Source organism: Corynebacterium sp. HMSC063G05 (assembly GCF_001810555.1).
Classification (GTDB): domain Bacteria; phylum Actinomycetota; class Actinomycetes; order Mycobacteriales; family Mycobacteriaceae; genus Corynebacterium; species Corynebacterium jeikeium_D.
The window spans coordinates 57,672-115,342 of sequence record NZ_KV801851.1 but is presented as its reverse complement, the minus strand read 5'-3'; the positions used below and the strand labels follow the sequence as shown (position 1 = coordinate 115,342).

Annotated in this window: 50 protein-coding genes (1 of these 50 only partly in view); 13 read left to right on the top strand and 37 right to left on the bottom strand. The window is 58.9% G+C overall.

Annotation, left to right across the window (positions count from 1 at the left end; all coding sequences use genetic code 11):
- The 4 genes from HMPREF2751_RS06825 to HMPREF2751_RS06810 all read right to left on the bottom strand — a co-directional run.
- A protein-coding gene (locus tag HMPREF2751_RS06825) for a hypothetical protein (protein WP_070595738.1) crosses the window boundary here: on the bottom strand, window positions 1–1,662 show its 5' portion. Its footprint begins 63 nt before the window's first position; 1,662 of the gene's 1,725 nt are visible here — the first part of the coding sequence; it begins with the start codon at window positions 1,660–1,662; its stop codon lies beyond the left edge, outside the window.
- Window positions 1,663–1,943: 281 nt separating this feature from the next.
- Complete coding sequence (gene ilvC, locus HMPREF2751_RS06820) at window positions 1,944–2,960, bottom strand: ketol-acid reductoisomerase (RefSeq protein WP_038628558.1); 1,017 nt, start codon at window positions 2,958–2,960, stop codon at window positions 1,944–1,946.
- A 53-nt stretch (window positions 2,961–3,013) separates the two neighbouring features.
- On the bottom strand, window positions 3,014–3,517 hold the full coding sequence (gene ilvN / locus HMPREF2751_RS06815) for an acetolactate synthase small subunit (protein ID WP_048735338.1): 504 nt from the start codon (window positions 3,515–3,517) through the stop codon (window positions 3,014–3,016).
- A 34-nt stretch (window positions 3,518–3,551) separates the two neighbouring features.
- Complete coding sequence (locus HMPREF2751_RS06810; RefSeq protein WP_070595737.1) at window positions 3,552–5,462, bottom strand: acetolactate synthase large subunit; 1,911 nt, start codon at window positions 5,460–5,462, stop codon at window positions 3,552–3,554.
- 360 nt (window positions 5,463–5,822) lie between these two features.
- On the opposite strand from HMPREF2751_RS06810, the gene HMPREF2751_RS06805 reads away from it, so the two are divergent.
- From HMPREF2751_RS06805 to ilvD, 3 genes are all read left to right on the top strand, one after another.
- Window positions 5,823–7,478 carry a mechanosensitive ion channel family protein gene (locus HMPREF2751_RS06805; RefSeq protein WP_070595747.1) on the top strand — a complete coding sequence of 552 codons (1,656 nt, stop codon included), beginning with the start codon at window positions 5,823–5,825 and terminating at the stop codon, window positions 7,476–7,478.
- Window positions 7,479–7,535: 57 nt separating this feature from the next.
- Window positions 7,536–8,084, top strand: coding sequence for a PH domain-containing protein (locus HMPREF2751_RS06800; protein WP_070595736.1), 549 nt, complete (start codon window positions 7,536–7,538; stop codon window positions 8,082–8,084).
- Between the two features lie 134 nt (window positions 8,085–8,218).
- Window positions 8,219–10,063 (top strand): dihydroxy-acid dehydratase, encoded by a 1,845-nt coding sequence (gene ilvD, locus HMPREF2751_RS06795; protein WP_016422491.1) that lies wholly within the window; start codon window positions 8,219–8,221, stop codon window positions 10,061–10,063.
- Between the two features lie 15 nt (window positions 10,064–10,078).
- Here ilvD and HMPREF2751_RS06790 read toward each other — a convergent pair whose 3' ends face one another.
- On the bottom strand, window positions 10,079–10,963 hold the full coding sequence (locus HMPREF2751_RS06790; RefSeq protein WP_246823181.1) for a hypothetical protein: 885 nt from the start codon (window positions 10,961–10,963) through the stop codon (window positions 10,079–10,081).
- Between the two features lie 75 nt (window positions 10,964–11,038).
- Window positions 11,039–12,418: a DoxX family membrane protein gene (locus tag HMPREF2751_RS06785; RefSeq protein WP_246823178.1), complete on the bottom strand. Its 1,380-nt coding sequence runs from the start codon at window positions 12,416–12,418 to the stop codon at window positions 11,039–11,041.
- A 76-nt stretch (window positions 12,419–12,494) separates the two neighbouring features.
- Here HMPREF2751_RS06785 and HMPREF2751_RS06780 point away from each other — a divergent pair, with 76 nt between their 5' ends.
- A complete protein-coding gene (locus HMPREF2751_RS06780; RefSeq protein WP_246823176.1) occupies window positions 12,495–13,571 on the top strand; it encodes a glucose dehydrogenase in 1,077 nt (358 codons plus the stop codon).
- A gap of 12 nt (window positions 13,572–13,583) precedes the next feature.
- Here the strand turns inward: HMPREF2751_RS06780 and gatB are convergent, their stop codons facing one another.
- Complete coding sequence (gatB, locus tag HMPREF2751_RS06775; protein WP_016422487.1) at window positions 13,584–15,092, bottom strand: Asp-tRNA(Asn)/Glu-tRNA(Gln) amidotransferase subunit GatB; 1,509 nt, start codon at window positions 15,090–15,092, stop codon at window positions 13,584–13,586.
- A 53-nt stretch (window positions 15,093–15,145) separates the two neighbouring features.
- Between gatB and HMPREF2751_RS06770 the strand changes: the two genes are divergently transcribed.
- The gene (locus tag HMPREF2751_RS06770) at window positions 15,146–15,979 is read left to right on the top strand and encodes a class I SAM-dependent methyltransferase (protein ID WP_049194081.1); all 834 of its coding nucleotides are present in this window, start codon (window positions 15,146–15,148) and stop codon (window positions 15,977–15,979) included.
- A 26-nt stretch (window positions 15,980–16,005) separates the two neighbouring features.
- On the opposite strand, the gene HMPREF2751_RS06765 is transcribed toward HMPREF2751_RS06770, so the two are convergent.
- The 7 genes from HMPREF2751_RS06765 to gatC form a co-directional block, all read right to left on the bottom strand.
- Window positions 16,006–17,469: a membrane protein gene (locus HMPREF2751_RS06765; RefSeq protein WP_049172094.1), complete on the bottom strand. Its 1,464-nt coding sequence runs from the start codon at window positions 17,467–17,469 to the stop codon at window positions 16,006–16,008.
- 157 nt (window positions 17,470–17,626) lie between these two features.
- The gene (locus HMPREF2751_RS06760) at window positions 17,627–18,658 is read right to left on the bottom strand and encodes an ATP-dependent 6-phosphofructokinase (protein ID WP_038628534.1); all 1,032 of its coding nucleotides are present in this window, start codon (window positions 18,656–18,658) and stop codon (window positions 17,627–17,629) included.
- A gap of 53 nt (window positions 18,659–18,711) precedes the next feature.
- Window positions 18,712–19,836 carry an ABC transporter substrate-binding protein gene (locus HMPREF2751_RS06755; RefSeq protein ID WP_049172092.1) on the bottom strand — a complete coding sequence of 375 codons (1,125 nt, stop codon included), beginning with the start codon at window positions 19,834–19,836 and terminating at the stop codon, window positions 18,712–18,714.
- Between the two features lie 10 nt (window positions 19,837–19,846).
- The gene (locus tag HMPREF2751_RS06750; RefSeq protein ID WP_049172090.1) at window positions 19,847–20,647 is read right to left on the bottom strand and encodes an ABC transporter ATP-binding protein; all 801 of its coding nucleotides are present in this window, start codon (window positions 20,645–20,647) and stop codon (window positions 19,847–19,849) included.
- Window positions 20,648–21,715: a FecCD family ABC transporter permease gene (locus tag HMPREF2751_RS06745; RefSeq protein WP_370449368.1), complete on the bottom strand. Its 1,068-nt coding sequence runs from the start codon at window positions 21,713–21,715 to the stop codon at window positions 20,648–20,650.
- 115 nt (window positions 21,716–21,830) lie between these two features.
- Complete coding sequence (gene gatA, locus HMPREF2751_RS06740; RefSeq protein ID WP_049172086.1) at window positions 21,831–23,345, bottom strand: Asp-tRNA(Asn)/Glu-tRNA(Gln) amidotransferase subunit GatA; 1,515 nt, start codon at window positions 23,343–23,345, stop codon at window positions 21,831–21,833.
- Between the two features lie 15 nt (window positions 23,346–23,360).
- Window positions 23,361–23,654 (bottom strand): Asp-tRNA(Asn)/Glu-tRNA(Gln) amidotransferase subunit GatC, encoded by a 294-nt coding sequence (gene gatC / locus HMPREF2751_RS06735; protein ID WP_005509328.1) that lies wholly within the window; start codon window positions 23,652–23,654, stop codon window positions 23,361–23,363.
- Window positions 23,655–23,881: 227 nt separating this feature from the next.
- Between gatC and HMPREF2751_RS06730 the strand changes: the two genes are divergently transcribed.
- Both HMPREF2751_RS06730 and HMPREF2751_RS06725 read left to right on the top strand, forming a co-directional pair.
- The gene (locus tag HMPREF2751_RS06730; protein WP_016422479.1) at window positions 23,882–24,547 is read left to right on the top strand and encodes an ACT domain-containing protein; all 666 of its coding nucleotides are present in this window, start codon (window positions 23,882–23,884) and stop codon (window positions 24,545–24,547) included.
- 144 nt (window positions 24,548–24,691) lie between these two features.
- Window positions 24,692–27,058 (top strand): glycogen/starch/alpha-glucan phosphorylase, encoded by a 2,367-nt coding sequence (locus HMPREF2751_RS06725; protein ID WP_070595732.1) that lies wholly within the window; start codon window positions 24,692–24,694, stop codon window positions 27,056–27,058.
- 39 nt (window positions 27,059–27,097) lie between these two features.
- Here the strand turns inward: HMPREF2751_RS06725 and ligA are convergent, their stop codons facing one another.
- Entirely contained in the window at window positions 27,098–29,218 is a 2,121-nt protein-coding gene (gene ligA / locus HMPREF2751_RS06720) for an NAD-dependent DNA ligase LigA (RefSeq protein WP_016422477.1), read from the bottom strand.
- 96 nt (window positions 29,219–29,314) lie between these two features.
- Between ligA and HMPREF2751_RS06715 the strand changes: the two genes are divergently transcribed.
- Both HMPREF2751_RS06715 and HMPREF2751_RS06710 read left to right on the top strand, forming a co-directional pair.
- A complete protein-coding gene (locus tag HMPREF2751_RS06715; protein ID WP_042388608.1) occupies window positions 29,315–29,983 on the top strand; it encodes a 3'-5' exonuclease in 669 nt (222 codons plus the stop codon).
- A 143-nt stretch (window positions 29,984–30,126) separates the two neighbouring features.
- Window positions 30,127–31,287, top strand: coding sequence for an ATP-binding protein (locus tag HMPREF2751_RS06710; RefSeq protein ID WP_016422475.1), 1,161 nt, complete (start codon window positions 30,127–30,129; stop codon window positions 31,285–31,287).
- Window positions 31,288–31,292: 5 nt separating this feature from the next.
- On the opposite strand, the gene HMPREF2751_RS06705 is transcribed toward HMPREF2751_RS06710, so the two are convergent.
- The 8 genes from HMPREF2751_RS06705 to HMPREF2751_RS06670 form a co-directional block, all read right to left on the bottom strand.
- Window positions 31,293–32,345: a uroporphyrinogen decarboxylase/cobalamine-independent methonine synthase family protein gene (locus tag HMPREF2751_RS06705; RefSeq protein WP_016422474.1), complete on the bottom strand. Its 1,053-nt coding sequence runs from the start codon at window positions 32,343–32,345 to the stop codon at window positions 31,293–31,295.
- Entirely contained in the window at window positions 32,342–33,481 is a 1,140-nt protein-coding gene (gene mnmA, locus HMPREF2751_RS06700) for a tRNA 2-thiouridine(34) synthase MnmA (protein WP_016422473.1), read from the bottom strand. Before mnmA ends, HMPREF2751_RS06705 begins: the two co-directional genes overlap by 4 nt.
- A gap of 63 nt (window positions 33,482–33,544) precedes the next feature.
- Complete coding sequence (locus HMPREF2751_RS06695) at window positions 33,545–34,696, bottom strand: cysteine desulfurase family protein (RefSeq protein ID WP_042389246.1); 1,152 nt, start codon at window positions 34,694–34,696, stop codon at window positions 33,545–33,547.
- A 253-nt stretch (window positions 34,697–34,949) separates the two neighbouring features.
- Complete coding sequence (locus HMPREF2751_RS06690) at window positions 34,950–35,894, bottom strand: electron transfer flavoprotein subunit alpha/FixB family protein (protein ID WP_016422471.1); 945 nt, start codon at window positions 35,892–35,894, stop codon at window positions 34,950–34,952.
- Window positions 35,895–35,948: 54 nt separating this feature from the next.
- Window positions 35,949–36,734: an electron transfer flavoprotein subunit beta/FixA family protein gene (locus HMPREF2751_RS06685; protein WP_016422470.1), complete on the bottom strand. Its 786-nt coding sequence runs from the start codon at window positions 36,732–36,734 to the stop codon at window positions 35,949–35,951.
- Between the two features lie 337 nt (window positions 36,735–37,071).
- Complete coding sequence (locus tag HMPREF2751_RS06680; RefSeq protein ID WP_070595731.1) at window positions 37,072–38,256, bottom strand: THUMP-like domain-containing protein; 1,185 nt, start codon at window positions 38,254–38,256, stop codon at window positions 37,072–37,074.
- Window positions 38,257–38,310: 54 nt separating this feature from the next.
- Complete coding sequence (locus HMPREF2751_RS06675) at window positions 38,311–39,150, bottom strand: NUDIX hydrolase (protein WP_016422468.1); 840 nt, start codon at window positions 39,148–39,150, stop codon at window positions 38,311–38,313.
- Between the two features lie 6 nt (window positions 39,151–39,156).
- Entirely contained in the window at window positions 39,157–39,993 is an 837-nt protein-coding gene (locus HMPREF2751_RS06670; protein ID WP_070595730.1) for an ABC transporter ATP-binding protein, read from the bottom strand.
- A gap of 140 nt (window positions 39,994–40,133) precedes the next feature.
- Between HMPREF2751_RS06670 and HMPREF2751_RS06665 the strand changes: the two genes are divergently transcribed.
- Entirely contained in the window at window positions 40,134–42,164 is a 2,031-nt protein-coding gene (locus tag HMPREF2751_RS06665) for an alpha-1,4-glucan--maltose-1-phosphate maltosyltransferase (RefSeq protein ID WP_070595729.1), read from the top strand.
- A gap of 180 nt (window positions 42,165–42,344) precedes the next feature.
- Complete coding sequence (gene glgB / locus HMPREF2751_RS06660) at window positions 42,345–44,540, top strand: 1,4-alpha-glucan branching protein GlgB (RefSeq protein WP_070595728.1); 2,196 nt, start codon at window positions 42,345–42,347, stop codon at window positions 44,538–44,540.
- A 128-nt stretch (window positions 44,541–44,668) separates the two neighbouring features.
- Here the strand turns inward: glgB and HMPREF2751_RS06655 are convergent, their stop codons facing one another.
- The gene (locus HMPREF2751_RS06655) at window positions 44,669–45,841 is read right to left on the bottom strand and encodes a serine hydrolase (RefSeq protein WP_049172060.1); all 1,173 of its coding nucleotides are present in this window, start codon (window positions 45,839–45,841) and stop codon (window positions 44,669–44,671) included.
- Window positions 45,842–46,174: 333 nt separating this feature from the next.
- Here HMPREF2751_RS06655 and HMPREF2751_RS06650 point away from each other — a divergent pair, with 333 nt between their 5' ends.
- On the top strand, window positions 46,175–46,570 hold the full coding sequence (locus HMPREF2751_RS06650; RefSeq protein ID WP_016422463.1) for a TIGR02611 family protein: 396 nt from the start codon (window positions 46,175–46,177) through the stop codon (window positions 46,568–46,570).
- Window positions 46,571–46,621: 51 nt separating this feature from the next.
- On the opposite strand, the gene HMPREF2751_RS06645 is transcribed toward HMPREF2751_RS06650, so the two are convergent.
- Window positions 46,622–47,671: a co-chaperone YbbN gene (locus HMPREF2751_RS06645; RefSeq protein ID WP_070595727.1), complete on the bottom strand. Its 1,050-nt coding sequence runs from the start codon at window positions 47,669–47,671 to the stop codon at window positions 46,622–46,624.
- A gap of 84 nt (window positions 47,672–47,755) precedes the next feature.
- Window positions 47,756–48,061, bottom strand: coding sequence for a thiamine-binding protein (locus tag HMPREF2751_RS06640; protein ID WP_049172056.1), 306 nt, complete (start codon window positions 48,059–48,061; stop codon window positions 47,756–47,758).
- A 31-nt stretch (window positions 48,062–48,092) separates the two neighbouring features.
- On the opposite strand from HMPREF2751_RS06640, the gene mce reads away from it, so the two are divergent.
- Window positions 48,093–48,545, top strand: coding sequence for a methylmalonyl-CoA epimerase (gene mce / locus HMPREF2751_RS06635; protein WP_005509354.1), 453 nt, complete (start codon window positions 48,093–48,095; stop codon window positions 48,543–48,545).
- 2 nt (window positions 48,546–48,547) lie between these two features.
- On the opposite strand, the gene HMPREF2751_RS10640 is transcribed toward mce, so the two are convergent.
- The 11 genes from HMPREF2751_RS10640 to atpB all read right to left on the bottom strand — a co-directional run bounded on the left by HMPREF2751_RS10640 (window position 48,548) and on the right by atpB (window position 57,565).
- On the bottom strand, window positions 48,548–48,907 hold the full coding sequence (locus HMPREF2751_RS10640) for an ATP/GTP-binding protein (protein ID WP_088611476.1): 360 nt from the start codon (window positions 48,905–48,907) through the stop codon (window positions 48,548–48,550).
- A gap of 2 nt (window positions 48,908–48,909) precedes the next feature.
- Complete coding sequence (nucS, locus tag HMPREF2751_RS06630; RefSeq protein WP_005509457.1) at window positions 48,910–49,602, bottom strand: endonuclease NucS; 693 nt, start codon at window positions 49,600–49,602, stop codon at window positions 48,910–48,912.
- 77 nt (window positions 49,603–49,679) lie between these two features.
- On the bottom strand, window positions 49,680–50,183 hold the full coding sequence (locus HMPREF2751_RS06625; RefSeq protein ID WP_016422460.1) for a DUF2550 domain-containing protein: 504 nt from the start codon (window positions 50,181–50,183) through the stop codon (window positions 49,680–49,682).
- Window positions 50,184–50,400: 217 nt separating this feature from the next.
- Complete coding sequence (locus tag HMPREF2751_RS06620) at window positions 50,401–50,772, bottom strand: F0F1 ATP synthase subunit epsilon (protein WP_049172054.1); 372 nt, start codon at window positions 50,770–50,772, stop codon at window positions 50,401–50,403.
- 11 nt (window positions 50,773–50,783) lie between these two features.
- A complete protein-coding gene (gene atpD, locus HMPREF2751_RS06615) occupies window positions 50,784–52,223 on the bottom strand; it encodes a F0F1 ATP synthase subunit beta (RefSeq protein WP_005509621.1) in 1,440 nt (479 codons plus the stop codon).
- Window positions 52,224–52,225: 2 nt separating this feature from the next.
- Entirely contained in the window at window positions 52,226–53,206 is a 981-nt protein-coding gene (locus HMPREF2751_RS06610) for a F0F1 ATP synthase subunit gamma (protein ID WP_070595726.1), read from the bottom strand.
- A 53-nt stretch (window positions 53,207–53,259) separates the two neighbouring features.
- Window positions 53,260–54,903, bottom strand: a complete 1,644-nt coding sequence (gene atpA, locus HMPREF2751_RS06605; RefSeq protein ID WP_070595725.1) for a F0F1 ATP synthase subunit alpha — start codon at window positions 54,901–54,903, stop codon at window positions 53,260–53,262.
- A 54-nt stretch (window positions 54,904–54,957) separates the two neighbouring features.
- A complete protein-coding gene (locus tag HMPREF2751_RS06600) occupies window positions 54,958–55,776 on the bottom strand; it encodes a F0F1 ATP synthase subunit delta (protein ID WP_048735245.1) in 819 nt (272 codons plus the stop codon).
- A gap of 5 nt (window positions 55,777–55,781) precedes the next feature.
- Window positions 55,782–56,345 carry a F0F1 ATP synthase subunit B gene (locus HMPREF2751_RS06595; protein WP_070595724.1) on the bottom strand — a complete coding sequence of 188 codons (564 nt, stop codon included), beginning with the start codon at window positions 56,343–56,345 and terminating at the stop codon, window positions 55,782–55,784.
- A 32-nt stretch (window positions 56,346–56,377) separates the two neighbouring features.
- Window positions 56,378–56,629 (bottom strand): ATP synthase F0 subunit C, encoded by a 252-nt coding sequence (locus HMPREF2751_RS06590; protein ID WP_016422456.1) that lies wholly within the window; start codon window positions 56,627–56,629, stop codon window positions 56,378–56,380.
- Between the two features lie 141 nt (window positions 56,630–56,770).
- Window positions 56,771–57,565: a F0F1 ATP synthase subunit A gene (gene atpB / locus HMPREF2751_RS06585; RefSeq protein ID WP_016422455.1), complete on the bottom strand. Its 795-nt coding sequence runs from the start codon at window positions 57,563–57,565 to the stop codon at window positions 56,771–56,773.
- Between the last annotated feature and the right edge of the window lie 106 nt (window positions 57,566–57,671).

The following is a 57,671-nucleotide window of genomic DNA, read 5'->3' as shown; positions in this document are numbered from 1 at the left end:
CGGCTGATCCTCGTCGATGAAGTTCTTCCACGCCTCGAAAATCTCCGGCTGCAAATCCTGCAACATGACGTTCCAGGTCTCAAACTTCTCCTGCGCGGTGCCATGGCCGTCGGCATGCAGAACGAATGCGAGCTCCGGGTGCGACAGATCCAGCGTCTCACGGTCGCGAATCATCTGTAGCTGGAACTGGTGCAGCATCAGCATCTTCTGCGGAAGGTTGTTCTTACGAGTCAGCTCAGCCAGCCAATCAGCAACGCGGTTGACTTCTTCAGCCTTAACGTGACCAACCTGAGTCGCCGGAACCTGCCCCGGTTCCATCTTCCACTCCGGGTCCAGCGCCAGACCGACGTTTGGCATCTTCAGCAGTTCTTCGTAGAACTTGGCCTGGTCCAGGAAGTCTGCACTACCCGGCTGCAGGTCGATGATGACGTAGCCGCCGGCCTTGGTCATGGCCTCGACGTACGGCTTCAGAGCCTCAACCGGAGCTGGCTCGGAGTAGTCACCGCGTGGACCCGGGTCAGCCTGCGCGACCGAAGCGATAATCTCGAAGGCCGGCAGTACCGGGTCATCAGCGAACTTCTCGTACTGCTTGACGTAGTCCTTCGCACGTGCGACGGCATCCTCCGGATCATCCTCGCCCATCACGCCCAATGGAGCGACACCTGGGTGACCATACGTTGCAATCAGATGACGGCCGGGGAACAGCAGTGTGCCTCCACCTGGCAGCTCCTTGACCTTGTCATCTTTGGCAAGCTCGATGGACTGATCAAACTTGTCCTTATCGCCGAAAACCTTACCCAGAGCAATCAGGGACTCGCCGTCGCGAGCAGCGGAAATCGACTCAGAGGTAGCACGCGCGTCGCCCACCGGCAACCAACTGACCTTCAGGCCAGCGGCACGGGCCGTAGCAATGGAGGCCAAACCGGTACCCGGTGCGGCCAGTGCCAATTTGTCCTTGACCTCCTTCGGAGATCCCTTCGGCAGGGTGACGCTCTCCTGTCCCTTGTCATCCTGCCCATCGCTGGCGCGATCCTGAGCCTCCTGGTTGGCTGCCCCATCCTTCGTTGCATCGCCCTCGACGACAGTTGGCTTCTCCGGATCCATCTCAACGACAGCGCGAGTCGGCTTCGACTCCGTCTCCTTGAGAACCTTAAACTCGGTACCGACGAGCTCCTTAAGGCCATCGGTCGTACCCGGATCGGCAATGATCTGACGGCCCTCTTCGCCAGTCAGGTCAACTGCCCCCACAGTAAGGACTGTCTTTGCGCCCAGGCGGTCAATCTCTTTTTCCACATCGGCGATATCGGCGCCAGTATCACGGCCACGAGCATCCTTCTTCGGGCTCTTGGCAGTAGTGTCATCTTCCGCATCTTCGGCAGAACCAGCCACTAGCATCGGCAGACCAGCAGCAACCGCGATGCCTGCCGCCCTACGCTGCTCAGCAGAGCCAGCCGAGGAAACGACAACCGCTTCCGAACTGTCGATCAGACTTTCCGACGCTGCGATGTCGTCGCTAAGCACCGTCGATTCAGCGTCCACCTTCTTCGTGGAAACAGCGCTGTCGGAATTTCCACACGCGACCAAGGCGCTTGACCCCAACGCCAGGCTGACCGTCAGGGCAACGGTTGCCGTCACGCGCCGCGTCATTGCGGATACTCGCACATTTACCTCCGTGAAATGATTTGATTTCAACGATTAGACTATCGAACGTCTTTGTTGAGGGAGACCTTTCACCCCAGATTAGAACCCCGGATAGGACTGGGGCTACACCCGTTTGGCAGTAGTTGCTTTTAGCTCAGACGTTTATTCCACACGTCTACCCCACACGGTTCAGTGAAAGAAAACTAGTAAGAGAGATACGAAAAGGGCCTCATCACGGCGGTGAAGCTCAGTGATGAAGCCCTACTTCGCGAACAAGCGAGGGATTCGCTTAAGCAACAAACTTAGGCAGTCTCAGCGCGAGCGTCGACCTTAACCCAGCTCATCAGGTCGCGCAGCTTGGAGCCGACCTCTTCAATCTGGTGGTTGTTGTAGGAAGCGCGCAGGTCCTCGAGCTCCTTGTTGCCGCCCTCGACGTTGGCAATCAGGCGCTTGGTGAAGGTGCCGTCCTGAATGTCAGACAAAATCTCGCGCATGTGCTGCTTGGTATCAGCGGTAATAACGCGCGGGCCAGACAGGTAGCCACCGAACTCAGCGGTGTCGGAGACCGAGTAGTTCATGTTGGCAATACCGCCCTCGAACATCAGGTCAACAATCAGCTTCAGCTCGTGCAGGCACTCGAAGTATGCCATCTCCGGCTCGTAGCCAGCTTCAACCAGAACCTCGAAACCGACCTTGACCAGTTCCTCGGTGCCACCACAGAGAACAGCCTGCTCACCGAAGAGGTCGGTCACAGTCTCTGCCTCGAAGGTGGTCGGGATAACGCCAGCGCGGGCGCCACCGATAGCTGCAGCGTAGGACAGAGCCAGGTCGCGGCCCTCGCCCTTCGGGTCCTGGTCAACGGCAATCAGGCACGGAACGCCCTTGCCATCGACGAACTGACGACGAACCAGGTGACCCGGGCCCTTCGGAGCAACCATACCGACGGTGATGTTGTCAGCCGGCTTGATGAGGTCGAAGTGGATGTTCAGACCGTGGCCGAAGAACAGCGCGTCGCCGTCCTTCAGGTTCGGCTCGATGTCCTCGCTGTAAACCTTTGCCTGGGTGGTGTCCGGAACCAGCACCATAATGACGTCTGCCCATGCAGCGGCATCTGCGTTGGACTTAACCTCGAAGCCAGCTTCCTGAGCCTTCACAGCGGACTTGGAGCCTTCACGCAGACCGATAACAACCTCGACACCGGACTCGCGCAGGTTCTGAGCGTGAGCGTGGCCCTGGGAACCGTAGCCCAGGATGGCAACCTTACGTCCCTGGATGATGGACAGATCAGCATCGTCGTCGTACAGCAGTTCAATAGCCATTAAAGTTAGCCTCTTTTCGAATCGGATTCGTTAAAAATCTTAGCGTTTAGTTGTTAGCGGGCCTGGAGCATCGGCTTCGGCCCACGTGCCATTGCGACGGTACCGGACTGAATGAGCTCACGGATACCAAACGGCTCGAGGACCTCCAGCAGGGCTACAAGCTTCGAGCGCTCACCCGTCGCCTCAATGATGACAGACTCTTGAGAAACGTCCACCACACGGGCACGGAAGAGATTGGCGGCATCGACTACCTGCGGACGATTGGTGTTGTCGCAGGAAACCTTCACCATCAGCAGTCCGCGCGACACCATGGTCTCTGGGGGCTGGCGGACCACTTTCAGCACGGGCACCAGCTTGTTCAGCTGCTTAGTAATCTGTTCGATCGGCAGCGTCTCCGTCTCAACCACGACGGTGATGCGGTTGACTCCCTCGGTCTCAGTTTCACCCGAGGTAATCGACTGGATGCTGAAACCTCGGCGGGTGAACATGCCCGCAATGCGGACCAGAATACCCGGCTCATCGAGGGTCAACACGGATAGAGTGTGCAGTTCAGCCATTTTGGGACTCACTTCCTGTTGCTTCGGATCCCGATTAGCGGGTCTTCATGGACGGGTGGTTAGCGTCGGGCTGCTTCGCGGCGTCCTCGGAGTTGTCCACAACAGTGCCGTGGATGTCAGCCGGGGCCTCAGCTGCTGAATTCTCATCGTTGAACAGCGGGCGCAGACCGCGGGCGTATTCGACCTCATCATTGGACTTGCCAGCTGCCACCATCGGCCACACCTGAGCATCCTCACCGACAATGAAGTCAATAACCACCGGTCGGTCATTAATCTCGCGTGCCTTCTTAATCGCCGCCGCGACATCTTCCTTCTTGGTCACGCGGATCGCCACGCAGCCAAGCCCCTCGGAGAGCTGGACGAAGTCCGGCAGGTAGGAGTTGTCCTCCGGGCGCAGCTTGGTGTTGGAGTAGCGCTGATCGTAGAACAGCGTCTGCCACTGACGAACCATGCCCAGATTACCGTTGTTAATCAAGGCAACCTTGATGGGAAAACCTTCCATTGCACAGGTGGTCAGCTCTTGATTGGTCATCTGGAAGCAACCATCACCGTCGATGGCCCAGACTTCCTTTTCTGGAGCAGCCGCCTTGGCACCCATCGCAGCCGGAATTGAGTAGCCCATCGTGCCGGCACCACCGGAGTTGAGCCAGGTGCGCGGGTGCTCGTACTGGACGAACTGCGCTGCCCACATCTGGTGCTGGCCGACGCCAGCGGCATAGATGGCCTCCGGGCCAACGATGTCGGACAGGGTCTGAATTACAAACTGCGGAGCGATTGCACCATCAGTGGGCTCTTCCCATCCGAGGGGGAACTCGTCGCGAAGACCGTCGAGAAGCTTCAGCCAGTCGGCAATCTGCGGGCGGCTAAGACCGAGCTTGGTGTAGGACTCGCTAAGTGCGGCAAGGACCTCACGGGCATCACCGACGATGGGAACGTCAACTTCGCGGAGCTTGCCAATCTCTGCCGGGTCAATGTCGGCGTGGATAACCTTCGCGTTCGGCGCGAAGGAATTCAGATCACCGGTAACACGGTCGTCGAAACGCGCGCCGATAGTGATGAGCAGGTCGGACTTCTGTAGAGCAGCGACGGCGGACACCTTGCCGTGCATGCCCGGCATACCCATATGTAGCGGGTGCGAGTCCGGGAATGCGCCGCGAGCCATCAGCGTGGTCACAACCGGAACTCCAGTCTGCTCGGCGAGCTCGATCAGCTCCTTGGAAGCATCAGCCTTAATGACGCCACCACCGATGTAGAGCACCGGACGCTTGGCTCCAGCAATCATCTCAGCGGCTTCGTCAATCTGACGCTGGTGCGGAGTCGTCACAGGACGGTAGCCCGGCAGTTCAATCTCCGGCGGCCAGGTGAAGTCAATCATCGTATTCTGGAGGTCCTTCGGGACATCAACCAGAACCGGGCCTGGACGACCAGAAGAAGCCAGGTGGAATGCCTCAGCGAGCGCGCGCGGGATGTCCTCAGCTTCGGTGACCATGAAGTTGTGCTTAGTAATCGGCATGGTCACACCACGGATGTCAGCCTCCTGGAAAGCGTCAGTACCCAGCAGCGGGCGACCGACCTGACCGGTGATAGCGACAACCGGAACAGAGTCCATCTGAGCATCCGCGAGCGGGGTCACCAGGTTAGTAGCACCCGGGCCGGAAGTCGCGATACAGACACCGACCTTGCCGGAAACCTGCGCGTAACCAGTGGCAGCGTGGCCAGCTCCCTGCTCGTGGCGCACGAGAACGTGGCGGAGCTTTTCCGAGTCATAAATCGGATCGTAGAGCGGAAGCACTGCACCACCGGGAATGCCGAAGGCTACCTCAACACCAAGCTCTTCAAGGGATCGGACTATGGCTTGTGCACCAGAAATTCGCTCGGGGGCGCTGGTGCGCGCCTTAGCCGCGAATTGGGCGGGCGATGGGGTGTGCTGCTCGTGCGCGTTCACGATTTCGCTCCTGGGTCATGGTGGGCAACTACTCAACTCACATTCACGCGAAGAAGCTACGAATGTGGCGTTGGCTACAACCATAACGTCCACATAGTGAGAAGTCAATCCCGCCAATTGGACGCCCTGCCCGTTTAACACCCCGAGCACCCACCCGATTCCAACGAGAACCCCACCCCTACTTTGGGAATTACCCTACCCAGAAACTTCCCGACCACGACGCCGGGGACACCCAAACCTGCACACCCGAGCCCTACGCACCCGAGCCCCGCAAACCTCAATTCCACAGCTCGTCTGTATGCATGATTCTTTACCTTTAAACTCAGCGCACATTAAGGCGAACTACCTACAGTGGATGGCATGGAATTTTTGCAATACATGTTGTTACGGACATGGCAATGGGTGGCCAATAACGGCCTTGCCATCGCATGTCTGGCCATTCTGCTAATTCTTGTTCCCCGTATCCGACGTTTCGTTCTGGCAATTGCGGACGGAAACATCTCCTCTTCAGAGGAGCAGTCCAAGGGACGGCGCGCACTGATTGGCGCTGTGGTTTACATCGTCGAAGTCATTGCATACTTCGTCTTAATCATCGCGATTCTGTCGAAATTCGGAATCTCACTGACCGCCGCCGCTATCCCCGCGACGGTCGTTTCCGCCGCTGTTGGTTTTGGCGCACAGGGAGTCATCGCCGACTTCCTTGGCGGACTGTTCATCATTGCCGAGAAGCAGTACGGCATTGGCGACTGGGTTGAGTTCCACGCCCCTTCGGGGACCGTGCAGGGTGACGTCGTCAATATGACATTGCGCGCCACCACCATCCGAACCCTAAACGGCGAGGAAATCATCGTGCCGAACTCCGAGGCACGTATGTGTATCAACTACTCCTCACAGTGGTCCCGTGCTGTTGTTGAAGTTCCCGTACCGATGACCGCCGGTGGCTCCATTAAGGATTTGGAAGAGCGCACTGTCGCCGCCGCCAAGCGTGCAATCGCACTGGACTCCGTCAAGGATGCAGTTCTCTCCGAGATCAAGCTGCAGTCCTCCACGGAACTCAATCCGCCAACGGTTATGGGCCTGCCGTGGACCGTCACTATGCGCTTGATTGTCGACTGCAAACCGGGCGACCAATGGCTCATCGAGCGCGCCATCCGCGCCGCAGTCATCGACACTTGGTGGGATGACTACGGCGAGCGCGCCCAACAGACTCCGTTTGCCCCCGCCGAAGAAATCACCGGCCACGTCCGTGATGACACGATGATCGAACAGCTCAGGCAGGCCGATGCTAAGCAAGAGAAAAAACAACAGCTTGACGACGGCGACAGTGCTCCAACCGAAATTGTCGAAGCGGTAGCGAACACTACTGTCCAGCCGGATACCGCAAAAACCAAGCTGATGGAAACTCAGACCGTCGACAAGCAAGACGGGAACGAGCGATCCGATCTTCCGCACGCGGGAGCCAATCTTGACGATGCGCGACGCGAGCAGGAAGACAGCGGGAGCAACAATGTCATCCGCAAACTGGCTAGCCACCCTGACTGGAAGACACTCACGACGCGCCAGAAGGTTCGTCGAATCCTCTCCGCAGGTGGACGCGCTCGCGTTTCGACGATTGTGCTCTTGGTAGCCTTACTGATCCTCTTCATTTTGAACCTGATGACAGTCGAAACTGAGGACGGCCCATCTGGATGGTTGGCACCGAGCAGGTGGAGCGATCGGGTAACGACGCAGGAAGAGGACCCGGAAAAGTCGTCAGCTCCGCAGTCATCGAACCAGCCGACTAGCACTACACAGAGTGTGCAGCCCACCGAGACTTCGCAGCAGACTCAGACGCCACAGAATCAGCCGTCCGAGACTTCACAGCAGCCTCAGAGCACGCAGAACCGCGCACCTTCGACCGCCACCTCCACCGAGCCGGACTCTGACCAGAGCAACACCGACAACGAGAGCTCTGGCGGATCACAGTCGACAGACTCCACTAACAACACGGAACCGAACTCCGCTGATACGCAATAACGCGCAACCGCCCACCGTGCATTGGCGAATCCGAACTACCCGCTACAATCAAAGGCCATGACTGACTCGACTCCACAGCCAAAAATTGCGACGCAGCGATTTCGCCCACAGAAGACGCATCTGTTCATCGTTGCGTTCATGCTCGTGCTGTGTGTAATTGCCACCGGTTTTGCCCCGTGGCTGGCCATTACCTTCCTGGCACCGTTGATTTATACGCTTTGGATTTTCCGAGTACGCACCACCGTAGGGCCACGCGGCATCACTGCGGTGTACCTATTGTCCAAGCGCCGTTCGGTGCCCTGGAGCGATTTTGCGGGCATTTTCTTCAACAAGGGCGGCCGCGCCTTTGCGGTAACCAAGTCAGATGAGCGCATCGCCCTGCCGGCCATCTCTTTTAATTCGCTGCCGGAGTTGAAGGAAGCCACTGGCGGTCTGATTCCAGATCCGATCGCTTCGGCTCGTATGGCGGAAAATGACAAGGTCGAGGTTTTCGACCGCGATGGCTACTCCGTAATGAAGAAAGTCAGTGAGGTTGAGGCTGATGCCAAGGCTAAAGGTGCTAAAGCCAAAGGTGCCAAGGCTAAAGGTGACGCCTCTGCCGAGTAACATATAAGCAGTCCACAAAGCCCCTAAATCTCATTATGCGGACACTAGTGACCACGAAATGAGACATTAGGGGCTTTTTGTGATTAATATGGATAATTAATTACCTTGCACCCTATCTAGGAAGGGCAGCCCCCATGATTCCCCTTCGCTCTAAAGTCACCACTGCCGGCCGTAATGCTGCAGGTGCGCGTTCGCTATGGCGCGCAACTGGCATGACCGATAACGACTTCGGCAAGCCGATTATCGCAATTGCCAACTCTTACACTCAGTTCGTTCCGGGTCACGTGCACCTGAAGGACGTTGGCGACATCGTCGCAGAAGCTGTAACCGCAGCCGGTGGCGTCCCCCGTGAGTTCAACACCATTGCTGTCGATGACGGAATTGCGATGGGTCACGACGGCATGCTCTACTCGCTGCCGTCCCGTGAGATTATTGCTGACTCTGTGGAGTACATGGTCAACGCTCACACCGCTGACGCATTGGTCTGTATTTCCAACTGTGACAAGATCACGCCTGGCATGCTCAATGCGGCTCTGCGTCTGAACATCCCGGTGGTCTTCGTTTCCGGTGGGCCGATGGAATCGGGATCTTCGGTTGTTATCGATGGCGTCGTCAAGCCCGGCTCTGACCTCGTCTCGGCTATTTCTGCATCCGCGAACGACAAGGTCGATGACAAGAACCTGCTCGACATCGAGCGCTCGGCATGCCCGACCTGCGGATCGTGCTCGGGCATGTTCACTGCAAACTCGATGAACTGCCTGACCGAGGCCCTCGGCCTATCCCTGCCGGGTAACGGTTCTACCCTGGCAACTCAGCAGGCGCGTCGCGATTTGTTCACCCGCGCCGGTGAACTGATTGTGGATCTGGCGAAGAGCTACTACCACGATGGTGACGAGTCCGTGCTGCCGCGCAACATCGCCAACCGCGACGCCTTTGTCAACGCAATGACGCTCGACGTTGCCATGGGCGGTTCCACCAACACGGTGCTGCATATTCTCGCTGCCGCCCAGGAGGGCGAGATCGACTTCGACCTCTCTGACATCGACGCGATTTCGCGCCGCGTGCCTTGTCTGTCCAAGGTGGCACCGAACTCGGACTACTACATGGAGGACGTCCACCGCGCCGGTGGTATTCCAGCCATCCTCGGCGAACTGCGCCGCGCGGGCCTACTGCAAATGAATGTCCGCTCCGTTCACTCCCCATCTCTGGAGGAGCACCTGGACAACTGGGATATCCGCGGCGGCAAGGCCACTGACGAAGCGATTGAACTGTTCCACGCAGCCCCTGGCGGCGTGCGCACCACCGAGCCGTTCTCCACATCCAACCGTTGGGAGAGCCTGGATACGGACTCCGAAAATGGCTGCATCCGCGACTTCGACCACGCCTACACAAAGGAAGGCGGTCTGTGTGTCCTGCGCGGCAACATCGCCGAGGACGGCGCTATCCTGAAGACCGCCGGTATCGGCGAGGATCAGTTCCACTTCGAGGGCACCGCTCGCGTCGTAGAGAGCCAGGAAGAGGCTGTCTCGGTCATCTTGAACCGAACCTTGCAGCCGGGCGAAGTTCTCTTTGTCATCTACGAGGGTCCTTCCGGCGGCCCGGGCATGCAGGAGATGCTGCACCCGACTGCATTCATCAAGGGCGCTGGCCTGGGTAAGGTCTGTGCGCTGGTCACCGATGGTCGCTTCTCCGGCGGTTCCTCCGGACTGTCTATCGGCCACGTTTCCCCGGAAGCCGCTGCCGGCGGCGCAATCGGTCTCGTCCGCAACGGCGACCCGGTGTACATCGATGTCGCTGAACGACGCCTTGAGATTCAGGTGTCCGACGAGGAGCTGGCCGCTCGCCGCGATGAGGAGCTCAAGCGCGATAAGCCATTTACTCCGCACAAGCCGCGTCCGCGCAAGGTCTCCAAGGCGCTGCGCGCATACGCCAAGATGGCCTCCAGTGCGGATAAGGGCGCGGTCCGCATTGTCGACTAGCTAGATCAAACCCGCTTAAAGGCCTGTGCTTACCGCACGGGCCTTTGGCGTTTCTAGAGTGGCTTTGCGCCCAGTCTTCTGCGTGGGCTTCACCAAATCCCGGTACTCGACGTCGGCAATCCCCTCAGCGACGTCCTCGGTGTGTGCATATTTGCCGCCCTCGGTAATGGCCGCCATTACATATCCGGGGCCAAAAACAACGGAAGAGTGCCACGAACGCCGGTTGGACCAGCCCATTTTCGCGCCTTCAGAGCCGGGCAGCCCGGCAAGACCAAAATTCTGTCGATAGCCATCGGCAGCAATCGGCGACCAGTGTCGCATCGCCTCGAGCACCTCAGAATTAGGATGCTTCAGACGAAGCTGGGAAATAAAAGACACCACATCTTCCGCGGTGGTCCTCGATACTCCCCACTTTTCTCCGCCGGAAGTGTTGAACAGACCGTACTCGGTCGCAATGGAATCGACCGATTCCGGGTACTTCCGGTAAAAGTCGGCGGCCAAATCGTCGTCGGAACGCGAAATCATCTTTTCGACGCGCTCGGCATCGTCGGCAGTGCCGTGTTCGAGCACATACTGACCGATATACAACTTAATCAGGGATAGCGCCGGCAGCGGGCGTTGCGATGCCTGGCTGCTGTACCCCACGCCCACCGGCTCGTAGCTCACCGCCATTTGCGTGCGCGGGTCAACCTCAATCAACCCTTCGGCGTTGAGGTTCATGCGCGGCAGACTCACCTCATGAGTCGGCCAGACGCTTGCCGACGAGACGGAGGCTGCAACCTCATTGTGCTCGCCGGCAGCGGCTGTCGAAGGTGAGTGAATCGACGTTGTCGCGCCTATCGAAGACATGAAAAAGACCACCGCGAGGGTGGTCTTTAGTGCGTGTCTCGACTTTGGCATAGGGGGCATTGTACCCCGACCCTAACCGAGAACCTAGTTTAGGTCGCTCGACTGTTTGTGTAGCCGCGAGCCGCCTTAGCCAACAAACGGCAGCGTGCCGGTCGTCAGCCACCACAGGCCAATTGCTGCGGCGATGGACAGAATTCCGAAGATCCACGACGATGCCAGTGGTCGACGAGCCCAGCCGCGTCCGAAGTCGATGCCGATGCGGCCTGGGCCGGTGAACTGCAAGCCAAGCGCCATGGCGGTCATCAACAGCTGTAGTTGGAGGTTACTGGAGTCCTGGCCAACGATATTCACACCATTGGCAGAGGTAGCCACATCAAACATGCTGAGGTAGGCGGACAATGCCAGCGCCAACGCCGCGGCCAGCGGTGTCGCGAGACCCAAGATAAGCAGGGCACCCGCGATAAGCTGAACCGTTGGGATGGCAGTGGCCATTACAGGGCCGAGAGCAAAGTTGTTCTGGCTAAACTGTGTCTCCAGCGCAGTGGTGCCACCGGAGTTGCCCCAGCCGAGCAGCGTTGTCAGACCATGGACCAGCAGTAGCGCACCCAATCCAAGACGCAGCAGCAGAAGGCCGAAATCGGTGGTGCCGCGACGGTGCTCCGGTTCGTTGTCGTCGTAAAAGTCCGTGTCTTCATCGTCGTCAGCAGCGGCGGTAGTCGTAGCAGCAGTTGCCCCGGCGGCCCCTACGCCTGCTCCTGCAACACCAGCGGCACCAGCGGCACCAGCGGTATCGCGAGAGGCAGCCGGTTCAGCGAAATCCGATTCATCGAAATACTGAGTCTCAGCTGCGGAATTGCGTGAAGAGTCATAGGTCGGCTCTGCCTCATCGTCGAATGCTGGCTGTGCTTCCGACTTATTTGCAGTAGCTCCCGCTGCGGACGCTCCTGCCGCTTCAGAAGCCGAGAAGGCTTGCGTCGGCTGGCTGAAATCCTCGTCTGAATCAACGCGCTCACTACGAGCCGGCTGCTCAAAGATTTCGGTCGCCTCCGGCTCCGGGGCTACCTCCGACTCTTTATCGGCCGCGGGTGCCAATTCAGCTTCGGCCTGTTCATCCCGCGGCGAAGGCTTACCGGCAGGGCTAATCACCTGAGGTGCCGTGCGGCCTGCAGCGGCGTAGGCGTCGTAGCGCTTCTTCGGGGCTTCCTGAGCTTCAGGCTCCGGCTCGGGGCTCGGCTCGACCTCTGTCTCTGCCGCTGTCTCTGATGCAGCGGCGGATTCCGGCGGCAGGTTTTCTTGGTCTACCTCCGCCTCCGGCTCCTCATCTACGCGCTTTTCCGGCACACCCGGAAAAATCTGCGTTGCGGTGTTGTCGCTGTCATCGCGGTTGGTTTCTTCGTTCATTGGCTCAGCGAGCTTGCGGTAGGTCGGGACGTCGAGATCGTCATCGAATCCGTCCTCCACATTCTCGAGGGCGCGGTCGTTCGGGTACTTCTCTGAGTCGCTCACATCGTCCACATTAAAACTACTGCCTCACTTTTGGTCGCAGGCGTGGCCGGGAAACGAGGCTGTATTGTGTATGCCTATGGGATTCCACCTCGTCCACACCAGCAGTGCACAGGCTCGCGCTCGCGGGCGGCATCGTCGTGCTGCACTCGCTGCTGGTGTTGTCGGGATGGTCTCTCTTTCCGGCTGCATGAGTGCCTCGAACGCGCTTGAGTTGCCGTTTACGGAAGACAAGTCAGAGCCGACGGGCATTGCCATGCCGAAGTTTTCCTCCCCTGATTTGCCCTCTACCCCGGTCCCAACCACGGAAAGCAAAGCCAAAGACAAAGGTCCCTGCGACCTCGACGATGTCACTCTCGCGGCCTGCCTACCGCTTACCACCGCGCTAGCCTCAACCGGCCCTGGGGAGGCTCTCGTCGCCACCGACGACGGTGCACTCACCGTTGTCGCACCGGGTAAGACACCGCGTGAGGTCGCACGGCTCGGCGCCCCTGCAAAACAACTGCTGCCCAGTCCCTCGGTTGAAGAGGACCGTCAGGTCTTTGTTTTGCGTAACGACGACACCATTGCGCGCGTCACCCTCGTGGAGGGCAGCACCGCTGATGTGCGCGAACTTCCGGACCTCAGCGAGCCCGGCATTCTCGGAATCTATTTTGACCGAACTTCGGACACCCTGTCCCCGCGCAAATTGCTCGTGGGAGATCCAGGCATTGAGTTTCAGCAGTTCTGCCATGGTCCGGACGGAATGCCGCCGTTGGCAACCGCCATTCTCGACGGCACCCCACAGCTGGTTCAGCTCACCGGCCCTGTGATTAATCCCCTCGGCGGTGTGGACCTGAACGATTCCATCGGTGGATGCGCAGTGATGGGTGACCGCGTGGTCATTGCCATCCCAGACGCGCAGAAGGTCATCTCCATGCCGGTGGGTCCGAAGTCAAGTGGGCCCGACGCGGCGTGGGAGGTCAAGGGTTCCCCTGAAGTGCTTGTCGACGGCGACTTCGGCCACATCTCGTATGTAGCGGCTGTCGCAGCGAATCAGGGTATTGAAGTTTGGGGTGCCACGACCAACAAAACCGCCGGGGCACAACCGTCGGAGTCCGACGAGCGCGTCGTCAGACTGCCGAGCGATGGTGCCGCCGGCGGTTCCCCGGATTAGCTTTCAGGGAGGCTAGCTCAGCTTCTTCGCAATCAGCTGGTTGACCTGAGCCGGGTCTGCCTTGCCGCGGGTGGCCTTCATGACCTGCCCCACGATGGCACCGACGACCTTCTTGTTGCCAGCTCGGTACTTCTCGACGATGTCCGGGTTAGCAGCCAGTGCATCGTCGACGGCCTTCTCAATAGCACCGTCGTCGCGAACGACCTCCAGGCCACGGGCAGCAACGACCTCATCAACATCGCCCTCGCCTGCGAGCACGCCGTCGACGGCCTTACGGGCCAGCTTGTTGGTCAGCTTGCCCTCTTCAATCAGTGCAATCACACGTGCAACCTGTGCCGGGGTAATCGCGAGCTCAGCCAGCTCCACGCCTGCCTCGTTGGCCTTCTGTGCCAGGTAAGCGACCCACCAGGAACGAGCCTCAGCCGGGCCGGCACCAGCCTCAACGGTGTCGACAATCAGGTCGAGAGCGCCGGCGTTAACCAGGTCGCGCATTTCCTCGTCCTTCAGACCCCACTCTTCCTGAATACGGGCACGACGCACCCACGGCAGCTCCGGCAGAGTTGCGCGGATTTCCTCCACCCACTCACGCGGCGCAATCACAGGTGGCAGATCCGGGTCGTTGAAGTAGCGGTAATCCGACTGCGATTCCTTCGGGCGGCCCTTGGAGGTCGTGCCGTCGGTCTCCTGGTAGTGGCGGGTTTCCTGAACGATCTCCTCGCCATTAGTAATCGCAGCAGCCTGGCGCTGCATCTCGTAGCGAACAGCCTGTTCAACCGACTTCAGGGAGTTGATGTTCTTAGTCTCGGTACGAGTGCCGAACTCCTCCTGGCCGATTGGGCGCAGGGAAACGTTGGAGTCCACACGCATCGAGCCCTGGTCCATGCGGGCATCGGAGACACCGAGGGACTTCACCAGGTCACGCAGCGCAGAAACGTACGCACGAGCAACCTCTGGGGCACGCTCCCCTGCACCGAGAATTGGCTTAGTAACGATCTCAATCAGCGGAATACCTGCGCGGTTGCAGTCCACCAGCGAACGCGTGGCGCCGTGAATACGACCATCGGCACCGCCCAAGTGCGTCAGCTTGCCGGTGTCTTCTTCCATGTGAGCGCGCTCGATTTCGACACGGAACTCCGTGCCGTCGTCAAGCTGAACGTCAAGATATCCGTCGTAGGCGATTGGTTCGTCGTACTGCGAAATCTGGTAGTTCTTCGGCTGGTCCGGGTAGAAGTAGTTCTTGCGCGCGAAGCGGGAGGACTCAGCAATCTCGCAGTTCAGCGCCAGGCCAATCTTGATGGCCCACTCAACGCCCTGACGGTTAACCACAGGCAGCGCGCCAGGTAGGCCGAGGCTGCAGGGATCGACGTTGCTATTCGGCTCGGCACCAAAGTGCGCCGAGGAGGAGGAGAACATCTTGGTATTCGTCGAGAGCTCGACGTGAACCTCCATGCCCATTACCGGGTCAAAACGTTCGAGGACCTCATCAAAGTCCATCAAGTCATCAGCGTATGCAGCGGTCATGTTTGTAGAGTCTACTAGCGATGGCCCCGCAGGCGTGCCCTAGGGTATAAGTCGTGCCCGGAGTTAACGAACACCCACCGATTCCACCGACGTCAGCACGCGATACGCCAACGTTCCGCGACGCCGCTGACCGCCACCGCGCAGGCGCTACTTTCGACAACGACCTGCAGGAAAGCGCCGACGGAGCCACGGGCTACCACCGCGTGCGCCCCGGATATCCTCCAACCGTCATCGAAGCGCTTACCCGTCTCGCACCGCACCCACAGGTAGTCGCCGATATCGGCGCCGGCACTGGGAAGCTCACCGCCTCGCTTGCCGACGTCTACCGCGATGCCACCCTGCTGGCACTCGATCCCTCCACCGCGATGCGGCAAGCACTGATGCACAATGTGCCAGCGGCGGAATGCCTGGAAGGCACTGCGGAGCGCACGGGACTGGAGTCCAACAGCGTCGATGTAGCAACATGTGCGCAGACATGGCACTGGGTGGACCCGACAGCTGCAAGTAAAGAACTCACTCGGGTGCTACGCGCGGATAGCGTGGCTATGTTGGTGTGGAACACCTTGGATGTTTCCGTACCGTGGGTGCATCGGCTCAGCCGCATAATGCACGCCGGCGACGTGTTGCGTCCCGGCTTCTACCCCGAGGTTGGCCCGGAGCTGGAGCTAGTCGATGAGGTGCGTCTGGCCTGGGAGCAGACACTGACCATCGAGGACATCGTGCTGCTGGCACGAACCCGTTCCTATTGGCTTCGTTCCAAGCCCGCCACTCGCGCCAAGGTGGAGGCGAACTTGCATTGGTATCTCCACGAACACTTGGGGCACACATACGAAGAAGGCATCGCCCTTCCCTACCGGTGCGATGCCTTCTATTTTCGAGCTGCCTAAATTTTCGAGCTGCCTAGTCGCGCTAGTTACTTTTCTTTCTTCGGCTTAGGGTGAGCCACGCGCTTGAATGCATTCTTAGTCTGTCCGGCAAGCTTCTTCGGCGCAGTGGCTGTGGCCTCGCCTGGGAAGGAGTCCCTCGCGGTCTCGCGAGGATTGTCATCATCGGAGGCTTCCTCGATTTCGGAAAGTTTCTCCAGGCGCTCATTATCCTTTTCTACGATGCGCTCGGCGTCATCCTCGGTGAATTCAACATTATCGTCGCTGACCAGTTCCTCGACGATGTCGTCGCGGACGCTCTCCTGAAGATCGACGTTGGAAATGTTGGAGTTGGCCAAAGCGCGGTCGAGCTTCTTCTGATCGGCGGTGGTGAACTTCTTGTTCGGGTGCATCTTCCGGCGTGCGAGCTTACGGATACGGCCGCGACGCTTCGACTCCTCCATCAGCTTGTTACGTCCAGCCAGGTACGCACCACACAGAATCACGATAAGAGCGATACCGACGTAGCCAAGGGCCGGGTAGATGGAGCCAACCAGGGCCTTGAACCCAAAGAAACTTAGGCCAAAACCAATCAGCACCGTCACGATGAATACCAGGCGGAAACGCTGCGGGGTATTGCGTGTTAGGCGGCGGCCCAGCGCGTAGAACATGCCAATGGCCGTGTTGAAAATCATGGCGTAGATGATGATTGCCATCACGGTACCCAGGACCGGGTGGATGTCATTGACGATTGCCAGGGTCGGCATATCTTCGTGGCCAACATCCTTGACCTTGAAGAAGAGGGCAAAGGTCACCAGCGTCAGCAGACCTGCATAGATGCTCCCGCCCATGAGACCACCGATGCCAGCTTCACGCGGGTTCAGGTAGCTACCGCCGATGACAATCGACATCGATACGGCCACCATCACACAGAAACCGACATAGTTCAGGGCAGAAATAGACCAGTGTGGCAGCGATGTCGACAGTTCATTGGTGTACTGCGCGGCCTCCGACATCGACGTGTCGGTGGTGAACAAAGTGTAGATACCGGCTCCAAGCAGGAACACGATAATGAATGGAGTGATCATGCCAATCACGCGGCTGACCTTGTCGGCATCCAGCATGCCTACACCCAAAGTCAGGGCAACCATGATGACGGCGCCAATCCACACCTCAAGTCCGAACTGCTGGTTCAAGTTCGCACCGGCACCGGCGAACATGACGAAGCCGGTACAGAACAGCGTGATCATCACGGCGATATCCAAAATCTTCGAAACCCAACTGCGGGTGATTACGTCGAAGACCTCGGAGTGCTCATCAGCCTGCAAGTAGCTGGCAATTGACAGCACTGCCAGGCCACTGGCAATCATCACGACGGAGGCAAGTACCACGCCCCACAAGCCGTTAGTGCCAAATGCCACGAAGTACTGCATCATTTCCTGGCCGGATGCGAATCCGGCACCGACAGTTAGGCCGACAAAGGCCATCGCGATTGTTGTGGCTCTTTTCCACATAACGAGAAAATCCTAAATATAAGTCTATTTTTCAAAAACCGGAACCTTACAAAGCATACTGCCCGAGCTGGTGATTGATACACCAGCTCGGGCAGTATGCCTATTTTGTTACGAAGATGTGCCTAAATGTTTAGCAACGCGTGCTTAACCGACGCGTTTAACCAAACAGCGCAGCAGCTGCGCGGTAACGGCCATCCGGCACAACCTTCAACTCAGCAACCGCATCGTCGATGTCGATACGCTCGATGTTCTCACCGTGCAGAGCGACGATCTTGCCGAAGTCCCCCTCGTGTACTGCTCGGGTGGCGTGGACACCGTAGCGGGTAGCAAGCACGCGGTCGTACGCAGTCGGCGTACCGCCACGCTGAATGTGACCCAGCACCGTGGTGCGAACGTCGTACCCGGTGCGCTTCTTAATCTCCGCACCAATAACCTGACCAATGCCGTTGAAGGTTTGGTGGCCGAACTGGTCGACACCGCCCTCTTCGTACTCCATGGTGCCCGGCTTCGGGGTGGCGCCCTCAGCGACGACGATAATGCCGTACTTCTCACCCATCTGGAAACGGCGCTCCATCGACTTCACAATCTCGTTGATGTCGAATGGCTTTTCCGGAATGACAATGTGGTGAGCACCGCCGGCCATACCCGCATGCAAAGCGATCCAGCCCACGTGTCGACCCATGACCTCAACAATCATGACGCGCTGGTGGGATTCCGCAGTGGTGTGCAGACGGTCAACCGCGTCGGTGGCAACAGCCACAGCCGTGTCGAAACCGAAGGTGTAGTCCGTACCGTTGACGTCATTATCAATAGTCTTCGGAACACCGACGACCGGCACCCCATTGTCCGAAAGCCACTTGCCGGCCTTCAGCGTACCTTCGCCACCGATTGGGATCAGGGCATCGATGCCCGCATCAGAGAGATTTTCCTTGATGCGGTCGAGGTTAGACATGAGAATGTCCGGATGCACGCGGCCGGTGCCCAGCATCGTGCCGCCACGCAGCAGCATACGGTCAATCCGCTCATCGTCGTAAAGCTGGACCCTACGGTCTTCCATAAGACCAATCCAACCGTCCTCAAAACCGACGACGGTTGAGCCGTACTCGCTCGAGCTGGTACGGACAATTGCACGGATAACGGCATTCAGACCGGGACAATCTCCACCGGAGGTAAGGGTCGCAATTCGCATGATGCCCACCTTAGTCGCGTTAGTCAGTTCGTGCTTGACGGCCTTGGTCGAAACTACTTCTGCAGGTACTCCTGCCCTGGTAGCTCAGACGGTAGCTCCATCTTCGTCGTCACCTCCGACGCCGGCACAAGACCATATTCCTCGAGCGCCTTGCGCACGTACTCTGCGGCATCGACGTTCAGCGGAGACTCCGTCCACAATGCAATCGGCAGGTTAATAAAGCGGTTCTCCTTGACCGCCTCGAGATCCTTCGTTGCCGGATTCGTGCGCAAAACCTTGATTTTCTCTTCGAAGGTCTGACCTGGGTAGTCCACAAGCGCGATGAAGTCAGGATTCATCTCCGCGACATGCTCCCAGGAGGTCGTAGTCCAAGTGTCCTTAATCGACTCGGTCGCATTGATTGCACCGGCCTTTTCCAGGATGCCCTGCGGTGCGCCAAAGGAACCCGAGGTAATTGGTGCTTCACCGACAGAATCAAAGAGGAAGCCCACTGGCTTCTTATCTCCCTTTGGCGCGGCATCCAGGGCTTGCAGTCGGTTATCAATATCTGCAATAACCTTGTCGCCCTCACCGTCGTGTCCGGTCAAGGTAGCGATATTCTTCAAATCAATTTTGACAGCTTCCCACGGATCCACCAGACCACGAGTATGCCCCGGGTCGCCACTGCCTTCCTTGCCCGCCGAGGCTGCGTCACCAGTACGGCAAGATTCCGTCAGGGTGTAGGCACCGATACCGTGCTCGGAAAGCGATTCCGGGGTAATGCCCTTGTCTTCACTAAAGCCATAGCCCCAGCCCGCCAGCATCACATCCGGTTCGGCCGCAATGACCTGCTCCAGATTCGGGTATTCCTTCGCAACTTCTGGCTTCTGCGCAATTGCATCGCCATAAGCTGCGGTCAACACCGGCAGATGCGAGGCCATAGAGCTCACCGCTGTGATCTCATCCGCAGCACCGACAGCCAGCGCCAGCGAAGCAATATTGCCGTCATTAATCAGCAGCTTTTTAGCTACACCCGGGTAGCTGACTTCTTCACCGCAGTTGGTGAGGGTAAGGCCTGACGACGAGGCCTGCGTTCCCTCATCAGAGCCACAGGCGGCGGCTCCGAATGCCAGAGCAGCCACAGCGATACCAGCTGCTGAGGCACGAAGGGGACGTCGGAAAGCATGTGCGTTATTCAAGGGAGTACTCCTAGTTGATGGTGGCAGCATCCAGCTCGCTATCGATTGCGAGGTGGCGGCGGCCAGCGGGGGAATTGAGCTGACAGGATTCAACCTGAAAGATTTGGGCGACAAAGTCGCGGGTAAGCACTTCTGCGGGAATGCCGTCGGCCGCGATACCGCCGTCCGCGACCACGATGACGCGGTCGAAGTGGTTCATCACCAGGTCCAAGTCGTGGATCGCGGCAATGACACACGCTCCGCTGGAGCGGGCCAGACGGAGGACGGATTGTTGATGGCGCACGTCGAGGTGGTTAGTGGGCTCGTCGAGAAGCATGATTGGCGAGTCCTGGGCGATGGCACGCGCCAGACACACGCGACGACGTTGCCCACCCGAGAGTTGCCCACACAGGCGTTGCGCAACCGCTTCCAACCCCACGAGCTCCAGCGCACGGTCGACGTGGGAATTGTCCTCGGCGGTGTTGCCACCAAAAAGGCGCTGGTAGGGCAAGCGCCCCAGGGAGACAAAGTCGCGCACGCGCATTTCGGCGGGTGGAACCTCGTTTTGCGCGACGAAAGCCAGATCGCGGGCGCGGTGCTTCGAGCTGATTGAGCTCATCGATTTGCCGTTAATCTCGACCTCGCCCGTGGCCGGTTTCGTGATTCCACCGAGCGCACGCAGCAACGTGGATTTACCCGCGCCGTTAACACCAATGATGGCGGTCATGGGTTCTGCACCGAAGTTGAGGTTGACTCCGCTGACAATGGTGCGCCCAGCGATATCACAGCGCATATCTTTAGCGGCGAGTACAGATTTTGGTAGAGCGCTCATTTACTCAGCACCTCCGTAGCTGTAGTGCGAGCGGCTCATGAGGTAGAGGAAAAGTGGTGCGCCAACCAATCCCGTGACTACTCCCAGCGGCATTTCCTGGCTTCCGCCCACTACGCGCGCGATGATGTCCACCCAGATGAGAAACAGTCCACCCATGAGGGCAGCAACCGGTAGGACAACGCGGTGCGTGGCCCCTACCAAGATGCGGGTCAAGTGTGGAATCACCAGGCCGACAAACCCGATGCCGCCAGAGACCGCAACGAGCGTGCCAACGAGGACAGCCTGGAGCACAAATACCTGTGTGCGTAGCCGAGAAACATCAATACCTACGGCCGCTGCGGTGCTCTCACCAGTTGCCAGCGCATCCAGATGACGGGCTTTGACCAGGAAAAACAACAGTACTGCGATGAGGACAATGAGCGGGAAGAGCGTCTTCAGCCATGTCGCACCGGCAACAGAGCCCAGCATCCAAAACATCACGGACTGCGCGGCCCTCGGGTCTGGCCCAGCGAAGACCATGAAGCTACTCAGCGCGGAAAACGCAGCGGAGAGCACAACGCCGGAGAGCACCAAACGCAGCGGAGTCAGCCCACCGCCTGCAGTGGCGAAAGCACCGACCGCGAGGGTGGCCATTACTGCACCGAGGAGTGCACCGAATGTCAGCGGCGCGATGGGGCTACCGGAGAAAGCACCAAAGATAATCACCGCGGTCGCACCGGCACCGGCGCCGGCGGAAATACCTAGCAGATATGGGTCTGCCAACGGGTTACGGACCAATGTCTGCATAGCCACACCGGAGACAGCTAGCCCCGCCCCTACAATCGCTGCGAGAATACCCCGGGGAGCGCGGAGATTCCAGACGATGGTGTCCGAACTGGCGGGCACAGATTCATCGAGCTCAATGCCGAAGATGTGATGCGAAATGACCTGTGTCGTGGTGGACCAGGTGATATCCGCCGAGCCGAAGACCACCGCAGCGACCAGACTGACGGCAATGGCTATGACAATGACCAGCCCATAGATCCAAGGCATAAACCGCGGTGGGTTTTTAAATCTAACTCTCTCCATGTTTGCGTTCCTGCGTATGTATGAAACTCTCCCCGACACGACAACAACCGCCGCTCTCCCACTTCAGTGAGAAAACGACGGTTGCAGAAAACCGACTAAGGCTTATTGAGCGTCTTTATGCAATCGAGCCGCGAACCTTTTCGTAGGCAGCGCCGACCTTGTACAGACGATCGTCACCGTGGCGCGGAGCCATAATCTGCAGGCCTACCGGCAGGCCGGTGTCTTCAGCCAGGCCCGACGGCACGGACATGCCACACATGCCGGCCAGGTTGAGCGGCAGAGTACACAGGTCGAACATGTACATGCTCAGCGGGTCGTCAACCTTCTCGCCCAACTTAAACGCAGTGGTCGGAGTGGTCGGCGAGATCAGGACATCTACCTGTTCGAAGGCCCGCTCGAAGTCCTGCTGAATCAGGGTACGGACGCGCTGTGCCTGGATGTAGTAGGCATCGTAGTAACCGACCGATAGCGCGTAGGTACCAATGATGATGCGTCGCTTAACCTCATCGCCGAAACCAGCGGCACGGGTCATAGCCATGACCTCATCGGCCGAGTGCGAACCGTCATCACCAACACGCTGGCCGTAACGCATGCCGTCGAAACGAGCCAGGTTGGAGCTGACCTCACACGGCAGAATCAGGTAGTACGCGCTCAGTGCGTGGTCGAAGTTCGGGCAATCGACCTCGACCACCTCTGCGCCAGCTTCCTTAAGCTTGTCGACGGCCTCGTGGAAGCTGTCCAGTACGCCGGCCTGGTAACCCTCGGTGCGGTCGAACTGCTTGACGATGCCGACCTTAACCCCCGTGAGGTCACCGGTAGCACCTTCCTTGGCAGCAGCAACCACATCGGCAATCGGCTGCTCCGTGGAAGTCGAGTCATTCTCGTCGTGACCAGCAATGATTTCGTGCAGCAGCGCGGTGTCCAGAACGGTTCGCGCGGTCGGCCCACCCTGATCCAACGAGGAGGCGCAAGCGACCAGGCCGTAGCGGGATACCGTGCCATAGGTCGGCTTCACGCCGACCGTTGCGGTCAGAGCTGCTGGCTGACGAATCGAGCCACCGGTGTCAGTACCGATAGCCAGCGGAGCCATACCGGAGGCCAGCGCCGCGGAAGAGCCACCACCGGAACCGCCTGCGGTGCGCTCAACATCCCACGGGTTGTGAGTCGGGCCGTAAGCGGAGTTTTCAGTCGACGAGCCCATGGCGAACTCATCCATGTTGGTCTTACCCAGAATTGGGATGCCAGCTGCACGCAGCTTGGCAGTAACCGTTGCGTCGTAAGGGCTCATGTAGCCCTCGAGCATCTTGGAAGCGCAGGTGGTCGGCGCATCGGTGGTAGTGAAGACATCCTTCAGCGCCAGCGGAACACCGGCCAGCGCGGAGGCCGGCTCCTCGCCAGCATCCAGCGACTCATCGACCTTGCGAGCTGCAGCCAGGGCCTCTTCGGCACCGACGTGCAGGAATGCGTGAATGTCCTCATCAATTGCCGCGATACGGTCGAGGAACGCCTGGGTGACCTCTACCGAGGTCAGCTCACGAGCGTGAATCTTCTGTGCGAGCTCAAAAGCGCTCAGCCCCAGAATCGGGTCCTCAGCAACAGCGGCATGCAGGTTCGGGTTAGCTGCAATCATTTCTTCCACGTACTCCTACTCGCCGAGAATCTGGGGAACTTCGAAGCGCTGGCGGTCCTGCGACGGCGCCTGGTCCAGCGCCTGCTCCGCAGTCAGCGTCGGCTTGACGACGTCCTCGCGCATCACACCGGACAGCGAAGAGGGGTGACTCATCGGTTCAACATCATCCGCAGCCACCTTTTGAACGGCCTGGACGTGGTTAATAATGCCGTCGATCTGACCGGCGAACTCGTCGAGTTCCGCGTCAGTCAGAGCCAGACGGGACAATCGCGCTAGGTGGGCGACCTCATCGCGTGAGATAGCTGGCACGCTAGTACCCCTTTCATTTCTTCGTACGAAGCTAGTGCACAGAAGTTTAGTTGAAACTGATTTTGAACCGCGCGAGCGGGCTGTACTTGCCAACAGTAGTCGTTGTCGCCAAGCAGTTGTCCGCAGGGTCTTACATTTCAAAGGTTTACCCTGTAGCCTAAATCACTACTTCTATAGTTACACCGCAAGCATCACTATCAATTATTCGAAAGGTTGTGCACACAGCCATGAGTTACCTCCTTCGCATCCAGCTTCCCGACGAACCAGGCGCACTTGGCTACGTCGCGGCTGCCCTGGGCGAAGTAGAAGGTGATATTCGCAGTGTCGATGTCGTAGATTACGGCGCTAATGGCGTTGTTGTTGACGACATCGTGGTTGACCTGCCCATGGGCCTGCTACCAGACACACTGATTACAGCGGCTCAGTCCATTAGCGGAGTGGAAGTCGATTCAATTAGGCCTTTCTCCGGCTCGGTTGACCGCCGCGGACAGATTGCACTGCTGGCCAAGTTCTCACAGCACACGAAGAACTTGGATCGTGCCCTCGGAGATATCGTCGACGGCCTGCCTCAGACTATGACTGCCGGCTGGGCTATCGTCCTCGGCGAACAGAGCGATGGCCGCTGGGTACGTCGCGCTTCCTCTACCGCTGCTCCAGAGGATAACGGCCGGACTCTGCCGGAAGCCCCAATTGACTCGCCGCGAAACCTGGATCCGGACGAGGAAACGTGGCTGCCGGAGGACTGGACAGTTATGGACTCCTCCATTGCCGCCACTCCGATGGGCAAGGGCCTCGTTCTCGTTATTGGCCGGCCCGGCGGGCCGGACTTCCTACCAAGTGAGGTTGAGCACTTGGGCCGGATTGGCACGATTGTCGGCGCAATCATCGACTAGCAGCGGCTAATGGGCTGCCCTCTTCTGAGGGCTGCCCCCTTCCGCTCGAAGCTCTTACCCTAAGGCTCCTCCCCTATGGAGCGCAGTGATTCACGCTTAGCGGTAAAGTCTGGAACTGATACCAGTCAATAAGGAGCTTCTTTGATGTCGAACTTGAGTGACCTCGTCGGATCCCACATTCGTGCCGAGTCCGGCCGTGTCCCCCAGTCGTCCACTGAGATGGAATTCTGGTCCGGTCTGTCACGGGTTGTTGTCGATGACCTAGCGGACAACTGGCAGCGCACCACGGAGGCATACGCTGCTACCCGCCAGCAGCACTACTTCTCCGCCGAGTTCCTCATGGGTCGCGCCCTGCTGAATAACCTGCTCAATGCGGGTCTGGTGGATGAGGCCTCTGCTGCCGTGGAAAAGTACGGCAAGAATCTGACAGACGTGCTCGAGGCCGAACACGACGCCGCTCTCGGTAACGGTGGCCTGGGTCGTCTGGCCGCCTGCTTCCTGGATTCCTGTGCCACGCAGAATCTGCCGGTGACCGGTTATGGCATCCTCTACCGCTACGGTCTGTTCAAGCAGACCTTCGAAGATGGCTTCCAGGATGAGCACCCGGACCCGTGGATGGAAGAGGGCTACCCCTTCGTCATTCGTCGCGAGGAACTGTCCAAGATTGTCACCTTTGATGACTTGGTCGTGCGCGCTGTTCCATATGACATGCCAATTACCGGCTACGGCACCGATAACGTCGGCACGCTGCGCCTGTGGCACTCGGAGCCGATGCGTGAGTTCGACTATGACGCCTTCAACTCGCAGCGCTTCACCGACGCCATTGTCGAGCGTGAACGCGTCCATGACCTGTGCCGCGTGCTCTACCCGAATGACTCGACCTATGACGGCAAGGTCCTGCGTGTCCGCCAGCAGTACTTCTTCGTCTCCGCTTCGCTGCAGACGATGATCGATTCTTACATCGAGAATCACGGCGAGGACCTGCGCGATTTCCACAAGTACAACTCCATTCAGCTGAATGACACCCACCCGGTGCTCGCTATCCCAGAGCTGATGCGTCTGCTCCTGGATGAGCACGATATGAGCTGGGACGACGCCTGGAACGTCGTGTCCAACACCTTCGCCTACACCAACCACACCGTTCTGGCAGAAGCGTTGGAGACCTGGGAATACTCCATTTTTGACCGTCTCTTCGGCCGCGTTCTGGAGATCACCCGCGAGATCGACCGCCGCTTCCGCGAAGACCTCGCGGAGCGCGGCTTCGACCAGGGCAAGATTGACTACATGGCGCCGATTTCTCACGGTCGCATCCACATGGCGTGGATCGCCTGCTACGCCGCGTACTCCATCAACGGTGTTGCTGCCCTGCACACGGAGATCATTAAGCGCGAAACGTTGAAGGACTGGCACGATATCTGGCCGGAGCGTTTCAACAACAAGACCAATGGCGTCACCCCGCGCCGCTGGCTCAACCAGTGCAACCCGCGCCTGTCGGCACTGCTGACTCGCCTGTCGGGTTCGGACGCCTGGGTCACTGACTTGGACAAGCTCGCTGAGCTCGAAAAGTTTGCTGACGACGAGGCCGTGTTGCGTGAGATTCTCGACATCAAGCACGAGAACAAGAAGGACTTCGCCACCTGGCTGGAGCACCGCCAGGGTATTTCGGTGAACCCAGACGCCATCTTCGATACCCAGATTAAGCGTCTGCACGAGTACAAGCGCCAGCTTCTCAACGCGCTCTACATCCTCGATCTCTACTACCGCATCAAGGAAGACCCAGCGCTGGACGTGCCACCGCGCGTGTTCATCTTCGGTGCCAAGGCCGCCCCAGGCTACGTTCGCGCGAAGGCCATCATTAAGTTCATCAACGCTATCGCGGACAAGGTCAATAACGATCCGGACATGGACGGTCGCCTGCAGGTCGCTTTCGTTGAGAATTACAACGTCACCCCGGCAGAGCACATCATCCCGGCCACCGACGTCTCCGAGCAGATTTCCACTGCCGGTAAGGAGGCTTCGGGTACCTCGAACATGAAGTTCATGATGAACGGCGCACTGACGCTGGGCACCATGGACGGCGCAAACGTCGAAATCGTCGACGCCGCCGGCGAAGAGAACGCCTACATCTTCGGTGCGCTGGAAGAGGAACTGCCGGAGCTGCGCCGCACCTACAGCCCGCGTGGCACTTACGAAACGGTGCCGGGGCTCAAGCGCGCTGTCGATTCGCTTGTCGACGGAACATTTGCTGACGGTGGCAGCGGAATGTTCCACGACCTGCACTTCTCGCTGCTGGAGTCCAACGGGTACGAGCCGGCCGATGTTTACTACGTCCTCGGCGACTTCGCTGACTACCGCGAGACCCGCGACCGCATGGCGGAAGACTACCGCGACGAGCTGGCATGGGCCAAGAAGTGCTTCCTGAACATCATCCGTTCGGGCCGCTTCTCCTCCGACCGCACCATCCGCGATTACGCCAATGAGGTCTGGAAGCTGGAAGAGACCAAGATTTAGGCCCCGGCTGGGCCAAATCCTGGCTGGGCCAAGCCCCAGCTAGGCCTGCCCAGTTTCCAGCAACCGCTTGAACCCATCCTCGTCGAGGATGGGCAAGCCCAGCTCCTCGGCCTTTGTGGCCTTGGAACCGGCGTTTTCGCCCACCACCACGTAGTCGGTCTTCTTCGACACCGACCCTGCGGCCTTACCGCCACGGGAGATAATGGCTTCCTTCGCGCTGTCGCGAGTGAAGTCCTCCAAAGAGCCGGTGACTACCACGGTCAATCCCTCTAGCACCTGATCTGGACGATCGGCGACCTCATCGGCCATACGCACACCGGCAGCTTCCCATCGCTCGACAACCTCGCGGTGCCAGTCCACCTCGAACCAGTCAGCCACGGAATCGCCGATGATCTCGCCGATACCGTCGATGGCCGAAATCTCTTCGCGGCTCGCAGCGCGCAGCGCCTCCATCGAGCCGAACTTCTGTGCCAAGGTCCGCGCCACTGTTGGGCCCACATGACGAATGGACAGGCTGACCAATACGCGCCACAGCTCTTTATCCTTAGCTGCCTCGATATTGGCCAACAGCTTCTTACCATTGGCATTCAGCGTTTTCCGCGAAGCCGTAGTGTAGACCTCAGTGCCGAGCAAATCTTCCTCGGTGAGGTCGAAGAGGCGGGACTCGTCGTCAAGCACGCCGCGATGAATCAAATCGGCAGCGCCCCTCTCCCCCAGGTTTTCGATATCAAACCCGGAGCGGGAGGCGAGGAATTCAATTCGACGACGCAGCTGGCCTGGGCAGTAGCGGGTATTGGGGCAACGCCAATCGGCATCGCTGTCCTTTGCCGGAGCCAAACGAGTACCGCACTCGGGGCAGAGAGTCGGGTAAATGTACTTTCGCTCGCTACCATCTCGGAGATCGGCCACGGGACCGAGCACCTCTGGAATCACGTCACCGGCCTTGCGGATAGTCACACGGTCCCCGATGAGCACACCCTTTCGGTGCACTTCAGAAGGGTTGTGTAGCGTCGCCATCTCGACAGTTGACCCGGCCACGAAAACCGGCTTCATCACGGCATATGGCGTCGCACGACCAGTTCGGCCGATGGAAACTCGAATATCCAGCAGGTCCGTGGTGACCTCTTCTGGCGGATACTTGTAGGCAATCGCCCAGCGCGGTGCCCGCGAGGTCGCGCCCAACGCGCGCTGCTCGGAAAGGGAGTCAACCTTGACCACAAGCCCGTCCATCTCGTGGATGGCGTCGTGGCGGTGCTCGCCCCAGTACTGCATCTGCTTGACGACGTCATCCGCGGAATGAACCTGCTTTGTATACGGCGACACGTGGAAACCCCACTCGTCCAAGGCACGATATGCCTCGTGCTGGGACTGTGGACGCCAGCCCTCGATATGACCAATTCCATGGCAAATCATGGACAACCGGCGCTTGGCCACTTCTGCAACATCCTTCTGTCGCAGGGAACCGGCGGCGGCGTTACGGGGGTTGGCAAACGGCTTCTGACCCGCTTCGACGCGATCGGCGTTGATGCGTTCGAACTCTTCCAACGAGATAAAGACTTCACCACGCACCTCGAGCACGTCGGGAATGTTCTCGCCACTGATTTCATGCGGAATATCTTCGATAGTGCGCGCATTGGCGGTGACGTTCTCCCCCACGCGGCCGTCTCCACGGGTGGCGGCTCGAACTAGGCGACCCTTCTCATAGACCAGGTCGATAGACAAGCCATCGATTTTCAGCTCGGTCAGATACGTGCTGGCCGGAGTGCGGGCCAGCCAGCCGCGCAACTCCTGCTCATCGAAAACATTGTCCAAGCTGTAGAGGCGTTCGAGGTGCTCAACGGGCTCGAACACTTCCCCGTCGGCAGGCGTGTCGACCTGCGCACCGACCTGCTGCGTGGGGCTGTCCGGCACCACCAGATCGGGCCACTGCTCCTCTAACCGCTGCAGTTGACGGAACATCTCGTCATACTCAGCATCGGAGATAACCGGCTGCGCGGTGTAGTACAGCGCAGCGTTTTCACGAATGCGAGTTGCTAGCTCTTGCCACTTCTCCCGGACGTCCGCCGGCGCTGGCTCGGAGGCGGGGGCGCTGGAAAACGAAGACAAATCGGAGGTTGACAGGTCGGAGTTCTCATCGGTCGAGGAAGTCACGTCGCTCATTCTATGTCATTGCCCGGATGCGCCGGGGGACACGGAAATTCTCTTGACCTTGTTCCTGCCCCTCAGCGAATCCGCACTCTCCGCTACAGTTGAGACATGCATAATTTCGATCCGCGACGCATGCTCGCGTTTGATCTGGAGACTACCGGCACGGATCCTCGCACCTGCAAGATTGTCACTTCCGCGCTGGTCCGACTGACTGAGCAGGGCAAAGATTCCACCATCATGCTCGCTGATCCCGGTGTTGAAATTCCGCAAGCTGCGTCTGATGTGCATGGCATCACTACTGAAAAAGCTCGCGCGGAGGGGCGCCCGCACGATGAAGTGCTAGCGGATACCATTGCCGGCCTTCGAGCTGCCTGGCGCGATGGTCTGACCGTAGTGGCCTATAACGCGGCCTATGATCTGACGGTACTGCGCTCGCAGGATCCCAGTTTTACCGTTGACGGCCTCGTCGTCGACCCCTTTGTGCTGGATAATTACTTCGACCCGGAACGTCGTGAAAAACGCACATTGACTGATGTCTCCCGCCATTATCAGGTGCGCCTGGACGGGGCACATGATGCCACCGAAGATGCTCTGGCGGCTGCGCGCATCGCATGGGTGATGGCGCGCCACTACCGGGAGCTAACCGAAAAATCGGGAGAAGAGCTGATGGAGCTGCAGGCCGTCGCGTACTACCGGTACAAGAAAAACTTGCAGCAGTACCTGGCCGAAAAGGGTAAGGATACGTCGGACTTCACCTTCGGGTGGCCGATGGACTAAGCAGCGGGTTCCCCCCCCACCCTCTCCGGCCCTCCCAATATCCAGAGTTTTGTGATTATCCAATGGAAACCAAATATCCAAAATTCGGCGGTGTATCCAAGTTATCCAAGCCGATGTGGATTATCCATTGCTATGATTGATGCGTGACCACTCGCAGCGACAAGGCCATCTCCATCCCACGCAATCCTTTCCACCCCACATTCGGCCGATCCCCGGCCATCATCGGTGGGCGCGATGTCGAGCTGGACTCGTTTGAGCTGGCTCTGGCGGAAGGCCCCGGTAATCCCTGGCGAACCGCGCTAATTTCCGGTACCCGCGGAATCGGCAAGACGGTACTTCTCAACGAGTTTGAAGCCGCAGCAAAGCAACTGGGATGGATTGTGCTGCGTGCTCACATCGGCTCTGAAATGATTTCTGAACTCACCGATGTCACCATTCCGCGCGCTTTCAGTGCCATTGACAGTGCACCGACGGGCAGGGGCCGTCACCTCACCGGCCTGTCCATCGCCGGCATTGGCGGGTTTAAGACGGAAGTCAGCACTTCTCAGCCCGAGCCCGGCAGGAATCTGCTCAGCCAACTTCAGGATCTCTCGGCTCTCCTCATGCCACAGGGATCCGGCATCTTGCTCACTCTCGACGAAGTGCAAAGTGCAGAACCCGCACAGCTCAACGAAATTGCCCATGCAATCCAGGACCTAAATCGCGACGATGCGGAGATTGCCTTTGTCGCAGCCGGGCTGCCCAGCGGTATCGAAGACTTGCTCCAGCTAGAGGGCGCAACATTCTTACGCCGTGCCGAACGCGTGTCTCTGGGCCGATTGGACGTGGAGACCACCAAGGACATCATTCGCAGAACTGCAGAACTCGGCGAACGCGCGATGACCGAGGATGCCGTCGAGCTGGCCGCTGAACTCAGCCACGGCTACCCGTATCTCATACAGACCATTGGCTCAGTCGCTTGGGCGAAGGCCAGGTTGGCCCACTCGGACACCATTACCGCTCAGCATGTCTCGGATGCCGCAGCGGAATCCATCCGCCGCATCGGGCTGCAAGTTCATGCGCCCAGCCTGCGGAAAGTGCCACCTCGCCAGATTGATTTTCTCAAAGCGATGGCGCGCCTCTCTCCCAATGGAAAGCCCGTGGCCACGAGCGTCATCGCAGAGACCATGGGACGCAAACTCTCTGGCATCTCACAGCTTCGCCATGACCTGATTTACCGCGAGTTGATTGTGTCAGCGTCAACGGGATACGTGGAATTCACGCTTCCCTACTTCGCCGACTACCTCAATACGCTGGTGGAATAAGGTCGCTATTCGTCGCGAGCCAAGTCACCGGCTGCCCGACGAAGAAGCTCCGTGGCATTGCGGCCTGCGCCGAGTTGCGCCTGTGCTTCTTCATTGGAGCTGGCAGCAAAGCCGCCCATCGGCGCCAGATTCAGGCTCTCAGCAATCTGTAGGCGCGAATAGCCCAGCTCATCCCAGAACAGCGCTGCTTGCTCAGCGAGTGCTCGAGCCGGTGTCGCCACCGGGACGCCCGTGTGCTCTTCTCGCTCCGTGACCGTCACTGGCACAATACCTAGCTCCAGGGACATATCGGCACCGACCACGGCAGCCGCAAAATCCAGTTGCTGCGTGGTGGTCAGTTCTTTGCGAGGTAGCCACACTCCGGCCGCACCGGAATCCGCCAAGGCCTGAACAGCCAGGCCATCGGGGCTCGACAGCGCGATGGTCACTTCGATGTCGTCGTCACGCAGCGGCCCCGTGACCTCGAGGAAGATCTCCGCGATCTCGCGGTGCCCCTGGGCGGGGAGATAGCCCGCGTTGCCCATCAGCATGGACGGGGCCTTGATTTTGCCCTGTGCGACTGCACCGAGTGCGGGTTCTGCCAGAAGTACCTCGATGTCGCTGTCGAAACGCCGACGGACATCGGCGATGTGGGAAGCCAATCCCGCGGCCAGCGACTGCGCGAAGTATTTCACGGCGCCGCGGTCAACGGCGATGAGATGGCCTGCGGCATTTTCCACCGAAGTCGCCATCGTCCATGGGCCGAGAGCGGTCAGGCGAATTTTCTGCGGGGTGCGTCCCCACGCTTCCTCGCACGCGTCGATGTCGCGGTGGAGATAATCAGTGGCCAAGGCACTCGCGCGACCACGACGGTCGGCGACTTTCCAGGAGCGCGCTCCCCTGTCGACGACGAGGTCAGCCATGAGGGCGGCCGTGCGACCGACGGCATCGGCGCCGAACCCACGGGCGGGCAACGTCGGTAGCGTGAGGTGACCTTCCAGGCATTCGCCAATGACAATCTCTGCCGTCTCGTGTGGATTGCGGCCCGGCATCGGGCCAAGGCCGACAAAGGAGGTCACGACAAGTCCTCTTCACGGGCGGTCGAGACAATCGTGCCGGAGCCCAGCACGTAGTCGCCCGCAGTGTCAGTGTGGTACAAAACAGCGGCCTGACCAGGAGCGACACCACGAAGCGGATCGCTCAGGTGCAGCCGGAAGGCGCCACCGCGTCCGGTGACGTCATCGTCAGGTCCTGCCAGCACTTCAATGCGGCAGTCGATGGGGCGACCGTGCGCACGCACCTGCACCTGCAGCTTGCCGGCCTCCGAGGCAGCGAGTACCTCATCCGGGTTGGCCAGCCAGATGGCACGGTCGGCCTCGAGCACGTTGACATTCAGGTCCACAGCCGTGCCGATTGTCACCGTGCCGGTCTCTGCATCAATGCCGGTGACATAGCGCGGCTTGCCATCCGGCATCGGCCCCGCCAGGCCAATCCCCTTGCGCTGACCAATGGTGAAACCGTAGACACCGTCGTGCTCAGCGACGGTGTCGCCAGTTTCCTTATCCACAATGGTGCCCGGGCGACGGCCAATCTTCGCGCCCAGGAACGCCTTGGTATTGCCATCCGGGATGAAGCAGATGTCGTAAGAGTCCGGCTTGTTGGCAGTGCCTAGTCCCATCCCGCGGGCTTCTTCACGAATCTCTGGCTTCTCGGTGTTTCCTACCGGGAACATCGAGCGCTGCAGCTGCTCGCGATCCAGCACGCCCAGGACATAGGACTGGTCCTTCTTCGCATCGCGGCCGCGGCGCAACAGGCCGTCGTCGCCAAGCAAAGCGTAGTGCCCCGTGACCACAGCGTCGAAGCCGAGCGCGATGCCGCGCTCTAGTAGAGCGGCGAACTTGATGCGTTCATTGCAGCGCAGGCATGGGTTCGGCGTCTCGCCGCGCTCGTAGGAGTCGTAGAAGTCATCCATGACCTCTTCCTTGAAGCGCTCGGAGAAATCCCAGACGTAGAAGGGAATGCCCAGCTCATCGCAGACGCGGCGGGCATCGCCGGAGTCCTCTAGCGAACAGCAGCCGCGGGATCCGGCGCGAACGGACTGCGGATCTTTCGACAGCGCCAAGTGCACGCCGACGACCTCGTGACCTGCGGCCAATGCACGCGCCGCAGCCACGGAAGAATCCACACCACCGCTCATTGCTGCAAGAACTCGCATTGCGTTGCAACCTTTCCCCTCTAGATTTTGTGCACGTGTCACCGTACCACCACGGGGCAAAAACTAAGCCATGCCAGCACGCCGCGCCCGCTCGACCGTTTCCGGCAGCGCCGAAATGACGGCGTCGACATCCGCCTGCGTCGAGGTGTACCCCAGCGTAAAACGAATCGACGACCGCGCTTCCGGCTCCGAAACGCCCATCGCCATCAGCACGTGCGAGGGACGATTAACGCCCGCGCTACATGCCGATCCCGTAGAACAGTCAATTCCCGCCGCATCGAACAGCATGATCAAACTATCGGCCTCCGCGCCCGGGAAGCTGGCGTAGACATGCCCCGGCAAAGCGAGCTCGCTGGTGTGGATAATCGCACCGTCGATGTGCATGATTGCCCTGATGAGCTGCTGCGTCAGACCGCGGATTCGCTCATTGTCCGCCGCCATCGTGTCCACCGCCGCGCGCAGTCCTGCCGCCATGCCCGCCGCCGACGCCACGTCCTGCGTGCCCGAACGCAGTCCGCGTTCCTGCCCGCCGCCGTTGTTATGCGGGGTAAGTTTCGCTTCACGACGAACAAGCAGCGCCCCAATCCCACGGGGACCGCCGAACTTGTGCGCGGAGATGGCCATTGTAGTGGCGCCACTTGCGTGGAAATCAATGGGCAGATGTCCGGCTGCCTGCACAGCATCGATATGGAAAGGCACGCGAGCATCCTTCGCCCGCTTGGCAATCTCCTCCACCGGCTGGATGGTGCCGGTCTCATTGTTCGCCCACATGCACGTCACCAGCGCGGTGTTCTGCCGACTCATCTCCGGGAACTGCACCATGTCAACGCGACCATCAGCACCTACAGGAGCCTCAACAATCTTGGCCCAGTGTTCCTTTTCCAGATGGTGGCATGTCTTCAACACTGCATCGTGCTCGATTGGTGGAACCACAATGTCCGAGCCAGAGGCCTTGAAGTACAGGCCTGAAATCGCTAGATTGTCGGCCTCAGTTCCACCGGAAGTAAAAACTACCTCGATGGGATCGGCACTGAGCAGCTCTGCAATTTCTTCTCGGGACTCTTCCAGAACCTTTTTCGCAATGCGTGCGGTGGCGTACTGCCCCGAGGGGTTGGCCAGACCTAGGTTCTCGACCATTGCCGTGCGCGCTTCTGGGCGCAATGGTGTAGTCGCGGCATGATCCACAAAGTAACGGGTCTTCGCAGCAGACTTCATTTCACTCTTCTCGTCCGGAGCGGCAACGATGTGGTCATTAAGCATGCAGGCAGTATAACGCTGCGTGCGCCTTATGCTCACTATCCGCCATAGTTAAACCTCACTGTCTGCACGAACAGATGAGTAGGACCAAAAAAATGCTCGGGGCGGGAACAGACAGGAAATCTGTGCCCACCCCGAGCGGGTAGTTGCTAGCCGAGTTGACTCTCGGCCAGCAGCCTTACGCAACTAGCAGCCTTAAGGCAAGTGCGTATTACTTCAGGTTCTCGATAGCCTGCGGGACAACGTCGAACAGGTCACCGACGACACCGAAGTCAGCAATCTCGAACAGCGGAGCCTCTTCGTCCTTGTTGACCACAACGATGGTCTTGGAGGTCTGCATACCTGCCTTGTGCTGGATAGCACCGGAAATACCCAGAGCAACGTAGAGGTCCGGGGAAACGGTCTTACCGGTCTGGCCAACCTGGAACTGACCCGGGTAGTAGCCAGCGTCAACAGCAGCACGGGAAGCACCAACAGCTGCGCCGAGAACGTCTGCCAGCGGCTCAACAACGTTCTTGAAGCCATCCTCGGATGCGACACCGCGGCCACCGGAAACAACCAGCTTAGCCTCGGTCAGCTCCGGACGGTCGCCGCCCTCAGCCGGTGCGAAGGAAACGATCTCGACAGCGTTGTTGCCGATCTCTGGGAATGCAATCTCGGTAACGTCAGCGGAACCGGACTTCTCCTCCGGGTCAACGGAGCCCGGACGCAGAGCGTAGACCGGGGATGCGCCGTAGCCGACACCGTCAACGATGTACTCGCCACCGAAGATGGAGTACTTAACGGAAGCGTCATCGTTGATAGCAACAACGTCGGACAGCAGACCGGAACCGGTCAGCGCAGCGACGCGGCCAGCGATTTCCTTGCCGGTTGCGGAAGCGGAAACCAGCACCGGAACCTCACGCTCGGAGGCCAGGCCGACGAGAACGTCAACCTCAGGGGTGATCAGGTACTTGTCGGCATCGTCGGACTCAGCAGCGAGAATCTCGCCAGCGCCGTAGGAGGCCAGGGTGTCTGCGAAGCCAGCAGCGGTACCCGGGGTACCCACGACAACTGCGGCCGGGGTGCCGAATGCGGAAGCAGCGGTCAGCAGTTCAGCGGTGGTGTTCTTCAGCTCGCCATTTGCGTGCTCGACGAGAACGAGGACGTCGGTCATAGTGATCTTTCTCCTACTTGTATCTCTATTTGTCTTCTATTCGCGTCAAGCGCCTTAGATGAACTTCTGGGCCTTGAGGTACTCGGCCAGCTTGGCGCCGCCGTCTCCCTCATCGTTAATGCGCTCACCAGCGGTCTTAGCCGGCTTCGGAGTGGAGCCAGTGACACCGGTAGCTGCGTTTTCGAGACCAACCTGCTCTGCCTCAGCAGCAACATCGTCCAGAGTCAGCTCGGTGACCGGCTTCTTCTTAGCGGCCATGATGCCCTTGAAGGATGCGAAGCGCGGGCTATTAGCCTTCTCAGTGACGGAGACGACTGCCGGCAGGGATGCCTTGAGCTGGTAGATGCCGTCTTCAACCTCGCGCTCACCGGTGATGGAGTCACCTTCGATAGCGACAGAGCGCAGGTGAGTCAGAACCGGCAGGTCGCGGTAGACACCGAGGATAGCCGGGACGGAGCCGGTGCCACCGTCAGTGGAGGCATTGCCGGTGACAATGAGGTCAACATCCTCGAGAGTGTCGATGACGTTGGACAGAGCCCATGCGGTCTGAACAGCGTCGGAACCTTCAAGTGCGTCGTCCGAAAGAATGACGGCGTCGTCTGCACCCATGGACAGAGCCTTGCGCAGTGCCTCGACGGCACGATCCGGGCCAACAGTTGCGACGGTAACGTTTCCGCCGTGCTCTTCCTTCAGCTGCAGGGCAGCTTCAACAGCGTTCTCATTAATTTCGTCGAGAACTGCGTCTGCAGACTCACGATCGAGGACAAACTTGTCATCGGTGAGCTTACGCTCGGACCAGGTGTCCGGAACCTGCTTGACCAGAACCACGATGTTCGGCATTTTTCTGTCGTCCTTACTGGTTGATTACTGGTGAACGTTTATCTGACCTTACTTCGCAAGCCGCCTCACAATAAAGTGAACCAGGCCACGCTCTAGGTCGTCTGTGTTGAAGATAACAGAACCTATCGCCAATGCGAAGGTGATCCAGATAACAATGTCGTTATTTTTTTAAATTTTTTTCTACACCACGAGCACAGTCTGCCCGCCAACATGCCATTTCCGCATGTCAGACGTTAATAGTACGCAATCAACTGCAGCTGTCTCCGCAGTATTCGCCGACAGCAAACACCGATCCCCAACGGGCTACCCCCACCAGTTTTCCGTCGTAAAGCGGTCCTTAACCGATCTCCCGGGGCTGACAGATAAACGCCGTCGCGCTCCTTCCGATGCGCGTGACCACCACCGCCAATGCCCTGGAGCCCTTAAGTTTCCACTGCTTGCGCAACGCGTCGGGGTTGGCGTCTACCCCGCGCACGAGAATCTCCACCGATCCGCAATCCAACGCTGCCAGTGCCTTGCGAACCTGCTTCAACCCCACTTGCTCAATAACTTCGAACCCGGCAATCCCCTGCGGCAAAACATCGCCACTGACGTGCGCAATCCGCGCATCGAGCTGCCAGAGCCCATGCGCCGCCGCAAAATGCCGCACCAGCCCGGCGCGCACAATCGCCCCATCCGGATCAATGATGTACCGACCGGCAGCGCGCACATCGACGTCGTCAGGCATGGTGTCGTCGTAGGTCTGCACGTCCACCGCCGACAACTCTAACGGCCTGTGCTTATCGACGGTCTGGATAACCATCGCCGATCGCGTTACGGATTGCCCATCGGTAACTCCGGCCAGCCCCGGCGTATATAGACACGCCTCCTTGACCGCACCGTCCACCGAAGTGACAGCCACTTCCCCGCTCCACTCGCTGAAGTCGAGGCCCGGCGCACATTTGATAGCTAGTTCTTTGTCGGGCCAGGCGGCTATGAGCGCCGGCAGCGACGGGAGCAAGTCCTCCGGGTTGGTGATCCTGCGACCACCGGAGCGGCGTGCAGGGTCAGCGACAATGACGGGTGCGCCAAAGGCCGGTTGCAAAGCATCGGCCTGCGCGAAGATGTTCTTGCCGACGTTATGCCGCGCCATGGCCAACCGTGCAAGGTCGAGATCAGACCCGACGACGGTCAGGCCCTCGTGGTCAATTGCTGCCACTTCAGTACCAATGGAGCAGGTCACATCGGCCACTGCTTCGACACCGAGATCCGCAAGCCTACGGGCGCGAGCCATCGCGACGACAAAGGGCGTGGCCTGTTGCGCTGCTTCGGAAGAGAAGATCCAGTCCCCTGGCAGTTTGCTGACCGCCGAACGCCGAGCTGCCGCAGCTTCAATGACCGCGCGACCAAACTCGCCACAGTGTTGGCGTAGATGCGCGGAGTCTGCAATCAGAGACTTTTTAGTGAGCGCGAGCTGGTCGGCCTCATCTAGCCACTCCGGGTGAGCAGCAACAGCGGCCACCTCTGCAGCGGACAGGGACACTCGTTATCTCCTTCCAACTAGGGATCAGCCGGTTAACGGGGGTTGAGTAGTCGGCTAACGGTTCATACGTTTGCGCAAATGCCCCATGTGGGTGGCAACGGCAAAGTACTCATCCATAAAAGGTTCCCCGAGGAAGTCACTACTGGTGCGTCGCACCGGAGTGTTTCTGGCCGCCTCGAGAGCCTCGGCCACAGTACTGACGCCGTCCAAGCGAGTTAGTTGCGCCCAGGTCGGAGGCATGAGGCCAAGTAGCCCACGGCGCCATCCATCCAAAATCGTAGTCGGTCGGAACCAACCTGAAGATGATGCCTCAGAGGTGTCACCGTCGGCCCTTTGACCGTCGGGAAGCGCGGCGAGGAAGAAATAGGTGTCGTAGCGAATGGGGTTGGATTCGGGTGTCACCCAGTTAGCCCAAGGACTGACGAGTTCGGCATCGAGCGCCAGATTTTCATTGCTAAGGAAATCCGTCAATGACAACTCGTGGGCTTCCAACTGTCGTCGCTGACGGTGGAAGCGGTGACCATCTGCGACAATCTCACCGCCAGCATCGCGAACCAACAGAGTGCCTGTTTCCTCAAAGGTCTCACGCACGGCCGCGCAGGTGAGCGCGTGCGCCCGCGCGCAGTCGACGTTAAAAGCCTGCGCGATCCGCGACTCAGGGTCGGCTTCCGACGGCTCGGTCACGGCCATGACCTCATTCGCGACAGCGGGGAAATCACGCTGGTCTACTCCACCGCCGGGGAACACGGTCATGTTGGCCGCAAAGCGCATTGAGGATACGCGTTCTTGAACGTAGACCTCGAGCCCGCAGTGGGTGTCGCGGAGCAGCAACACAGTCGCAGCCAGTTTCGGCGACGCGGGTGTATTCGGGGTTTCAGGTGTCGGAACCGCCATGAGCGTCTACTTCTTCCGGTGCTTTCCAGCAGGCCGTGCCCGGCGCGCAAAGTAGCGATCATCGATGCGATCGACGACGATTTCCTGGTGGAAAGCCTTGGTCAGGTTCTCACTGGTCAGGACGTCGTCAATAAGCCCCTGTGCGATGACATTGCCTTCGTCGAGGAGCATCGCATGGGTGAAGCCGTACGGAATTTCTTCCGGGTGGTGCGTAATCATCACCATCGCCGGCGCATCCGGGTCGAGTGCGAGTTCGCCTAAGTAACCGACGAGGTCCTCGCGACCGCCGAGGTCGAGTCCGGCTCCCGGCTCGTCGAGAAGCAGCAATTCGGGGTTGACCAGCATGGCTCGTGCGATGAGTACGCGCTTGCGCTCTCCCTCACTGAGAGTGCCCCAGGTGCGGTCTGCAAGATGCTCAGCACCCATGCGCTCGAGAATCTCGGAGAGCTGTTCGAAATCCATCTCTTCATAGGTCTCACGCCAGCGCCCCAGGACGGAGTAACTGGCGGAAATAACAAGGTCCGCGACCTTTTCGTCATTGGGAATGCGGTGAGCAATCGACGATGATGTCAAACCAATCATGGTGCGCAGATCACGCATGTCGGTGCGCCCAATCTGCTCGCCCATCACATGGGCCACCCCTGAAGACGGGAACTCCTCCGCTGCAGCAATGCGCATCAAAGAAGTTTTGCCTGCACCGTTCGGCCCCATGATGACCCAGCGTTCGTCAAGTTCTACTTGCCAATCGACCGGCCCGACCAGCGTACGGCCACCACGGATGAGGTTTACGTCGCGAAAGTCGAGTAGCAAATCTTCGTTAAAGTCTTCTTCCAATTCAGCCACACATCCATGGTGCCCTAACTTTGCCCAAATGTGCGCTTGGACATTCTCATCTATCCTCGGTAGAGAGCAAATCGAGTTCACTCGAGATGGTTTTGCTTCGATTTTCACCTAGCTCGCCGACAATTAGGAGAACGTCTTTTATGACTGGTCGAATCGGTATTGATGACATCCGTCCTCAAATCAACGGTGGTGCAACTCCATCGAAGGCCGTAGTGGGTGAAGTCGTCCCAACCTTTGCCGTCATTTGGCGAGAAGGCCATGACGCGATGAACGCCACGCTCAACGTCAAGGGGCCGAAGGAATCAGCTTTTGCTTCCCGCTCACAGCGCATTCCAATGCACTTTTCTGACCATGATCCAAATCAGGTCAATGCCACCTTCGTCCCAGACGTTCCGGGGCTGTGGACCATTCGCATTGATGCCTGGTCCGACCCGATGGCAACGTGGCGCAACGCTATCACCAAGAAGTTCGAGGCCGGTCAGAGCGAAGCTGAACTCGCTAATGATCTAGAAATTGGCGCCGCTCTCTTCGACCGCGCCGCCGCTGGTGCCGCTGCTATCCACCGCAACCACCTACGCTCCATCGCCGCAGGTCTGCGCGGCGACGGCGATCTTCGCGCCCGCATTGCAGCCGCGCTTTCCGACGAGACCCGCGCCATTTTGCAGGCGCACCCGGTGCGCGACCTTTTGACCCGCGGAAAGACCCGCAAGATCAAGGTTGACCGCCGCGAAGCCCTGTACTCCTCTTGGTATGAGTTCTTCCCCCGTTCCAACGGTGGTTACGGCGAAAATGGCGAGCTGCTGCACGGCACATTCAAGACTGCGGTTGCACAGCTTGATCGCGCTCAGCGCATGGGCTTCGACACGGTCTATCTGCCCCCGATTCACCCAATCGGTGAAATCAATCGCAAGGGTCGCAACAACACCCTGACCCCGGAACCGGGCGATGTCGGATCTCCGTGGGCTATCGGCTCCGCAGAAGGTGGCCACGACGCCATCCACCCGAGCCTCGGTGACGAAAAGGACTTCAAGGAATTCATCAAGGCTGCTAAGGAGCGCGACCTCGAGGTCGCTATCGACCTAGCGCTCCAGTGTGCACCGGACCACCCCTGGGCTAAGGCTCACCCGGAGTGGTTCACCGTGCTGCCGGACGGCACCATTGCCTACGCCGAGAATCCGCCGAAGAAGTACCAGGACATCTACCCGCTGAACTTCGACAACGATGCCAAGGGCCTGTACGCAGAGGTTCTGCGTGTAGTGAAGTTTTGGGTCAAGCGTGGAGTCAAGGTCTTCCGCGTGGATAACCCCCACACCAAGCCGGGCAACTTCTGGGAATGGCTGATTGAAACCGTTCACGAAACCAACCCGGAGGTCATCTTCCTCGCCGAGGCCTTCACCGCCCCGGCCCGCCTCTACGGCCTGGCCAAGGCTGGCTTCACTCAGTCCTACATCTACTTCCCGTGGAAGACTACGAAGGAAGAGCTGACCGAATTCGGCAAGGAGATTACCCGCCATGCGGACATCGCTCGCCCATCCCTATGGGTCAATACCCCCGATATTCTGCATGACTTCCTGGTCAAGGGCGGCCGTGGCGCCTTCGCCATCCGCGCCGCGCTGGCTTCAACCCTGTCTCCGCTGTGGGGCATGTACTCCGGCTTCGAGCTGTTTGAAAACGTTCCGGTCAAGGAGGGCTCCGAGGAGTACCTCGACAGCGAGAAGTACCAGCTCCGCAGCCGCGATTACGACCAGGCACTGGCCACCGGCAACTCGCTGGAGCCGTTCATTGCGACGCTGAACAAGATTCGTCGGGAGCACCCTGCTCTGCAGCAGCTGCGCAACCTGCACTTCCACGACATCGACAATGACAACCTGCTGGCTTACTCGAAGCTCGATCCGGTCACCGGCGATGCCATCCTCGTTGTTCTCAACCTCGATCCGTGGAATGCCCAGGAAGCTACCGTGCACCTCGACATGGATTGCATCGGGCTCCGCAACCACGACCGCATGGATGTCACTGACCTGATTACCGGCAACCAGTTCAACTGGGGCAAGGACAACTACGTCCGCCTGGCACCGTGGGAAAACGTTGCGCACATCATCAAGCTGCCGGAAATCGACGTCAAGCTCCGCCACAAGTTGGCTTGGCGCGACGTACCCGACTACGAGGGCTAGAACGCTTGCTGGGAACTTTCGGGGTTAGTGGGCCGCTGACCTGACTACTGTCGCAACGATTCGTCGTTAGGCTGGCGGGTGAGTTAGCAGCCCACTGTCCCCTACCTCCCTCTAATTCTTTAGAACTGAACTCAACAACTTCACATTCACCTACCTAGAAACGCTTCGGAAGGACCTTCCATGGGAGCCCACACAGATCCCCGCCTCGCAATTGATTCCGGCGATATGGATCGCCTGCGCTACTGCACCCATCACGATCCGCACAGCATCTACGGCGCACACGTCGTGGACGGTGACACGGTTATTCGCACGAGGGTCTTCGGCGCTCAGGCAGTTACTGTCGTCAGCACGCGCGGCGAGTTTGAAGCGGAGAACCTGGGCGACGGTTTCTTCACCGCCCTCGTCCCCGGCGGCGATGACTTCGACTACCGTCTGCGCATTACGTGGGACTCCGGCGAGACCGTAGAGCGTGCCGACGGCTACCGTTTCCTCCCCACTATCGGCGCTGGTGACCTACACCTAATCGGCGAGGGACGTCATGAGGAACTGTGGAAGGTTCTCGGTGCTCACCTTCGCAGTTACGACACAGAGCTGGGTACGGTCGAAGGCACCTCGTTTACGGTCTGGGCTCCGAACGCACGCGGCGTCGCCGTGGTCGGTGACTTCTGTATGTGGAACGGCGCGCAGTACCCAATGCGCTCTATGGGTGGCGCAGGTATCTGGGAGCTGTTCATCCCGGGTGTGGGTGAGGGCGAAGTCTACAAGTTCGCGATCACGACACCGGAGGGACAGCGCCGCGATAAGGCCGACCCTATGGCGCGTGCTGCTGAGCTCCCACCGGCTACCGGGTCGATTGTTGCGACCTCTGACTACGCCTGGGGTGACCAAGCGTGGATGGAAAAGCGCGCCAACACTGACTGGACCGAAGAGCCCATCTCTATCTACGAGGTCCACTTGGGTTCCTGGAAGCAGGGCCTGAGCTACGAAGTTATGGCGGAGAAGCTGGTGCGTTACGTGGTCGACATGGGCTACACCCATGTGGAGTTCATGCCAGTATGTGAGCACCCGTTCACCGGTTCCTGGGGTTATCAGGTTTCCGGCTACTACGCTCCGACCAGCCGCTTCGGCACCCCAGATCAGTTCCGCGGTCTAGTTGATGCCTTCCACGCCGCTGGCATCGGTGTCATCATGGACTGGGTTCCGGGGCACTTCCCGAAGGACGAGTTCGCACTTGCCCGCTTCGATGGCACGGCTTGCTACGAGCACCCGGACTGGCGCCGCGGCGAGCAGCGCGACTGGGGCACCTACGTTTTCGACTTCGGCCGCAACGAGGTACGCAACTTCCTCTACGCCAACGCACTGTACTGGGCAGAAGAGTTCCACATCGACGGTCTGCGCGTCGACGCAGTGGCTTCCATGCTGTACCTGGACTACTCCCGCAATGAAGGCGAGTGGCTGCCGAACCAGTACGGTGGCCGTGAAAACCTCGATGCTGTTCAGTTCCTGCAGGAATTCAACGCCACGGTACACAAGCACAACCCGGGCTTCCTCACCGTGGCCGAAGAATCTACTTCTTGGCCGGGTGTGACCGCACCTACCGAGCACGGTGGCTTGGGCTTCTCTATGAAGTGGAACATGGGCTGGATGAATGACACGCTGGAGTACTTCAGCAAGGAGCCGATTTACCGCTCCTACCACCACCATGAGCTCACCTTCGCTATGGTCTACGCCTACTCGGAAGAGTTCATTCTGCCGATTAGCCACGACGAGGTCGTGCACGGCAAGGGCTCGCTGTGGGAGCGCATGCCGGGCGGCGATTGGGATAAGGCCGCAGGCCTACGTACTTTCCTGACCTTCATGTGGGCGCACCCGGGCAAGCAGCTTCTATTCCAGGGTCAGGATCTTGGCCAGAACCACGAGTGGAACCACGATGAGTCCGTGGCTTGGGACAACCTCGAAGGTTGGAGCGGCGAATTCCACCGCGGCATTCAGCTGCTGGTTAAGGACATCAACGCCATCTACAAGGAAAACCCAGCGTTCTACACCCAGGATGACCGCCCAGAGGGCTTCCAGTGGATTAACGCGGATGATTCCACAAACAATGCTGTGTCCTTTGTCCGTTACGGCACCGATGACTCGGTCGTCGCCTGCGTCTATAACCTGTCGGGAACCACGCAGGAAATCTACAAGATTGGCGTACCGCGCGGTGGCCAATGGACGGAGATTCTGAACACAAACGCATCGCGTTACGAGGGCTCCGGCTACGGTGAAAACGGTACTGTGACCGCGGTCGAGCACGGTTGGAACGGCCAGGCTCACTCGATTGATTTGGTGCTGCCGGCCAACACCGCCGTTTGGCTGAAGTGGCAGGGCTAGTCCCGAATCCAGCCAAACAAAAGACAATCACATAGGAATTGCCCGTGCTGCACGGTTTTCAGTGATCTGAGTTTCGGCCTGAAAACCTGACACACGGGCAATTTTGTTTTGGGGAGCGTATCCAGGTTTTATCCTCGGAACGGATTGAACCAGTCAGGTTCCAAAGATTCGTTGTAATTCGCAGAATCTGAATCATCGGTGTACGCGGATCCATCCATGCTGTCGGTTCCGATGCGATCCGGAATGCCGTCGCCATCCTCATCCGCGCTCCACGTCGCAGCCTGCTTGGCAGTCAGTGGCTTGCCATCCTTACCAAGGCGATTGTAATCCGGCAGAAGCGGGGCTATTTGGGAACCCAGCTGGCCGAGCAGGCCGTCGGTAAGCTCATTGAGCGGCACCTCATCAAAGCGCGTCGTAATGGCGTAAGCGATGGGTCCGGCTGCGGTGTACAAAATACCGTGGTCATTAACGCCCTCGGCAGTGTCACCGGTCTTCTGGACTGCGGAGCCGACGTACATCACAAACTTCTGCGAACCACCGTAAGTGAGGTAGGTCAATGCAGTTTGTGCCGTGTCCTTGGTAATGAAGTTGTGCTTTGAGGTGCCATCGGCCACTTCCTGGAGACGTGCCATGAACAGCGCAGCTTGAGAGGGAGTAAACCAGGACCGATCACCGCTGGGATTGGGGATGTTGAACTTGTTGCCCAGGTGGTAGCGCTTGTCATCAACACCGGCTTCCTTGATGGTTTTGTTGACCTCGTCGAAACCAGCGACAGCGTCAATCAACCCATTCGCCGCGGTGTTGTCCGAATACCGCATCACGTACTGCAACAGCCCGTCGAGCGTGTATTGGCCAGGGCCAATCACGCTTCCGCCAACACCATTGTCCCAATCGACCGTCACCGTCTTGTCTAGGTCATCGCCGAATTTCTTCAGCGCAGTAACCACTAACGGAGCCTTGATGGTCGATGCGGAGTACTCCTTCGTATCCTCGCCTACCGACGCCGTGAGCCCTTTGTATGGACCGTCAATGACACGCAAATAGACACCTAAATCAATGCCATAGTTGTCGGAGAAACTCTTAGCCGCAGTATCGAGGACGTCCTGTGCATCAGACCAGGTGACTTCCTCGGAAGCATCCCAACCGTTATCTGGAGCATTAGGTTTTGTGGTAGCAGTGGTGGCCTTGGACCCGGTGGTGCTTGGGACATCGATGGTGCACCCTGCCAACAGAGTCGAGGCCGAAAGCGCAACAATGACCGAGGCGGAAGTAGCGCGAAGGGCTTTGGGGCGAAGTCGCATGCAAAACTCCTGGCTGCAGAAAACTGAAGACCAAAGGCACCTAGCGCAGTATGAACTGTCTGAGGTGAACAGGTGGATGAGATGCAGTGGTAACTGCTGTAAACCACTGAGAACTGTTGGAAGATTACCACCTTCCGAAAAATCTCGTTGCACTGGGGCGCAGCTTTTGTGCAACAATGGATTAAATATAGACATGATTAAAAGAATCAATGTCCAACGGTGCACCCAGGCAGTTGAGCTGCACATTTGATGCTTAATGCTTCAACGATGCCTCGTCCGAGACCGCTGCTAGAAATAGCGCACGGCACCGAAAATCGGAGGAAGTGAATCGCAATGAAGGAAAAGGTACATCGCTTGATGGACCGCATGCAGATTCGCCATGCCCATATGCGCAACACCTGGTATGGGCCGGTACTCTCCCCGGTTCTTCTCGTCGCAGGCTTCGTATTGCTCATTGTTGGCATTATCATTTTGCCAACTCCTGCTCCCGGATGGCTCTGCATCTTTGTTGCACTGGGAATTCTCTCGTTGGTGCATCCGCCGACACGTCGCCTGAACATCTGGTTGGCAGCAAAATTGGACGCCTTTTACGCCTGGTATGCGGAGCGTCATGTGGCAATGAAAGCAACACTTTTCCTGTTGCTAATGGCGTTTATGGCCGCTGTAATGGGCAGCGTCTACTACTTCATGGCTCCGGATGACTGGCCATACACCGACGCTTCAAGCTAGGAGCCTGAGCGCTTTCCAGGCTCCTAGTACAGTGCCCCTAGTCCAGTACTCCTAGTACAGTGCGCTAGCCATCCTCCGGCGTGCATCCAATGCCACTGGATCTGCGGTATCGAATAGCACAAGCAGCTCTAGTAGACGCGACTTGATGGCCTCACGGTCATCGCCAAACACCTGCGGGAGCAACTTCAACAAACGATCGAGCGCCTTCGCTGGATCGTCGACAAGCATCGTGACATCCGCGGCATCGAGGGCGAGCGCGACGTCCTTCGGCGCAGCGTCGGCCTTTGCAATTGGATCTGCGCTGCGATCGATTTTGGCAGCGCGGGCGAAGAAGGACACATTCGCGTGAGCGCGCTTCAGCCCCTGATTTGCGGGCTCGGACTGCAGCATAGCGTCATACAGCTCCAACGCTCCGTCGAAATCGCCCTCCTCGAGCAACTCTTCAGCCTGCTCCAAACGCGGGTCATCGGTGGGTACGGGATTGCCGAAGAAGTCAGTCGGCTCCGGAGCCTCCGGCCCGCTGCCCTCCCCAGCCATACGAGTTCCCGCCGGCAACCCCTTGAGACGACCCCGAGTGGCCTCCATAACCTGCGCCAGCCACTGCTCCAGCCAATCCCTGGTTTTCTCGCCGACAAACATGCCAATGGGACTGCCCATAGCCACAGCCGTGACTGTCGGCACTGCCTGCACACCGAATGCCTGGGCCAGCTGCGGATGCTCCTCAGCATCTGCCCACGCCAGGATCCAGTTCAAGTTAGCCTCACGGGCCATGCCTTCTAGCTCAGCCCGAAGACGCAACGAATCAGCTGCTCCAGCCATGCCGATCAAGACAATAACCGGGACCTGCTCCGAGCGCAGAACGACTTCTGCCTCAAGGGTCTGCGGGACAATCTCAACTACAGGAGGAAGCCCATTTCCCTGATCACTGGTTGCCCGCTCGATCTCCTCTCGGCGCTTACGTTCGGCTTCGGCGCGCTGGTGGAGCTGCTCCAAATCAACCGTGCCGGGTGGTGGCGGCGGAGTCGAGCACTCGCGGTGACCGTGTGCTCCATGCGAGTGACCATGAGAATGGCCATGTGCGTGACCATGTCCAGCTGGCATCGTCAAAGGGGTTCCTCTCCAGTGTCGTCGTAAAGCCTATGTAAAGACCTATGTAGAGCCTACGTGTCCAATCCGAACAAGAGACTAGTCGGTGGCTTTCAGCGCATCCTCGACCGCATCCACTTTCGCACGCAGCTGCCCGGTATATCCGTTGCGAATGTCCGCTTTGATGACCAGAGAAGTACGCGGACTGACACGGCTGACTGCTTCCGTGGCTCGCTTAATGACGTCCATCACCTCATCCCATTCGCCTTCAACAAGGGTGAACATGGCATTGGTCTCGTTGGGCAGGCCAGATTCGCGCACAACACGCACGGCTTCAGCAACAGCCTCAGCCATTCCCTGCTCAGGATCGGAGAAAGTGGGGGCAACAGAAAATGCGACAATCATGGCGCCGATAATAGCGAGTACCCTGGGAACTATGAGTGAGACACAGATTCCCGTTCCCCATAAGTACGTAGTCGCTGTTGATCACGTCGGCGTCGCAGTCCCGGATTTTGATGCCGCTATTGAGTGGTACCGCGCAAACCTTGGTTTCATCAACTACCACGATGAAGTCAATGAAGAGCAGGGTGTCCACGAGGCCATGGTCGGCCCGGCTGACAAGGTTGAAGGTGGCACTCTCGTTCAGATTCTCGCGCCGCTGAATGACCAGTCCACGATTGCAAAGTACCTGGACAAGAAGGGGCCAGGAATCCAGCAGTACGCCGTTCGCGTCACTGACCTGGAAGCGCTGATGGCGCACCTGAAGGAGCAGGGCACCCGCGTGCTGTACCCGGAGCCGAAGATCGGCACCGCAGGCTCGCGCATCAACTTCATCCACCCGAAGGATGCCGGCGGCGTCCTGCTGGAGCTCGTTGAGCCGGCTAAGTAAATCTATCCCCAGCGGCGCGTGATAGTGCGGTGAGCTCTATTGCGCCAGCAGTTGGTGTGCCAATGGCGCCGGTCATCGGCGCCTGCACCATAATCCTGCGGCCATGCCACGATGTGCGAGGTCCCGGGCATGATTTCCTGGTCGCACCCCGGACAGCGATAAACCTTGTTCGACTGGCCAGCGCTGATGTTACGCACCGCAAAGTCCACGTCCTGCCAACCGGCAGGCCCAGATTCAGTGCGAGTGTTTTGGAAAGAACTGCCAAATGCGGGCAGGCTGCCGCGATTCTGGCCGTGGTTATTACGCCCGCCGCGTTGATTACCTCGTTGATTACCGCGCCGCTTGTGGTTTCGCCTAGGCATGGCTAGAACAACCGCAACTCATTGGACTCCAGGCCACGCAGGGCGTCGTAATCCACGGTCACACAGCGAATCCCACGATCCTCTGCCAGAGTCTTGGCCTGTGGCTTAATCTCCTGGGCAGCAAAAATCCCTTCCACCGGTGCCAGCAGCTCATCGCGGTTCAGCATCTCCAAGTAACGGGTTAGCTGCTCAACACCATCGATACCGCCCCGACGCTTAACCTCGACTGCAACGGTGGCGCCGTTTTCATCGCGGCCAAGCAGGTCCACCGGTCCGATCGGGGTTGGGTATTCGCGCCTAATCAGGGTGTAGCCCTCGCCAAACGTTGTGAACTGATCTGCAAGCAGTTCCTGTAGATGCGCTTCTACCCCGTCCTTCTCCAGGCCAGGGTCCTCTCCCAGTTCGTACGTGCTATCAGCCAGCACCTTGCCGATAGTGATACGAAGTTGCTCGCCCTTCTTATTCTCAACGACCCAGAGCTTTTCACCAGTGTCTTCCCCCGACTCGTCGAGAATATCCTTCTCCGTCAGCGTGCACGGCGGTGTCATCCAGTTCAGAGGCTTATATGCACGGTCGTCGGCATGCACAGAAACTGACCCATCTGCTTTCACCAACAGCAAGCGCGGGGCATGAGGCAGATGGGCATTCAAGCGACCGACATAGTCAACAGTGCATTCAGCAATCACAAGGCGCATTCCCCTACCCTAACGTGACTGCCGCGCGGGAGAAAACAATACCCACTAGAGCCTTAGCAATAGCCTGTCGTAAGAGACTAGTACTGACTTCCCCGGCCACGGTTATAAGCCGAACGGAAACGTCGCTCAATATCTGTAGGAAACTCACGAGTCTGGCGTGACGACGGCTTCGACTCCACCCACGCCACCAGCGCAGTGTCCGAGGACGAGTCCACGGCAAACTCCCATTCGGTATTTTTCCCCGTTTTAATCCTGACTACCCGAAGCCCGGGCGCGAAAAAACCCGCCTCGATGTCAGTCGGATCTCGGCGATCCACAATAGTGACATCGTGACGGGCAAATTCGGCATCACAGCCAGGACGCAGCGAACGTAGCTTGTACATCTTCAACGTCGACTCGGAATAAACAATGACACCATGGCGCCAATGACTGCCATCACCTGCAGGAAGGCGACGAGCAATAACAGGAGTACCTTTTGCATGCAGGCTGGCGAAACGCCACAGGGCAAGGACCCCGCCGACGATCAACATCGCACCGATAATCATGAACATGATTGACATCATGGTTACGCTTGAAAACACTATCTGCCAGCCTCGCATCCGGGTGAATAGACGACGAACCTTGGTTCAAAAGCGCTTTAGAGGCTTTTTACAAACCCTACCCGATTGTTGCACTGACATGAAAAATAACTAAGAAAAACGGGGCGGGAAGCTGGCAAGATTTCTCTTGCGAGCTCCCCGCCCCGTTTAAAGAAGCAGGAAGAATACGGTCGTGCGACCGGATGTTCAGGCGAACAGACTAGTTGGTGGAAGCGCGACGAGCCGCGCGGACCTCCGACTCAGCCTGAGCCTTTACTGCAGGGTCATCCGAAGTCAGGTTGGACTCGGCCTCGGAGAGGTTAACCTCGTCAGCCCAGACTGCCTTATCCGCGAGGATCGAAACCTTCGAGGTAGACACGGAAATGAACCCACCCTGTACCGAAGCGACAAGAACCTTGCCGTCTGCGGTCTTGATGGTCACCGTGCCGTTGTTGACCAGCTGGCCAAGCAACGGCTGGTGTCCGGGCAGCACGCCGATCTCACCCTCGGTGGTCTGGGCAGAGACCAAAGTGGCCTTGCCCTTCCAGAGCGGTCGCTCAACGGCAACCAGTTCAGCGGTGATTTCAGCCATGAGGATGCCCCTTACTTCTTCTGCATTTCAGCGTACTTCTTCTCGACATCGTCGAGGCCACCCAGGCCGTCGAAGGCCATCTCCGGGTAGTTGTCGAAGTCGCCCTTGCAGATGCGGTCGAAGGCAACGATGGTGTCCTTCAGCGGGACGTACGAACCAGGCAGACCCGTGAACTTCTCAGCAACGAAGAAGTTCTGACCCAAGAATCGCTGGATACGACGTGCACGCTGCACGGTCACCTTGTCCTCCTCAGACAGCTCGTCCATACCGAGGATGGCGATGATGTCCTGGAGTTCCTTGTTCTTCTGCAGGATGTTAATAACCTGCTGAGCAACTCGGTAGTGCTCCTCACCGACGATCGACGGCTCGAGGATACGAGAAGTCGAAGTCAGCGGGTTCACTGCCGGGTAAATACCCTTCGATGCAATCGAGCGGTCGAGCTCGGTGGTTGCATCGAGGTGGGCGAAGGTCGTTGCCGGAGCCGGGTCGGTGTAGTCATCGGCAGGCACGTAGACGGCCTGCAGTGAGGTAATCGAACGGCCCTTGGTGGACGTAATGCGCTCCTGCAGAACACCCATCTCGTCAGCCAGGGTCGGCTGGTAACCCACGGCGGAAGGCATACGACCCAGCAGGGTCGAAACCTCAGAACCGGCCTGGGTGAAACGGAAGATGTTGTCAATGAAGAGCAGCACGTCCTGGTGCTGAACATCGCGGAAGTACTCTGCCATGGTCAGACCCGACAGCGCGACGCGCATACGGACTCCCGGAGGCTCGTCCATCTGGCCGAAGACGAGGGCGGTGTCCTGGAGAACGCCCATCTCTTCCATTTCCAGGAAGAGGTCGGTGCCCTCACGGGTACGCTCACCAACACCGGCGAAGACCGAAGTACCGGAGAACTCGCGTGCAATACGAGTAATCATCTCCTGGATCAGAACGGTCTTACCGACACCGGCACCACCGAACAGACCAATCTTGCCGCCCTTAACGTACGGGGTCAGCAGGTCGATGACCTTAATACCGGTTTCCAGAATCTCGGTCTTGCCCTCGAGCTGGTCGAAGGCCGGCGGCTCACGGTGGATGCCCCACTGCTCACCATCGCGACCCAGGCCCGGCTCATCCAGGCAGTCGCCCATTGCGTTAAAGACGTGACCCTTGACGACGTCACCAACCGGAACCGAAATCGGCTTACCGGTGTCCTTGACCTCTGCACCGCGGACCAGGCCGTCGGTCGGAGCCATAGCAATGGTACGAACCATGTTGTCACCGAGGTGCTGTGCAGTCTCGAGGACAATGGTCTTGGCGACCGAAGGAAGGGTAACTTCCACGGTCAGCGCGTTGTAAAGTGCCGGCAGTTCGTTACGCGGGAACTCCACGTCGACGACGGCACCGATGACACGCACAACACGGCCCACAGCCGTGGTGGTGTTCTGCTCACTTAGAGCTGTGCTCATATCTAGTCACTTTCTCCGCTGTCGTCGAGCGCACCGGCGCCACCGACGATTTCTGTGATTTCCTGGGTAATCTGTGCCTGACGTGCCTGGTTAGCAACACGCGAGAGGTCCTTGACCAGCTCGGTAGCGTTGTCCGTCGCGGACTTCATAGCGTTACGACGGGCAGCGGACTCAGAGGCAGCGGCCTCGAGCATCACTGCGAACAGAGTGCGGGACACGTACTGCGGCAGAAGCTCTGCCAACAGGGTGTCTGCATCAGGCTCGAATTCATAGTCCGGCTTGAGGTCATCTGATCCATCGGACAGCATGTCCTCGCCCTGAGCAATCTCGACATCCTCGTACACAGGCTCAATCGGGAGCATCTGGTGTGCACGCGGAATCTGAGAAAGCATCGACACGAATTCCGTGTAGACAACGTGGACCTGGTCGAAGCCCTGAACGGCCTCGCCGTTGGTGCCACGCAGGCCTTCGCGGTACTTGGCAGTGCCCTCGGCCGTAGCGTTGAAACCATCAATGAGGTGACGACGCACGTCGTGGGTTGCGGCGTAGTCCGGATCCTGGGAGAAGCCCTCCCACGTACCGGCGAGCTCGACACCACGGAAGTCGTAGTAGTCGGTGCCCTTACGGCCAGTCGCGTAGAGAACGACCTCATGCCCCTGCTCTTCCAGAGCGGTACGCAGTTCTGCAGCCTTCTTCAGGACGTTGTGGTTGTAGCCGCCACACATGCCGCGGTCACTGGTGACAACCAGGACAGCAACACGCTGGTTACCCTCACGCTCTACGAGCATCGGGTGATCCAACGACGAAGCCGATGCGAGACGTCCGATGACCTTCTCGATTTCGTCGGCGTACGGCTGGGAGTCTGCCACGCGACGCTGCGCCTTGGTAATGCGCGAGGTTGCGATAAGCTCCTGGGCCTTGGTGATCTTCTTGGTCGAGTTCACCGACTTGATTCGGGCTCGAAGTTCACGAAGATTCGCCATGTCCTATTCCCTCCCTTCAATTGCGAAAACGGTCATTGAGTAGCTCAACCTGCCTAGTTCTGGGCAGTCTTGCGGGAGACCGAAATCTGCTGCTTCTTGAGCTCGCCCTCGTCGAGTGCCTCGACCGGAGCCTCGGAAGCCAGCGGTGCGCCCTCAGAAGTCTGGAAGGACTTCTTGAAGTTAGCGGTAGCGGACTTCAGAGCAGCCTTGGACTCGTCAGAGAAGGCGACGCCGCCGTCAATCTGCTCGAAGACTGCAGGCTGAGTGTCCTGCAGGTGCTCAAGCAGCTCGGCCTCGAAGCGACGGACGTCCTCAACCGGGACATCGTCGAATTCGCCCTCACCAGCGAGGTAGATGGAGGTCATCTGGTACTCGACCGGCTGCGGGTGGTTTTCCTTCTGCTTCAGCAGCTCAACCAGACGCTGACCGCGCTCCAGCTGACGCTTGGAGGCATCGTCCAGGTCGGATGCGAACATTGCGAATGCTTCCAGGTCGCGGTAGGACGCGAGGTCCAGACGCAGGTTACCGGAAACCTTCTTCATGCCCTTGGTCTGTGCGGCACCACCAACACGGGAAACCGACACACCGACGTTAATAGCCGGACGGACACCCTGGTTGAACAGGTCGGACTCGAGGAAGACCTGGCCGTCGGTAATGGAAATGACGTTGGTCGGAATGAAGGCCGACACGTCGTTTGCCTTGGTCTCGATGATCGGCAGTGCGGTCAGCGAGCCTGCACCCATGTCGTCGGAGAGCTTCGCAGCACGCTCCAGCAGACGGGAGTGGAGGTAGAAGACGTCACCCGGGTAAGCTTCGCGTCCCGGCGGGCGACGCAGCAGCAGCGAGATGGCACGGTATGCCTCTGCCTGCTTAGTCAGATCATCGTAAATGACCAGGACGTGCTTGCCCTGGTACATCCAGTGCTGACCCAGTGCGGCGCCTGCGAATGGTGCAAGCCACTTGAAGCCTGCGGCATCCGACGCCGGGGCAGCAACGATGGTGGTGTACTCGAGTGCGCCCTGCTCCTCGAGGGTCTGGCGCACACCAGCAATGGTGGAGCCCTTCTGACCGATAGCAACGTAGATGCATCGCACCTGCTTGCTCGGGTCACCGGACTCCCAGTTAGCCTTCTGGTTCAAGATGGTGTCCAGGCAGACCGCGGTCTTACCGGTCTTACGGTCACCAATGATCAGCTGACGCTGACCACGACCAATTGGGGTCATTGCGTCGATGGCCTTAATACCAGTAGCCATCGGCTCTTCAACCGGCTGACGCTGCAGCACGGTCGGTGCCTGCAGCTCGAGGACGCGGTCCTCTTCAGCCTCAATGTCGCCCAGGCCGTCAATCGGCTGGCCCAGGGGGTTAATTACGCGACCGAGGAACTTGTCCCCGACCGGAATCGAAAGGACGTCACCCGTCCGCTTTACCTCGTCACCCTCTTTAAGCGACTCGAAGTTACCCAGCACCACAACGCCGACCTTGTCGGTGTCGAGGTTCTGAGCGACGCCAATAACGCCGCCCGGGAACTCCAGAAGCTCATTCGTCATGACCGACGGCATTCCCGAAACCTGGGCGATACCATCAGCTGCACTGATAACAACGCCAACCTCCTCGCGGGAGGCCTCCGGGGAGTAGCTCGAGGTGTAGTTCGCAATCGCGCTACGGATCTCGTCGGAGGAGATCGTCAGCTCCGCCATGTTCTTCCTGCTCTCGGTAATATTCTTCCAGTGATTAATCGTCTAAACCATCCGTCAGCCGAGGCCGACGCGCAGCTTCTCAAGCTTTGTTGAAAGGCTACCGTCGATGACCTCGTCGCCAACCCGGATGACCAGTCCACCGAGAATCGACTTATCGATCACGGTGTGGATGGACATCGCCTTGCCGTAGACTCGGCCGAGCTTGTCCGCCAGTGCTCGCTCTTGCTCGTCAGAGACGGCCGTGGCACTGGTCACGCGAGCGACGACGTGGTTCCGCAGGCCGGCGGCTAGCCGGGACAGGGAGTCAATGTCGTCCGCGGGGCGCTTGGATGGGCGGCCAACAGCCTGCAGTGCGAGGGTTTCGGTCACGGAAGTGACCTTGCCGTACAGCACAGAGGCGAGGAGCCCACGCTTGGCTTCGGGGGTTGCGGCCTTGTCGGCCAGCAGCTGTTCAAGCTGCGACTGCTCAGCCAGGATGTGTCCCAGTTGGAACAGCTCAGACTCAACAGTCTCAAGCTGTCCCTGGCCTTCGGCAGAGCGAAGGAGGGCTCGACGGCCCAGCTCTACCAAACCCTCACGCATTTCACGCGGGGTGGACCATACCTGCGCGGCAGCATCCACGACGAGGTTAAGAGTCGTCTCAGATACCTTGCCCGCGAACAGGCTCCGGACAAGGCCGGAACGCTGTTCCGCAGTCGCCGAGGTGTCGGCGACAGCGACACGCAGGCCGCGGTCGGAGTCCAGGACCTCGACGATGTCGAAAAGCTCGGAACCAGTCTGAGCAGCCTGAGCAACAGCGACATTGTCGCCACCGATAGCGGCGTCCAGTCGCTGGCTAAGGGCTGCCAGGGATTCGCGGCTTGCTGCGTGCATGTCGCCTACTTTCCGGCCGGGGCCACGGTGTCAAGGTTGGACAAGAAGTTGTCAATCGTCGACGAGTTACGAACGTCGTCGGAAAGCTGCTCGCCCAGAAGGCGCTCAGCGAGATTGATGGAGTTCTGGCCCATTTCCTTGCGCAGCTCTGCGACTACCTGCTCACGCTGGGCAGCGAGCTGCTTCTCACCGGACTCGATGATTCGTGCGCTCTCGTCATTAGCCTTGGTCGTAGCGTCTGCAATGATGCGCTGACCCTGTGCACGGGCTTCGTCACGAATCTTTGCTGCTTCAGTACGGGCCTCTGCGAGCTGACTGTTGTACTTTTCCAGAGCGGCCTTGGCTTCAGCCTGTGCAGCTTCAGCGCGTTCAATGCCGCCCTCAATCCGGTCCTCCCGCTCGGTCAGGACCTCCTGGAACTTCGGAAGAACGAGCTTCCAGAAGAGAACCAGGATAACTACCAGCGGGACAACGGACCAGACGATGTCATAGGTCTTTGGCAGCAGCGGGTTAATGGACTCTCCCATCGGGAGGTCACCCACCGCTAGCAAAAAGGTGAAATCTGTCATGGTTTACGTGTTCTCCGCTTGAAGGTCCGGACTTAGAAAACGAAGCCTGCGACCAGGCCGATCAGGGCGAGAGCCTCAGTGAAGGCGATACCCAGGAACATGGTGGTACGCAGCTGGCCGGCCATCTCAGGCTGGCGTGCCATACCCTCAACGGTCTTGCCGGCGACGATGCCGATACCGAGGCCCGGGCCCAGGGTGGACAGACCGTAACCGATGGTCTTCAGGCCAGCGTTGGTGTCGACAGCCTGGACAGCGTCCTGGGCGGAGAGGATGACGTCGTTCATTATGAACCGTTCCCTTTCTTAAAGGATGGCCCCGGATTAAAGATTGTTCTAAGTAGGCCCGGGGCTTTTGTGGGTCAAGTGGGTCTTGCTATTAAATTTGCGAGGCCTTGTTGCCGAAGTTGCGGCCTCATTAGTTATGGGTTAGTGCTCGTCTGCGTGCAGCGACAGTTCGATGTAGACGGCGCTCAGCAGGGCAAAGATGTATGCCTGCAGGAAAATCACCAGCATCTCGAACAGCGTGAATGCTACCGCAGCGACAAGGGTCAACCCGGACAGGGCGGTCCAACCATTCAGCTGCCAGAAGAAGAAGTTCGTGGCACCGAAAAGCAGGACTAGAACCATGTGGCCCGCCAGCATGTTGGCCATCAGACGGATGGTCAGCGTAACTGGGCGGAGAACGAAGTTGGAGAAAATCTCGATCGGCACCACGATGAGGTGGAGTACCGGTGGCAAGTTCGGAATAACGACTGCCGACTTCACAAACTTGAAGAAGCCCATCTTCTTCGAGCCCGCGTAAATGAAGGCAACGTATGCGAACAGGGCCAGAACCAGTGGCATACCGATTCGGGCGTTCGGCGAAATATTGAGGCCAGGAATAATAGCCGCAATATTCATCGAGATAACAAGGAAGAAGATGGTGGCCAGAACCGGAAGGAAACGACGCCCCTCCTTCTTACCCAGAATCTCCTCCGCGATGTGGATGCGGACGAAGTCCAGCATCAACTCCGCAACGTTCTGCAGACCAGTCGGCACGAGCTTCGGACGACGCATTGCGACGACGAAGAACACGGCGACGATCACGGCCATCAAAAGACGAACAATCATCAGGCGGTCCATGGCGTACCAGTCGCCACTGCCACCTAGAATGAAGTCGCCAAATTGTTCACCCGGGAAATACTCCTCCTGCAAGTTGGGTGAGTGAAACTCACCCCGCATCTCGGCAAGTGTTGTAACGCTCAGCGTTCTCTCCCGTGATTGGGCCGCTAGAACTATTGTCAAGCGGTGCGAAGGACGTCATTTAACGTGTCGCGCCGCGGATTCC

Excerpts from the sequence above, each read along its gene's own strand:
- ilvC (WP_038628558.1), bottom strand. The coding sequence starts at position 2,960 with ATGGCTATTGAACTGCTGTACGACGACGATGCTGATCTGTCCATCATC.
- ilvN (WP_048735338.1), bottom strand. The coding sequence starts at position 3,517 with ATGGCTGAACTGCACACTCTATCCGTGTTGACCCTCGATGAGCCGGGT.
- HMPREF2751_RS06805 (WP_070595747.1), top strand. The coding sequence starts at position 5,823 with ATGGAATTTTTGCAATACATGTTGTTACGGACATGGCAATGGGTGGCC.
- HMPREF2751_RS06800 (WP_070595736.1), top strand. The coding sequence starts at position 7,536 with ATGACTGACTCGACTCCACAGCCAAAAATTGCGACGCAGCGATTTCGC.
- ilvD (WP_016422491.1), top strand. The coding sequence starts at position 8,219 with ATGATTCCCCTTCGCTCTAAAGTCACCACTGCCGGCCGTAATGCTGCA.
- HMPREF2751_RS06790 (WP_246823181.1), bottom strand. The coding sequence starts at position 10,963 with ATGCCAAAGTCGAGACACGCACTAAAGACCACCCTCGCGGTGGTCTTT.
- HMPREF2751_RS06780 (WP_246823176.1), top strand. The coding sequence starts at position 12,495 with ATGGGATTCCACCTCGTCCACACCAGCAGTGCACAGGCTCGCGCTCGC.
- gatB (WP_016422487.1), bottom strand. The coding sequence starts at position 15,092 with ATGACCGCTGCATACGCTGATGACTTGATGGACTTTGATGAGGTCCTC.
- HMPREF2751_RS06765 (WP_049172094.1), bottom strand. The coding sequence starts at position 17,469 with ATGTGGAAAAGAGCCACAACAATCGCGATGGCCTTTGTCGGCCTAACT.
- HMPREF2751_RS06760 (WP_038628534.1), bottom strand. The coding sequence starts at position 18,658 with ATGCGAATTGCGACCCTTACCTCCGGTGGAGATTGTCCCGGTCTGAAT.
- HMPREF2751_RS06750 (WP_049172090.1), bottom strand. The coding sequence starts at position 20,647 with ATGAGCGCTCTACCAAAATCTGTACTCGCCGCTAAAGATATGCGCTGT.
- HMPREF2751_RS06745 (WP_370449368.1), bottom strand. The coding sequence starts at position 21,715 with ATGGAGAGAGTTAGATTTAAAAACCCACCGCGGTTTATGCCTTGGATC.
- gatA (WP_049172086.1), bottom strand. The coding sequence starts at position 23,345 with ATGATTGCAGCTAACCCGAACCTGCATGCCGCTGTTGCTGAGGACCCG.
- HMPREF2751_RS06730 (WP_016422479.1), top strand. The coding sequence starts at position 23,882 with ATGAGTTACCTCCTTCGCATCCAGCTTCCCGACGAACCAGGCGCACTT.
- HMPREF2751_RS06725 (WP_070595732.1), top strand. The coding sequence starts at position 24,692 with ATGTCGAACTTGAGTGACCTCGTCGGATCCCACATTCGTGCCGAGTCC.
- ligA (WP_016422477.1), bottom strand. The coding sequence starts at position 29,218 with ATGAGCGACGTGACTTCCTCGACCGATGAGAACTCCGACCTGTCAACC.
- HMPREF2751_RS06715 (WP_042388608.1), top strand. The coding sequence starts at position 29,315 with ATGCATAATTTCGATCCGCGACGCATGCTCGCGTTTGATCTGGAGACT.
- mnmA (WP_016422473.1), bottom strand. The coding sequence starts at position 33,481 with ATGCGAGTTCTTGCAGCAATGAGCGGTGGTGTGGATTCTTCCGTGGCT.
- HMPREF2751_RS06695 (WP_042389246.1), bottom strand. The coding sequence starts at position 34,696 with ATGAAGTCTGCTGCGAAGACCCGTTACTTTGTGGATCATGCCGCGACT.
- HMPREF2751_RS06690 (WP_016422471.1), bottom strand. The coding sequence starts at position 35,894 with ATGACCGACGTCCTCGTTCTCGTCGAGCACGCAAATGGCGAGCTGAAG.
- HMPREF2751_RS06685 (WP_016422470.1), bottom strand. The coding sequence starts at position 36,734 with ATGCCGAACATCGTGGTTCTGGTCAAGCAGGTTCCGGACACCTGGTCC.
- HMPREF2751_RS06675 (WP_016422468.1), bottom strand. The coding sequence starts at position 39,150 with ATGGCGGTTCCGACACCTGAAACCCCGAATACACCCGCGTCGCCGAAA.
- HMPREF2751_RS06665 (WP_070595729.1), top strand. The coding sequence starts at position 40,134 with ATGACTGGTCGAATCGGTATTGATGACATCCGTCCTCAAATCAACGGT.
- glgB (WP_070595728.1), top strand. The coding sequence starts at position 42,345 with ATGGGAGCCCACACAGATCCCCGCCTCGCAATTGATTCCGGCGATATG.
- HMPREF2751_RS06655 (WP_049172060.1), bottom strand. The coding sequence starts at position 45,841 with ATGCGACTTCGCCCCAAAGCCCTTCGCGCTACTTCCGCCTCGGTCATT.
- HMPREF2751_RS06650 (WP_016422463.1), top strand. The coding sequence starts at position 46,175 with ATGAAGGAAAAGGTACATCGCTTGATGGACCGCATGCAGATTCGCCAT.
- HMPREF2751_RS06645 (WP_070595727.1), bottom strand. The coding sequence starts at position 47,671 with ATGCCAGCTGGACATGGTCACGCACATGGCCATTCTCATGGTCACTCG.
- HMPREF2751_RS06640 (WP_049172056.1), bottom strand. The coding sequence starts at position 48,061 with ATGATTGTCGCATTTTCTGTTGCCCCCACTTTCTCCGATCCTGAGCAG.
- mce (WP_005509354.1), top strand. The coding sequence starts at position 48,093 with ATGAGTGAGACACAGATTCCCGTTCCCCATAAGTACGTAGTCGCTGTT.
- HMPREF2751_RS10640 (WP_088611476.1), bottom strand. The coding sequence starts at position 48,907 with ATGCCTAGGCGAAACCACAAGCGGCGCGGTAATCAACGAGGTAATCAA.
- nucS (WP_005509457.1), bottom strand. The coding sequence starts at position 49,602 with ATGCGCCTTGTGATTGCTGAATGCACTGTTGACTATGTCGGTCGCTTG.
- HMPREF2751_RS06620 (WP_049172054.1), bottom strand. The coding sequence starts at position 50,772 with ATGGCTGAAATCACCGCTGAACTGGTTGCCGTTGAGCGACCGCTCTGG.
- atpD (WP_005509621.1), bottom strand. The coding sequence starts at position 52,223 with ATGAGCACAGCTCTAAGTGAGCAGAACACCACCACGGCTGTGGGCCGT.
- HMPREF2751_RS06610 (WP_070595726.1), bottom strand. The coding sequence starts at position 53,206 with ATGGCGAATCTTCGTGAACTTCGAGCCCGAATCAAGTCGGTGAACTCG.
- atpA (WP_070595725.1), bottom strand. The coding sequence starts at position 54,903 with ATGGCGGAGCTGACGATCTCCTCCGACGAGATCCGTAGCGCGATTGCG.
- HMPREF2751_RS06600 (WP_048735245.1), bottom strand. The coding sequence starts at position 55,776 with ATGCACGCAGCAAGCCGCGAATCCCTGGCAGCCCTTAGCCAGCGACTG.
- HMPREF2751_RS06595 (WP_070595724.1), bottom strand. The coding sequence starts at position 56,345 with ATGACAGATTTCACCTTTTTGCTAGCGGTGGGTGACCTCCCGATGGGA.
- HMPREF2751_RS06590 (WP_016422456.1), bottom strand. The coding sequence starts at position 56,629 with ATGAACGACGTCATCCTCTCCGCCCAGGACGCTGTCCAGGCTGTCGAC.
- atpB (WP_016422455.1), bottom strand. The coding sequence starts at position 57,565 with ATGCGGGGTGAGTTTCACTCACCCAACTTGCAGGAGGAGTATTTCCCG.